The organism is uncultured Citricoccus sp., from assembly GCF_937871995.1.
In the GTDB taxonomy this organism is placed as follows: Bacteria; Actinomycetota; Actinomycetes; order Actinomycetales; family Micrococcaceae; genus Citricoccus.
Window position 1 is genome coordinate 1 of the sequence record NZ_CALMQR010000049.1, and the last position, 45,691, is coordinate 45,691.

General features: G+C 71.0%; 41 protein-coding genes and 1 pseudogene. 9 read left to right on the top strand and 33 right to left on the bottom strand.

Annotated elements, in window-relative coordinates; genetic code table 11:
- The 9 genes from Q0283_RS04360 to Q0283_RS04400 form a co-directional block, all read right to left on the bottom strand.
- Positions 1–337 (bottom strand): hypothetical protein (locus tag Q0283_RS04360; RefSeq protein ID WP_298043283.1); only part of this gene is annotated, 337 nt, incomplete at its 3' end.
- A gap of 142 nt (positions 338–479) precedes the next feature.
- Entirely contained in the window at positions 480–1,487 is a 1,008-nt protein-coding gene (locus Q0283_RS04365; RefSeq protein WP_298043285.1) for an amidohydrolase family protein, read from the bottom strand.
- The gene (locus tag Q0283_RS04370; protein ID WP_298043287.1) at positions 1,487–2,485 is read right to left on the bottom strand and encodes a VOC family protein; all 999 of its coding nucleotides are present in this window, start codon (positions 2,483–2,485) and stop codon (positions 1,487–1,489) included. Before Q0283_RS04370 ends, Q0283_RS04365 begins: the two co-directional genes overlap by 1 nt.
- A 12-nt stretch (positions 2,486–2,497) precedes the next feature.
- Positions 2,498–3,574 carry a 4-oxalomesaconate tautomerase gene (locus Q0283_RS04375; protein ID WP_298043289.1) on the bottom strand — a complete coding sequence of 359 codons (1,077 nt, stop codon included), beginning with the start codon at positions 3,572–3,574 and terminating at the stop codon, positions 2,498–2,500.
- Entirely contained in the window at positions 3,564–4,268 is a 705-nt protein-coding gene (locus tag Q0283_RS04380) for a 4-carboxy-4-hydroxy-2-oxoadipate aldolase/oxaloacetate decarboxylase (RefSeq protein WP_298043291.1), read from the bottom strand. Before Q0283_RS04380 ends, Q0283_RS04375 begins: the two co-directional genes overlap by 11 nt.
- A gap of 228 nt (positions 4,269–4,496) precedes the next feature.
- Positions 4,497–6,044, bottom strand: coding sequence for a tannase/feruloyl esterase family alpha/beta hydrolase (locus Q0283_RS04385; RefSeq protein WP_324590497.1), 1,548 nt, complete (start codon positions 6,042–6,044; stop codon positions 4,497–4,499).
- A 506-nt stretch (positions 6,045–6,550) separates the two neighbouring features.
- Positions 6,551–8,215 carry a dihydrolipoamide acetyltransferase family protein gene (locus Q0283_RS04390; RefSeq protein WP_298043293.1) on the bottom strand — a complete coding sequence of 555 codons (1,665 nt, stop codon included), beginning with the start codon at positions 8,213–8,215 and terminating at the stop codon, positions 6,551–6,553.
- A 1-nt stretch (position 8,216) separates the two neighbouring features.
- Positions 8,217–9,227, bottom strand: a complete 1,011-nt coding sequence (locus Q0283_RS04395) for an alpha-ketoacid dehydrogenase subunit beta (RefSeq protein WP_255459783.1) — start codon at positions 9,225–9,227, stop codon at positions 8,217–8,219.
- A gap of 182 nt (positions 9,228–9,409) precedes the next feature.
- Positions 9,410–10,573 (bottom strand): thiamine pyrophosphate-dependent dehydrogenase E1 component subunit alpha, encoded by a 1,164-nt coding sequence (locus Q0283_RS04400; RefSeq protein WP_183529860.1) that lies wholly within the window; start codon positions 10,571–10,573, stop codon positions 9,410–9,412.
- Between the two features lie 223 nt (positions 10,574–10,796).
- Here Q0283_RS04400 and Q0283_RS04405 point away from each other — a divergent pair, with 223 nt between their 5' ends.
- Positions 10,797–11,246, top strand: a complete 450-nt coding sequence (locus tag Q0283_RS04405) for an Lrp/AsnC family transcriptional regulator (protein ID WP_183529862.1) — start codon at positions 10,797–10,799, stop codon at positions 11,244–11,246.
- A 101-nt stretch (positions 11,247–11,347) separates the two neighbouring features.
- Positions 11,348–11,815 (top strand): hypothetical protein, encoded by a 468-nt coding sequence (locus Q0283_RS04410; protein WP_183529864.1) that lies wholly within the window; start codon positions 11,348–11,350, stop codon positions 11,813–11,815.
- Positions 11,816–11,881: 66 nt separating this feature from the next.
- On the opposite strand, the gene Q0283_RS04415 is transcribed toward Q0283_RS04410, so the two are convergent.
- The 7 genes from Q0283_RS04415 to paaA form a co-directional block, all read right to left on the bottom strand.
- Positions 11,882–12,718, bottom strand: coding sequence for a formate/nitrite transporter family protein (locus Q0283_RS04415; protein ID WP_183529866.1), 837 nt, complete (start codon positions 12,716–12,718; stop codon positions 11,882–11,884).
- A 198-nt stretch (positions 12,719–12,916) separates the two neighbouring features.
- Positions 12,917–13,720: an enoyl-CoA hydratase/isomerase family protein gene (locus Q0283_RS04420; protein WP_183529868.1), complete on the bottom strand. Its 804-nt coding sequence runs from the start codon at positions 13,718–13,720 to the stop codon at positions 12,917–12,919.
- A gap of 98 nt (positions 13,721–13,818) precedes the next feature.
- Entirely contained in the window at positions 13,819–14,994 is a 1,176-nt protein-coding gene (paaE, locus tag Q0283_RS04425; protein WP_183529870.1) for a 1,2-phenylacetyl-CoA epoxidase subunit PaaE, read from the bottom strand.
- Complete coding sequence (gene paaD, locus Q0283_RS04430) at positions 14,991–15,497, bottom strand: 1,2-phenylacetyl-CoA epoxidase subunit PaaD (protein WP_183529872.1); 507 nt, start codon at positions 15,495–15,497, stop codon at positions 14,991–14,993. Before paaD ends, paaE begins: the two co-directional genes overlap by 4 nt.
- A gap of 52 nt (positions 15,498–15,549) precedes the next feature.
- Positions 15,550–16,422: a 1,2-phenylacetyl-CoA epoxidase subunit PaaC gene (gene paaC, locus Q0283_RS04435; RefSeq protein ID WP_183529874.1), complete on the bottom strand. Its 873-nt coding sequence runs from the start codon at positions 16,420–16,422 to the stop codon at positions 15,550–15,552.
- Positions 16,419–16,733: a 1,2-phenylacetyl-CoA epoxidase subunit PaaB gene (gene paaB / locus Q0283_RS04440; protein WP_010144920.1), complete on the bottom strand. Its 315-nt coding sequence runs from the start codon at positions 16,731–16,733 to the stop codon at positions 16,419–16,421. The genes paaC and paaB overlap by 4 nt, the downstream gene beginning before the upstream one ends.
- On the bottom strand, positions 16,730–17,719 hold the full coding sequence (paaA, locus tag Q0283_RS04445) for a 1,2-phenylacetyl-CoA epoxidase subunit PaaA (RefSeq protein WP_010144918.1): 990 nt from the start codon (positions 17,717–17,719) through the stop codon (positions 16,730–16,732). The genes paaB and paaA overlap by 4 nt, the downstream gene beginning before the upstream one ends.
- Before the next feature lie 226 nt (positions 17,720–17,945).
- Here paaA and paaI point away from each other — a divergent pair, with 226 nt between their 5' ends.
- From paaI to Q0283_RS04460, 3 genes are all read left to right on the top strand, one after another.
- Complete coding sequence (paaI, locus tag Q0283_RS04450; protein ID WP_255459779.1) at positions 17,946–18,425, top strand: hydroxyphenylacetyl-CoA thioesterase PaaI; 480 nt, start codon at positions 17,946–17,948, stop codon at positions 18,423–18,425.
- A 55-nt stretch (positions 18,426–18,480) separates the two neighbouring features.
- Positions 18,481–19,800 (top strand): phenylacetate--CoA ligase family protein, encoded by a 1,320-nt coding sequence (locus Q0283_RS04455; protein WP_298043301.1) that lies wholly within the window; start codon positions 18,481–18,483, stop codon positions 19,798–19,800.
- A gap of 62 nt (positions 19,801–19,862) precedes the next feature.
- Positions 19,863–20,477, top strand: coding sequence for a TetR/AcrR family transcriptional regulator (locus Q0283_RS04460; RefSeq protein ID WP_183529878.1), 615 nt, complete (start codon positions 19,863–19,865; stop codon positions 20,475–20,477).
- A gap of 80 nt (positions 20,478–20,557) precedes the next feature.
- Here Q0283_RS04460 and paaZ read toward each other — a convergent pair whose 3' ends face one another.
- On the bottom strand, positions 20,558–22,687 hold the full coding sequence (paaZ, locus tag Q0283_RS04465; protein WP_010144914.1) for a phenylacetic acid degradation bifunctional protein PaaZ: 2,130 nt from the start codon (positions 22,685–22,687) through the stop codon (positions 20,558–20,560).
- Positions 22,688–22,881: 194 nt separating this feature from the next.
- Here paaZ and Q0283_RS04470 point away from each other — a divergent pair, with 194 nt between their 5' ends.
- Genes Q0283_RS04470 through Q0283_RS04480 form a run of 3 tightly spaced genes read left to right on the top strand, consistent with a single transcriptional unit; the run spans position 22,882 to position 28,252 of the window.
- Positions 22,882–24,471 (top strand): aspartate aminotransferase family protein, encoded by a 1,590-nt coding sequence (locus Q0283_RS04470; RefSeq protein ID WP_298043304.1) that lies wholly within the window; start codon positions 22,882–22,884, stop codon positions 24,469–24,471.
- Positions 24,468–25,790, top strand: a complete 1,323-nt coding sequence (locus tag Q0283_RS04475) for a lysine N(6)-hydroxylase/L-ornithine N(5)-oxygenase family protein (RefSeq protein ID WP_183529880.1) — start codon at positions 24,468–24,470, stop codon at positions 25,788–25,790. Before Q0283_RS04470 ends, Q0283_RS04475 begins: the two co-directional genes overlap by 4 nt.
- Entirely contained in the window at positions 25,787–28,252 is a 2,466-nt protein-coding gene (locus Q0283_RS04480) for a GNAT family N-acetyltransferase (RefSeq protein ID WP_183529882.1), read from the top strand. The genes Q0283_RS04475 and Q0283_RS04480 overlap by 4 nt, the downstream gene beginning before the upstream one ends.
- Before the next feature lie 84 nt (positions 28,253–28,336).
- Here the strand turns inward: Q0283_RS04480 and Q0283_RS04485 are convergent, their stop codons facing one another.
- From Q0283_RS04485 to ectA, 6 genes and pseudogenes are all read right to left on the bottom strand, one after another.
- The gene (locus Q0283_RS04485; RefSeq protein WP_183529884.1) at positions 28,337–29,224 is read right to left on the bottom strand and encodes a 3-hydroxyacyl-CoA dehydrogenase family protein; all 888 of its coding nucleotides are present in this window, start codon (positions 29,222–29,224) and stop codon (positions 28,337–28,339) included.
- 6 nt (positions 29,225–29,230) lie between these two features.
- The gene (locus tag Q0283_RS04490) at positions 29,231–30,025 is read right to left on the bottom strand and encodes an enoyl-CoA hydratase/isomerase family protein (RefSeq protein ID WP_183529886.1); all 795 of its coding nucleotides are present in this window, start codon (positions 30,023–30,025) and stop codon (positions 29,231–29,233) included.
- Positions 30,025–31,245, bottom strand: coding sequence for an acetyl-CoA C-acyltransferase (locus tag Q0283_RS04495; protein ID WP_010144906.1), 1,221 nt, complete (start codon positions 31,243–31,245; stop codon positions 30,025–30,027). Before Q0283_RS04495 ends, Q0283_RS04490 begins: the two co-directional genes overlap by 1 nt.
- A 253-nt stretch (positions 31,246–31,498) precedes the next feature.
- On the bottom strand, positions 31,499–31,942 hold the full coding sequence (locus Q0283_RS04500; protein ID WP_183529888.1) for an ectoine synthase: 444 nt from the start codon (positions 31,940–31,942) through the stop codon (positions 31,499–31,501).
- A gap of 113 nt (positions 31,943–32,055) precedes the next feature.
- Entirely contained in the window at positions 32,056–33,354 is a 1,299-nt protein-coding gene (gene ectB / locus Q0283_RS04505) for a diaminobutyrate--2-oxoglutarate transaminase (RefSeq protein ID WP_255459784.1), read from the bottom strand.
- 51 nt (positions 33,355–33,405) lie between these two features.
- A pseudogene (gene ectA, locus Q0283_RS04510) lies at positions 33,406–33,897 on the bottom strand (diaminobutyrate acetyltransferase); the annotation flags it as partial.
- A 281-nt stretch (positions 33,898–34,178) separates the two neighbouring features.
- On the opposite strand from ectA, the gene Q0283_RS04515 reads away from it, so the two are divergent.
- Positions 34,179–35,147, top strand: coding sequence for an acyl-CoA thioesterase domain-containing protein (locus tag Q0283_RS04515; protein ID WP_183529890.1), 969 nt, complete (start codon positions 34,179–34,181; stop codon positions 35,145–35,147).
- A gap of 8 nt (positions 35,148–35,155) precedes the next feature.
- Here the strand turns inward: Q0283_RS04515 and Q0283_RS04520 are convergent, their stop codons facing one another.
- The 10 genes from Q0283_RS04520 to Q0283_RS04565 all read right to left on the bottom strand — a co-directional run bounded on the left by Q0283_RS04520 (position 35,156) and on the right by Q0283_RS04565 (position 45,132).
- Positions 35,156–35,704 carry a CarD family transcriptional regulator gene (locus tag Q0283_RS04520; protein WP_183529892.1) on the bottom strand — a complete coding sequence of 183 codons (549 nt, stop codon included), beginning with the start codon at positions 35,702–35,704 and terminating at the stop codon, positions 35,156–35,158.
- 117 nt (positions 35,705–35,821) lie between these two features.
- On the bottom strand, positions 35,822–36,400 hold the full coding sequence (locus Q0283_RS04525; RefSeq protein ID WP_183529894.1) for a MarR family winged helix-turn-helix transcriptional regulator: 579 nt from the start codon (positions 36,398–36,400) through the stop codon (positions 35,822–35,824).
- Entirely contained in the window at positions 36,397–37,272 is an 876-nt protein-coding gene (locus Q0283_RS04530; RefSeq protein WP_183529896.1) for an enoyl-CoA hydratase/isomerase family protein, read from the bottom strand. The genes Q0283_RS04525 and Q0283_RS04530 overlap by 4 nt, the downstream gene beginning before the upstream one ends.
- A complete protein-coding gene (locus Q0283_RS04535; protein WP_183529898.1) occupies positions 37,269–38,501 on the bottom strand; it encodes a CaiB/BaiF CoA-transferase family protein in 1,233 nt (410 codons plus the stop codon). The genes Q0283_RS04530 and Q0283_RS04535 overlap by 4 nt, the downstream gene beginning before the upstream one ends.
- A 2-nt stretch (positions 38,502–38,503) precedes the next feature.
- Positions 38,504–40,006, bottom strand: coding sequence for an aldehyde dehydrogenase family protein (locus Q0283_RS04540; RefSeq protein WP_183529900.1), 1,503 nt, complete (start codon positions 40,004–40,006; stop codon positions 38,504–38,506).
- Positions 40,007–40,053: 47 nt separating this feature from the next.
- On the bottom strand, positions 40,054–40,833 hold the full coding sequence (locus Q0283_RS04545) for an enoyl-CoA hydratase (protein ID WP_298043312.1): 780 nt from the start codon (positions 40,831–40,833) through the stop codon (positions 40,054–40,056).
- A 108-nt stretch (positions 40,834–40,941) separates the two neighbouring features.
- On the bottom strand, positions 40,942–41,916 hold the full coding sequence (mmsB, locus tag Q0283_RS04550) for a 3-hydroxyisobutyrate dehydrogenase (protein WP_298043314.1): 975 nt from the start codon (positions 41,914–41,916) through the stop codon (positions 40,942–40,944).
- Positions 41,913–43,016, bottom strand: coding sequence for an enoyl-CoA hydratase/isomerase family protein (locus Q0283_RS04555; RefSeq protein WP_183529903.1), 1,104 nt, complete (start codon positions 43,014–43,016; stop codon positions 41,913–41,915). Before Q0283_RS04555 ends, mmsB begins: the two co-directional genes overlap by 4 nt.
- Before the next feature lie 53 nt (positions 43,017–43,069).
- Positions 43,070–44,206 carry an acyl-CoA dehydrogenase family protein gene (locus Q0283_RS04560; protein ID WP_183529906.1) on the bottom strand — a complete coding sequence of 379 codons (1,137 nt, stop codon included), beginning with the start codon at positions 44,204–44,206 and terminating at the stop codon, positions 43,070–43,072.
- A gap of 44 nt (positions 44,207–44,250) precedes the next feature.
- A complete protein-coding gene (locus Q0283_RS04565) occupies positions 44,251–45,132 on the bottom strand; it encodes a cytochrome b/b6 domain-containing protein (RefSeq protein WP_298043317.1) in 882 nt (293 codons plus the stop codon).
- Positions 45,133–45,691: the final 559 nt, after the last annotated feature.

Genomic DNA, 45,691 nt, shown 5'->3' on the forward strand with positions numbered 1-45,691 from the left:
TCGCATCGACCTCGACGACCAGGTTGGGCGACGCGCGCAGTTCGGCGCTCAGGGCAGACGGGACGACCGGCCGGAGCTTGACCACCGAGTCGTCGCGGTCCCGGACCCGACGGGCCCGCACGACCACCCCGGCGGCGTCGAGGCGCAGATCCGGGGTGTCGAAGAAGAAGACCTGGCGGATCTGCGCGTCGAGCGGGTCCACACCGAGGGCGGCGGCCGCGGAACGGTACGACCGCTCGGGCACGGTCAGCTTCAGCTCGACGCTGTCGGACTCCCGCGCCAATTGCAGTACCTTGACGAGGTCGTCGCTGAGCAGGCGGGGTGCTGGTGTCGTCATGTCGGCTCCTTCGGGCTGGCACCCGGCCGCAGGCCGGCCCGCGGGGAGGCGGGGACCCCCGGCCACGGGATGGTCGAGACCATCCAACGCCCCCCGGGCCCGCCCGGGCATCACCCCAGGGGGGTGAACATGACAGGTAGGGTCACACCCACCGCGCCAGGCGCGGATACACCCTGCGGGCGTTGCCCTCCTGGATCCGCGCCAGGGTCTGCGCGTCCAGGCCCGCGGCCTCGACGTAGCGTCGCGTGTCGTCGAAGTAGTGCCCGGTGCACGGATCGATGTCCCGCACGGCCCCGACCGTCTCCGAGGCGAACAGCACGTTCTCGGCGGGCACCACCTCCAGCAGCAGGTCGATGCCGGCCTGGTGGTACACGCACGTGTCGAAGTAGACGTTCCCCAGCAGGTGCTCCGAGAGCTCCGGCTTGCCCAACGCCATCGCCAGCCCACGGAACCGCCCCCAGTGGAACGGCACGGCGCCGCCGCCGTGCGGGATCACCAGGCGCAGCCCGGGGAACCGGGAGAACAAGTCGCCCTGGATCAGCTGCATGACCGCCGTGGTGTCGGCGTTGAGGTAGTGCGCGCCGGTGGTGTGGAAGGCGGGGTTCACGGACGTGGAGACGTGCACCATCGCCGGCACGTCCAGCTCGATCATCCGCTCGTAGACGGGGAACCAGTACTCGTCGGTCAACGGCGGTGAGGTCCAGTGCCCACCGGAGGGGTCCGGGTTGAGGTTGACCGCCACGGCGCCGAGGTCCTCGACGGCTCGGGTCATCTCGTCCAGGACCGTCTCCGTGGGCACTCCGGGAGACTGCGGGAGCATGGCCGCGGGCGCGAAGCGACCGGGGAAGAGCCGTGCCACCCGGGCGCACAGGTCGTTGCAGATGCGCGCCCACGCCCGGGAGGTCTCGACGTCCCCCACGTGATGGGCCATGAAGGACGCGCGCGGGGAGAAGACGGTGAGGTCGATACCGCGCTCGTCCATGAGCCGCAGCTGGTTCTTCTCGATGGTCTCGCGGATCTCGTCATCGGAGATCACCGGTCCCGCCGGGTCCGGTTCCGGACCCCCGGACAGCGCGGCGACCTGCTGGTCACGCCAGTGCTGCAGCGGTGCGGGCGCCGTGGTGTAGTGCCCGTGGACGTCGATGATCATCAGTGGGCCCGTCCTTCCAGGGCGGCGCGGTCGATCTCCTCCTGGTTCGCCACGAAGGGTGTTCCGTGGGTGTGGAAGGTGGCCACGGTCTTCATGCCCCAGGCCTGGCCCTTGGCGCGTTCGGCCTCGGACCACTCCACGACCGGCCAGTCGGGGTCCAGGATGAGGCGGGCCTGGGCGTTGGCGAACTCGATGCGGTTGCCGCCCGGTTCCCACACGTAGAGGAAGAAGGTCTGGTTGATGGCGTGCTTGTAGGGTCCGTACTCGATGTAGATGCCGTTCTCGAGGCAGATGTCCGCTGCCTTGAGGATGTCCTCGCGGCTGTCCGGGGCGAAGGCGAAGTGGTGGAAGCGGCCCCGCTCACCGGTCCAGTCGGCGGAGTACACGACGTCATAGGACTTCTGGTGGAAGCGGAACCACCGGGCCCCGTAGCCGCCGTCGTCCAGTGCCACGCGCTCGGACTCGCGGGACATCATCACGTCACTCCAGAACTCCCCGCAGGCGGTGACGTCGCTGGCGAGGTAGTTGATGTGGTCCAGACGGCGGACGTTGATGCCACGGCCGGGGTAGGCGGCGGCCTGGTTCTTCAGCGCCGGGCGGTCCTCGTCGTCCGGCACGTAGTGCTCGGTCGCGTAGTACAGGGCCATCAGGTGCCCGTCGGGGTCCTCGAACTCGTAGGAGGGGCCCACGCCCACCTCCGGGTCGCGCCAGCCGTGGCCCAGTCCGGCCTTCTCGATCGCGGCCACGCGCCGCTGCAGGGCGTCCTCGCTGGTCGTACGGTAGAGCGTGCGTCCCACGCCGTTGGTGTCCGAGGCCGTCAGCTTGAGAGAGTACCGCTGGTATTCGTCCCAGCAGCGCAGGTAGGCCGAGTCACCGATGCGCTCGACCTCGCGCATCGCCAGAAGGTCGCGGAAGAAGTGGAGGCTCTCCTCGAATTTCGGGGTGAAGAGCTCGACGGCGCCCATGTGGGCCAGGTCGAAGTTCTCGGGATGTGCCATGGTGGGGTCCTTTCAGAGGCGGGGCCGGGGGAAGACCCGGCCGTCGAAGATCTTGCGGGCAGTCCGGACGGAGGTGCTGGTGGCGCGCCACGTCCCCTCGTCGTCCCGGATCACGCTGACCTGCGCGGGGAACACGCCGGAGGGGTGCTCGATGAGGTCCGGGCCGTCGTCGGGAATTTCGGCCAGCTCGGCACCGACGGCACCGGGCAGGCGGACTCCGGCGGCCACGGACGCGGCCATCAGCACGCCGATGGCCGCATGGACCCGGTGCGGGATGAAGGCCCGGGTGGAGATGGCCCCGCCGGCGCGGGGGGCGGAGAGCAGGAACATCTTCGGGACGGTCTGCTCGGTCACGTCCCCCAGCCCCATGAGCGGTCCCGCCTGCCGGCGGATGCCCTCGAGGGTCTCGGCCAGCTCGGGACGGGACTCGAGGTCCTCGGGACTCTCCTCGCCGGTGACACCGAACTCCGAGGCGCGGAGCAGCACGACCGGCATGCCGTTGGAGACCAGGGTGACCTCGTGGCCGTCGATCGTGTCGGTGACGTTGCCGGTGGGCAGGAGCGAGCGCTCCGGCCCCGCCCCGACGTCCAGGCGGATCCCGCCGGCGGTGCCGGGCACGCCGTCGATGCCCACGTCGCCGTCGTAGTCGACCCGGCCGTCCGGGGTCGCGAACGTCGCGGTCGCGACATCGTCCGTGTTGAGCATGCGGACCCGGAGCGAGGTCGTGGACGCCTCGGCGTCGACGAGGCCTCGTTCGACCGCGAACGGGCCGACGCCGGCCAGCAGGTTCCCGCAGGTCTGCGTGGTGCCGACGACCGCCTCGTCCACGCCCAGCTGGAGGAACAGGTAGTCGACGTCGATGCCGGCCATCTCCGAGCGGGAGACGATCGCGGCCTTGCTCGTCAGCGGGTGCGCCCCGCCGATCCCGTCGACCTGGCGGGGGTCCGGGGTGCCCATGATCCGCAGCAGCAGTGCATCACGCTCACGCGGGTCGTCCGGCAGGTCCTCGGCGAGGAAGAAGGCGCCCTTGCTGGTGCCGCCGCGGATCAGCATGCACGGGACGCCGTCGAGGACGGGATCACCGGCCACGGCGGTACTCGGCCTGCGTGGTGTACTCGACGCCGAGCTCGGATAGGAGGGAACGCAGTCCCTTGCGGTCCAGGCTCAGTTCGGTGCCGGCGGCGTAGGCCGCACGGTCGGCCTCCTCCTTGGCCGCACGCGCCTCGGCGGCGGTGAGGGCCTCGGCGGCGCGGTCCTGCGGGACCACGACGACGCCGTCGTCGTCCGCGATGACGACATCGCCGGGCTCGACCCGCACCCCCTCGACGATGACCGGCACGTTCACCGACCCTCCCGTGGCCTTGACGGTGCCCTGCGAGAACACCGCTGCGGCCCAGACGGGGAAGTCCATGTCCCGCAGGTCCTGGGTGTCCCGGACGCCGGTCGTGGTGACGAGGCCGCGCACGCCGCGGGCCTTGAGCGCCGTGGCGAAGAGGTCACCGAAGGCACCGTCGACCGAGGGCGAGGTGGTGGTGACCACCAGGACGTCACCGGGCCGCACCTGCTCGACGGCCGCGTGGATCATGAGGTTGTCACCGGGCTGGCCGACGACGGTCACGGCGGTTCCCGCGATGCGCACGCCCTGCTGGATCGGCCGCAGCGACGGCCCCGCCAGGCCGGTGCGGCCCATCGCCTCATGGACGGTGGCCACCCCGTGCCGGGCCAGGGCGTCGACCACTGCCCCCTCCGCGCGCGAGATGTCCGTGACGACGACGCCACCCATGTCTCCCCCTGTGTGTCGACTGGTCTAGAGCACCATTCGGCCTGCTGGCCGGCCTCTTTCCGCTGGAGCGGCGGCACGGCGCCCAGACCCATTAGGTCATGCGCCGGACCACATTGTCAACAATCTTTCAAACAATATTCAGACGACGGGGCACCCGGAGGGCGGGGAGGCACCAACGCATCCTCCCGCCCCCCACAAGGTCCCCCATCCTCGGCCGGCACGATCCGGCTACCCCTGGCAGTCGAAGCTGTCCGCGGACTCGGAGTCCCCGGCGGCGTAGGTCGCCACGGCCGGGTAGGCGCACAACGGCCGGGAGCGGTCCGTGGACCAGTCCGCCGGCAACTGGGTGTTCGCCGGGTTCACCCAGGCCTCCAGGCGGTCCGGTCGATCACCTTCCTCCACCCAGTCGACCAGGGCCGCCAGCGAGTCGTGCCGGTCGGTGGCCGGCCCGCCCTGGGTATGGCCCATGCCGGGCACCTGGAAGTACTGGACGAAGTCCGAGGCGTCCCCGCCGTGATGCTCGTCCAGGCCCCGGTACCAGGCCGTGGTGTCCTCCATCGAGAACACCCCGTCCGAGGCGCCGTGGAGGACCATCATCTTCCCGCCGCTCTGCTGCAGGTCCTCGAAGTCCAGGTCGGTCGGCGTCATGAACTCCATGGCGCTCTCCGCATAGGCCCCCTCGGTGGCGTGGATCCGCTCGTTGGCGTCATCGATGTCCAGGTCCAGGACGAAGTCCCGCAGCGCGTTCAGGGCGGGGGCGTAGGGCAGGGTGGAGAAGATGTACCCCACCGCCACGGAGTCCCGGGAGATCGGGGAGGTGAACTTCCAGTCGGCCCAGCCGGTCTGCACCAACCCCGGGTCGTAGGGGAAGGAGGAGTAGATGTCCTCTCCCCCGCTGGTGGTGGCCCCGGCGAAGACCTCGGTCACGACGGCCTTCTGCTCCGCGCTCAAGCACGTGCCGTCACAGTCGGTCTCACAGGTGGGCACGTGCTCGGCGACCGAGAAGGACTCCTGGCAGTCGTCGCTGGACTGGACCAGGCCGTCGTCGAGGCCGTCCAGGCCGTCACACTGGGCGAGGATGGCCTCGGCCACCACCTGCCGCTCGGCGACCGTCAACGCCGAGGACAGGTCCTCGGAGGTGGCGACCGTGTTCCACCGCTGAGCACCCCAGAGCTGGGCGACGGCGGCCTGGGGCAGGTTGAAGCCCGGGGCCACAGCCAGGAAGCCGTCGTACTCGTCCGTGTACCGGGAGGCGGCGACCATGGTGTGCCGGCCGCCGTTGGACGATCCGGCGACGTAGGAGTGGTGCGGCGCAGTGCCGTAGGCCTCGGTCACGAGCGCCTTGGCCATGGGGGTCAGCGTGCCGACGGCCTGGTAGCCGTAGTCCAGCCTCGCCTGCGGGTCGAGGCCGAAGGTCGGGTTCTGCGCGCCGGTGTGGCCGGCGTCGGAACTGAGGACCGCCATGCCCATCTGCAGGCCGCTGTCGCTGCCGCCGGCGCGGCCGTACGCCGTCGCCACGGACCCGTCCAGGCCGCCGTTGCCCTGGTAGAGGAACCGGCCGCTCCAGTGCATGGGCAGGCGCATCTCGAAGCCGATCGCGTAGGTCTCACCGTCGACCTCGCTGACCCGCTCGTTCATCCGCCCGGTGACGAGGCAGTGCTTGCCGATGCGCTCCCCCCGGTGGGTGAGTACACCGGGCTGGACGATCTCCGCCGAGGTGATCTGCGTGGAGGCGAAGTCGAACTCCGCAAGCGCCTCACACGTCGGCCTGGTCAGCGGAGGGGCCGACCGCTAGGGTGAGCTCGCGACCGACGGCCGCTCCTGCTGGCCGGGAATCCCCGCACCCGCGGCCGGCACCACGGCGGAGCCGAGGAGCAACCCGGTCGCGGCCAGGACGCCAAGGGCGGCCCGGAGGGCCCGCCGGGTACCCGCACCGGACCCGTCGGGCGGGAGCGTCGTCGATCGCTGCGATGGTCGCCTGAAGTAATGCATATCACCCTCCGTGCCCGCCGGGCCCGCGATCACCCCGATCGCCTGGAAGGCCCTGTTCACGGGGCCGGCGGATCGCGGCCCGTGAACTGGATCCTAAGATTAATTGTTGCGAACAACAACGATTGAGCTGCGAAAACCGAGTCCACCATGACCACCACACGCCGCGCCGCCCCCGCACTGGGCACCACCCACGGCGAACAGCAAGGGTGCCCGTCCCACGAGAGGACGGGCACCCTTGGCACCACACGGAGTGGTCGTCAGAGACTCGGCAGCGGCAGTGCCCCCGCCGGTCACATGTCCGCCAGCAGCCCCACCGGGTTCTCGAAGCAGTCGGCCACGAACCGGAGGAAGCCGCCGGCCTCTCCCCCGTCGCAGACGCGGTGGTCGAACACCAGGGACAGCTGCATCACCTTGCGCACGGCCAGCTGGCCGTCCACGACCCACGGCCGGTCGATGATCCGCCCCATCCCGAGGATCGCGACCTCGGGATAATTGATGATCGCCGCGGAACCGTCCGTGCCGAAGATGCCGTAGTTGTTGATGGTGAACGTCCCGCCGGACAGTTCCTGCGGCGTGCCCCTGCCGGAGCGGGCCAGTTCGGTCACCCGGCGCAGCTCGGCCTGCAACTGCCGTGCGCTCATGCGGTGGGCGCCGCGGATGGAGGGCACCACGAGCCCGCGGTCGGACTGCACCGCGACGCCGAGGTTGATCCCGTCGAAGGACACGATCCGGTGCCCGCCCTCGCCGTCCTCCTCGAACCGCCGGGCCAGCGCCGGGTACTTGGCCAGACCCGCGAGCGCGAACCGGGAGGCGAACGCCAGCACGCCGGGGACCTGCTCGTCCCCGTGCGCCTTCATCGCGGCGCGCAGGTCCATCAGCGGGGTGACGTCCACGTCCACCCACACGGTCGCCTCGGGGATCTCCCGGCGCGAGCGGGACATCGCCGCCGCGGTCGCCTTGCGCACCCCGGACACCTTCTCGACGCCGGACACGCCCAGTCCCGTGCGTGCGTCCAGCTCGGCGGCCGGGGCCGCGGCACCGACCGGCACCTCCGGTCCGGCGGACGCCGTCATCGCGGCCTCACCGGTCGGCGGTGCGGCGGGAACGCCCTCGCTCGCCGGGGCGGTCCCGACGGCGGCCATCACGTCCGCGCGCATCACCAGTCCACCGGGGCCCGAACCGCGCACGGCGGACAGGTCCACCGCATGGTCGCGGGCCAGCTTCCGCACCAGCGGGTTGACCACGCGCGGGGCGTGGCGCTGGCCGTCGTCGTGGCGCCCTGCCGGGGCAACCGGTGCACTTGCCCCTCGCTCACCGGCAGGGGCCTGTTCTGCGGCCTGGGCGAACACGGCGTGCGTGGACGGCCCGTCCTCCCTCGCGCCGGCCGGGCCCTGGGTCGCGCGTCCGGCGGTGGCGGTCGCCGGCCCGCCGCCCGTTCCCTTCCGGCGCCGGGTCCGGCCCCTGGCCGCACCCCCGGGGGTGCCGTACCCGATCAGCACGTTGCCGGAGCCGCCATCGTCCTCGGCATCGGGGCCGCCCTCATCCGCGGCGACCACGCCGGCCTCGGCCGCCGCCTCCGGGTGCGCACCGGCCCGCTCCTCCTCGGTGTAGGACTGGGCTCCCTCCACGGGGACGGTCCCGGCCCAGTCGGCGTCAGTCGGGGCGGCCGCCGATCCGGCGGATCCGGGACCGGTGGCAGGAGCGCCCGGCCCGGTCCCGTCCTCCACGGACACCAGGGGTCTGCCCACGTCCAGCGTGGTGCCGGCCTCGGCGTGCAGCGTGGTGACGATGCCGCCGAAGGGGCTGGGCACCTCCACGAGCGACTTGGCCGTCTCCACCTCGACGATCGGCTGGTCCACGGCCACCCGGTCCCCGGCGGAGACGAGCCAGCGGATGATGTCGGCCTCGGTCAGGCCCTCTCCCAGGTCCGGGAGCAGGAACGTGCGGACAGTCATCTCAGTCCTCCCATTGCAGGTCGTCGACGGCGTCGAGGATGCGGTCCACCCCGGGCAGGAAGTGGTGCTCCAGCTTCGGCGCCGGGTAGGGGATGTCGAAGCCGGTCACCCGCAGGACGGGTGCGGCCAGTGAGTGGAAGCAGCGCTCCTGGACCCGGGCGGCGATCTCGGAGGCCACGGACGCGAAGCCGGACTCCTCGGAGATCACGATCGCCCGTCCGGTCCTGCGGACGGACTCGGACACGGTGGCGTCGTCGAACGGCACGATCGTGCGCACGTCCACCACCTCGAGCGAGCGCCCCTCCTCCGCCGCCGCGGCGGCCGCGGCCAGGGCGGTGGGCACGGAGGGACCGTAGGCGATCAGCGTGGCGTCGGTACCGGTGCGCGCGACGGCGGCCCCGCCGGACTCCACGGCCGCCCGCGGACCGGCGACGTCCGCGGCCCCGGACTCGTACTGCTCGCGCAGCGCGTCCAGGTCCACCCGGTCCTTGGAGAAGTACAGCTTCTTGGGCTCCATGAAGACGATCGGGTCATCGGAGTCGATGGCCGCGCGCAGCAGCAGGTAGGCGTCGGTCACGGTGGCCGGGGTGACGACCTTCAGCCCCGGGGTGTGCGCGTAGTACGCCTCGGAGGAGTCGCAGTGGTGCTCCACGCCGCCGATGCCCCCGGCGTACGGGATGCGGATGACGATCGGCATGGGCAGGGCCCCGCGGGTGCGGTTGGACATCTTGGCGATGTGCGAGGCGATCTGTTCGAACGCCGGGTAGGCGAAGGCGTCGAACTGCATCTCGATGACCGGGCGCATCCCGTTGATCGCCATCCCCACGCTCATCCCGGCGATCCCGGACTCGGCCAGCGGGGTGTCGAAGCAGCGGTCCGCGCCGAACCGGGCGGCCAGCCCGTCGGTGATGCGGAAGACCCCGCCGAGGGTGCCCACGTCCTCCCCGAAGACCACGACGCCGGCATCGGCCGACAGCGCATCGGCCAGGGCCGCGTTGAGGGCCTTGGCCATCGTGACCGGCCCGGCCGGGACCGGGGCGGCCGGGGACTCCGGCCGGGGCTGCGGGACGCCGGCGCCACCGGCCCGGGTGGTGGACTCCCGGGCGGCGTCCACGGCGACCGTGATCTCGCCGGTGTCCGGTCCGGTCTGGGCGCTGCCGGGCCGGGGGCCGGCGTCGGTGTTCTGGGTGGTGCTCATGATGCCTCCTCGCGGGAGAGTTCCTCGGCCAGCATCGCGGACTGCTCGGCCAGCTGGGGAGTGGGGACGGAATAGACGTGGGCGAACAGGTCCTGGGGGTCCGGGGTGCTCTCGCGGTTCATGCCCTCGCGCAGGGCGGTGGCGATGTCCTCGGCCTCCTGCTCGTAGCGGGACTGCAGCTCCTCGGTGAGCAGCCCGCGGTCGGTGAGGTAGGTGCGCATCCGCTTCACCGGATCCTTCGCCAGCCACTCCTGGACCTCGGCGTCCTCGCGGTAGCGGGTGGCGTCGTCGGCGTTGGTGTGCGCCTGGATCCGGTAGGTGTGGGCCTCCACCAGCAGCGGCCCGGCGCCGCCGCGGACCAGCCGGACACCGCGTTCGAGCACGGCCAGCAGGGCCACGAGGTCGTTGCCGTCCACCCGCTCGCCGGCCATGCCGTAACCCACCGCCTTGTGGGCCAGTGACGGGGCGACGGTCTGGCGGGCCAGCGGCACCGAGATGGCGTACTGGTTGTTCTGCACGAAGAAGATCACCGGCAGGTGGAAGACCGCGGCGAAGTTCAGCGCCTCGTGGAAGTCGCCCTCACTCGTGGCGCCATCCCCGCACAGGGCCACGACCACGGTGTCCTCCCCGCGCAACCGCGCGGCGTGCGCCACCCCGACGGCATGCAGCAGCTGGGTGGTCAGCGGCGTTGACTGGATGCCGACCTTGTGCTGCCGCGGGTCGAAGCCGCCGTGCCAGTCCCCGCGGAAGATCGTCATGGCCTCCACCGGGTCCACGCCGCGGGAGATCACGGCCACGGTGTCCCGGTAGGTGGGGAACAGCCAGTCCCCCTCCCCCAGGCAGGCGGCGGCGGCCACCTGGCAGGCCTCCTGGCCGTGGCTGGAGGGGTAGACCGCCATCCGGCCCTGGCGCACGAGCGCGGAGTTCTGGTCATTGATGCGCCGGCCGGCCACGAGGCGACGGTAGGCCTCGAGCAGGTCCTCATCGGCGGGGACCGGATAGTCATGGCCCGGCTCGGCGCCCTGCTCCTCGGTGGACAGGACCGTGCCGTCCTGGTCCACGATCCGGATCAGGTGGCGGGCCGGGAGCATGTAGTCCTCCGGCGTGATGCCGAAGCTGCGGGCAGCCTCGGCGATGTCGGTGCGGACGTCGTCGCTCATCGTTCCTCCTGGACGTTTCCCCGCCGGCGGGAGGCACATGCCTGTGCCCCAGCTCACGGCGGTAGTCACTTTGTACCCACCAGTGTGGAGGGAGTCGATGCTTCGTCGCCGCAATCCCGGCTGATCGTGGACAGATTGTCCAGACATGCATACTCTGGTGGATGCTTCGGGCTGCCGCCCGGGGTCCACGGAGCCGACGCTCCACGCTGACCGAGGAGGGACGATGGACAAGGTGCCAGCCCGGATCGACTCCGTGGACGAGCGCATCCTGGCCGAGCTGACGCGGGACGGCCGCCAGTCCGTGACCGCGCTCGCCCAGAAGGTCCACATCTCCCGAGCGCACGCCTACGCCCGGATCAACCGGCTGCAGGAGGAGGGCGTCATCACGCGCTACAGCGCCGTGGTGGACCCCGTCCGGGCCGGACTGCGCTCCTCCGCCTACGTCACGCTCAAGCTGCGCCAGCACGGCTGGCGGGAGGTGAAGGAGGCACTGTCCCGGATCCCGGAGGTGCACCACGTCAGCCTGGTCGGAGGCAACTTCGACGTCCTGCTGCTGGTCCGCGCGCGGGACAACCTGGACCTGCGCCGCGTGGTCTTCGACAACATCCAGCCGCTGCCGGCCGTGCTGGACACCACGACCTTCGTGATCTTCGAGGACATGGACACCCGCTGACCCTCAGTACCCTGTCCCCTGTATCACAGACCCGGGTGAAGTTGGCGACAAAACCCCGGGCCACCGCCGGAACAGACTGTTTGCAACTGTAATCTCGGGGTATGAAGTCGCCCGAAGCCCCTCGCCCGTCAGCAGCCCGGCGCGCCCCCCGGCGCGGCCGCCTGTCCATCAGCACCGCCCCTCCCGGGGCGCTGGGCGAGGACATCCTGCTGGCACGGCACGGAGACCGGATCGACCACTTCCGTCAGGACACCGACGGCGACCTGACCGTCGCGGTCCTGGACGACGGTGGCACGGACACCGCCCCCAACCGTCTCCACGGCGGCGCCGTGCACCTCAGCCCCGCGGACCGCACCCGGTTGCGCCTGGCCGAGCTGTCCTCGGACCGGCACGCGGCGACCCGGCGGGAGTTCAGGCTCCTGGCCAGGATCTCGATCGCGTGGCTCATCCTCTCCGTCGCCGCCTTCGCCCTCATGATGTGGGGCATGACCACGGTCCTGGAACCCGCCGACCTGGAGCTGATGATGTCCGGGTCCCTGGGGAGCACGCACGGACCCGCCGCCCCGTGACCCGGTCTCGGCTCGGGCCCTCCTGCCGTCGGCCGGGCCGGCCCCCGCTGGTGCCCGCCCCCGGTGTCACCGGCCGCGGGGAGCGTCCGGATCCGGTCCCGACTGGCGCCGGTAGTGCACCACGAGTTCCTTCGTCCTGACGATGCGCAGCGCCGTCACGAGGAGGATGCCGCCGAGCATGTTGAACACCGCGGTGTAGCCGAACCACCCCAGCCACTGCAGGACGGTGATGTCCGCCCCGGACTGCATGGCGCCGAAGATGAACATCGAGTCCAGGATCGAGTGGAAGAGCTGGAGCCCCGCCAGGAGGAAGCCACCGCCGATCGCCGCGACCACCCGGACCGCATCCGACGTGGTGCCCTTCTGCATCCGGGTCATCAGGGTGATCGTGCTGCCGCCGAGCAGGGCGAGGCAGGCGGTCTGCAGGGAGAAGGGGGCGTCGACGAAGTGGTGGGCCGCCTCCGCGATGGTGGACCTCCACTCGGGGAAGGCCTGCATCACCAGCCACATGAACACCCAGCCGCCCACGAGGTTGCTCACCAGGGTCACCGACCACAGCCTGAGCAGTTTCCAGATGCTGGCCTGGCGGGTGACCAGGGCCATGATCGGGATGTGGAAGTCCTCGGTGAACAGCTCGCTGTGTGCCAGCAGCACGGCGATCAGCCCGACGCTGAAGGCCAGCCCGGCGAGGAGGTGGCTGTCCGTCTCGTGCAGGACGGCCAGGTAGGCCATCACGCCGACGCCGACCTCCATCCCGCCGAACAGGCCGGTGATGACCACGGCACGGAACGTGCGGTGCAGGCGCTCGGCGCCCTCCTCCATCGTGCTCTCGAACGCCTCCTGCAGGTGCTCCTCGATGGCGAACTCGTTCTCGCCGAGCTCCCTACGCCTGTCCTCGCTCATGCGCCCTCACAGACGTGTCGGTGGTCATGGTCGGCCCGTCGCGACTCTACTGACCTGCGACTCTACTGACCCGCGGCACCATGACACAGCCCCCGCCCCCGGCGGCGGGGACGGGGGCGGGGGCCTGGACGACCGGGGGACAGAAGGCCCGGCCCCCCACCGGGGACCGGGCCATCGTGCGCGGTACGGCTCGGCGCGTCAGCGCGGCAGGGACGTCCCGGAGACCCCGCGGAACTCCGGCTTGCGCTTCTGCTGGAAGGCGGCGAAGCCCTCGGCGTAGTCCTCCGTGCCGCACAGGTCGGCCTGCGCCCGGTTCTCGGTCGCCATGGAGTCCCACAGGCCCAGTCGCTCGTCGCGGATCTGCGCCACGAGTCCCTTGGAGGCCACGAAGGCCCCCGTGGCCCCGCCGGCGACCTTCGCCACGATCGCCCGGGTGTCCTCGAGCAGCGACTCCGCCGGCATGGCGCGGGAGAACAGCCCGGAGGAGACCGCCTCGGCCCCGCTGATCAGCTCGGCGGTGTAGATCAGGTCCAGGGTGCGGTGGGTGCCCAGGCGCTCGGTGAACAGCCAGTGGCCGCCGGAGTCCAGGGTGGCGCCGAGGTTGGCGAACGGCGAGCCGATCTTGGCGTTCTCGGCCACGTAGACCACGTCCGTGGCGATCGCCAGGCCCAGCCCCACGCCCAGGCAGGCGCCCTGGACGGCGGCGAAGGTGGGCGCCGGGAAGGCGCTCATGGACTGCAGCAGCGGGGTGACCTTGTCCCCCAGGTAGCCCATCACGTCGTCGTCCGCGGGGGTGACCGCGGAGATGTCCCGCCCCGCGCAGAACCCGCGCCCCTCGCCGCGCAGCAGCAGGGCCCGCACCTCACCGCGGGAGGCGGCGGCAGCGGCGTCGTCGTAGGCCGCGCCCAGTTCGGCGATCGCCTCCTCGTTGAGGGCGTTCATCTTCTCGGGGGCGTTCAGGACCACTTCGGCGATCCCGTCGGCGATGGTCAGGTCGATCATGCGTGCCTCCTGGGCGGTGGGTGCGGGTATCAGGGCGGTGACGCCGGGCACGGACGACGCCGGCCCCGCCGGGATCGCGGCGGGGACGGCGTTCGGTGTCAGGCGTCGAAGCTGAGGACCAGCTTGTCCGAGGTGGGATGGGACTGGCAGGTCAGGACGTAGCCCTTCTCGACCTCGTCGGTCTCGAGGGCGTAGTTCTCGTCCATGTCCACGGAACCCTCCACGACCTTGGCGCGGCACGTGCCGCAGACGCCGCCGGCGCACGCGAACGGGACGTCCGGGCGGACGCGCAGGGCCGCGTTGAGCACGGTCTCGCGCTGGCCCTTGGGGGACTTCACCTCGCCCTGGAGCCCGTCCAGGGTGAAGGTGATGTCGAAGTTGTCGCCGGCCTCGTCCACCACGACCGGACGGCCAATGTGACCCTCCGGGCGGCCCTTCGTGGGGTCACCGGTGGTGAACAGCTCGAAACGGACCTTGTCCGAGTCCACGCCGAGCCCGGCCAGTTCGTCCCGGACCATCTGGACCAGCTCGAACGGGCCGCACAGGAACCACTCGTCCACGGTCTCCGGGCGGATGACGGTGGACAGCAGGGTGGACAGCTTCTCGTTGTCGATCCGGCCGGACAGCAGCGGAGAGATCCGCTGCTCGCGGGTCAGCACGTGGTGCAGCGCGAACCGGGACGGGTAGCGGTCCTTCAGGTCTGCCAGCTCCTCGAGGAACATGACGTCCATGGCGGCCTTGTTCGAGTAGACCAGGTCGAAGCTGACCTTCTCGTTGGCCGCCAGCACGGTCCGGGCGATCGCGATCACCGGGGTGATGCCGGAACCGGCGGCGAACGCCACGAAGGTGTGCTCGGTGTCGGTGTCGATCGACTCCGGGTCGTTGAGCCCGGTCATCTTGTGCTTGGAGATGAAGGCCCCGGCCGGGCTCATCACGTCCATCGTGTCCCCGGCGGCGAGGTTCTCGTTCGCCCACGTGGAGAAGATGCCACCCAGGTCCCTCTTGATGGCCACCCGGACCTCGCCCGGCCTCGGCTCGGCGCAGATGGAGTAGCTGCGGCGCACCTCGTGCAGGGTGCCGTCGGCGTCCGGCAGCTCCTTGCGCAGGGCCACGTACTGGCCGGGGGCGTAGTCGTACTCGTCCGCCAGCTCCTCGGGGACCGCGAAGGTCACCTCCACGGCGTCGGCCGTCAGGCGCCGGACCCCGGCCACCTCGAGCTCGTGGAAGGCCGCACGACGGCGTGCGGGGGCGGAATCGGTTTCAGTTGCAGTCATGAGAGCACCTTGAAGTAGTCGAAGGGTTCCAGGCAGTCCTTGCAGGAGTACAGCGCCTTGCAGGCCGTGGACCCGAAGCGGGAGATTTCGCGGGTGTTCAGCGAGTGGCAGCGAGGACACTTCACTGCCATGCCGAGGGTCACCGTGCCACGGTGTCCCTTGCCGGTGGGCGGGGCGATGCCGTACTCCTGGAGCTTGGCCTTGCCCTCCTCCGTGATCCAGTCCGTGGACCATGCCGGGGAGAGCACCAGGTCCACCCGCACCCTGTCGTACCCCGCCGCCTGGAACTCGGTCTTGAGGTCCTGGCCGATCACGTCCATCGCCGGGCACCCCGAGTAGGTCGGGGTGATGGTCACGACGACGGTGCCGTCGCGGTCCGCGGTGACGTCGCGCAGGATCCCGAGGTCGGCGATGGTGAGCACCGGGATCTCGGGGTCGGTCACCTTCGAGGCGATCTCGTACAGCCGGCTGGTGCCGGCGGTGGGGGTGGGGATGGTGGTCATGGTGCTTCCTCCGTCTTCACGGTTCGGCGGTGATGCGGGGACGGGCAGCGGGTTACCAGGTCGCCCCGGGGTGCTTCCGCGCCAGGACCTGCATCTCCGCCAGGATGTAGCCCAGGTGCTCGGAGTGCTCGCCGCGACGGCCGTAGGCCATCGCGAACGGGACCTCGGGCACGGAGAGCTCCGCACGCCCGAGTATGTCGGTGAGCCGGGCGGTCCACTCCTCGCGCAGCGTGGACGGGCGCGGGGCGATGCCCTCGAGCTCGTCGTACAGCGGCTCGTCCTGGAACAGCTCGTCGACGTACGGCCACAGCTTCTCCAGCGCGCGGCGCATCCGGCGGGCCGATTCCTCGGTGCCCGAGCCCAGGCGCAGGGTCCACAGCTCGGCGTGCTCGAGGTGGTAGTCGACCTCCTTGAGCGCCTTGGCCGCGATGGCGGACAGGGTCCCGTCCGAGGACTCCAGCAGGCGGGTGTACACCATGTGCTGGTAGATGCTCAGGAACAGGGCCCGGACGATCGTCTCGGCGAAGTCGCCGTTCGGCTGCTCGACGAGGTGGACGGAGGTGAACTCCTCCTCCTCGCGCCAGTAGGCCAGGTCGTCCTCGGTCTTGTCCCACTTCTTGCCGGCGTAGGTCAGGAAGGAGCGGGCGTGGCCGAGCTGGTCCAGGGTGATGTTGCCGAGGGCGATGTCCTCTTCCAGCTCCGGGGCACGCGAGACCCAGTGGGCCATGCGCTGGGAGTAGATGAGCGCGTCATCGCCCAGCCGCAGGGCGTACTGGGCGATCGCCTCGGTCGCCGGGGCGGTGTCCTGCAGCGCGATGTCCTCGGGGCGCAGGGCGTTGCCCGGGGTGACGCGCGTGGCCGAGGCGGTGGCGTCGCCGAAGCTGTCCAGGCTGTGGTCCGTGGTCTGGCCGGAGGGAGCGCTCACAGGTGCTTCACCCCTTCGCTCTTGGTGTAGTACGTGGCGTGACGGTAGTCCTTGCCCTTGGGCGACTCGAACATGGCGTCCTTGGCGTCCGGATCCGAGGTCAGGATGTCCTCGGAGCGCACGACCCACAGGGACACGCCCTCGTTGCGGCGGGTGTAGAGGTCCCGGGCGTTGCGGACGGCCATCTCGGCGTCCGGGGCGTGCAGGGAGCCGGCGTGCACGTGGGACAGGCCGCGCGAGGAACGCACGAAGACCTCCCACAGGGGCCAGCCGGCGGACGATCCGTTGTTCGACGTGTTGCTCATGGTCATGCCACCTGTTCCTTCATCTGCTGCTTACGGGCGTAGGCGGACGCGGCCTCGCGGACCCAGGCGCCCTCTTCGTGCGCCTCGCGGCGACGGGCCATGCGCTGGGAGTTGCAGGGGCCGCCGCCCTTGATGACCCGGTTGAACTCGTCCCAGTCCAGCTCCATGTGGATCCACTGGCCGGTCTCCTCGTCATAGCGGAGCTCCGGGTCCGGCAGGGTGAGGCCGAGGACCTTGACCTGCTCGGCGATCATGCCGACGAAGCGCTGGCGCAGGTCGTCGTTCGAGAAGCGCTTGACGTTCCAGGCCATGGACTGCTTCGAGTTCGGGGAGTCGTTGTCCGAGGGGCCGAACATCATCAGGGCCGGGGCGTAGAAGCGGTTGATCGCGTCCTGGGCCATCTTCTTCTGGGCCTCGGTGCCGTTGGCCAGCTCGAGCAGGATCTCGAAGCCCTGGCGCTGGTGGAAGGACTCCTCCTTGCAGATGCGCACCATGGCGCGACCGTAGGGGCCGTAGGAGGCGCGGCACAGCGGGACCTGGTTGGCGATCGCGGCGCCGTCGACGAGCCAGCCGATCGCACCCATGTCCGCCCAGGTGCGCGCCGGGTAGTTGAAGATCGAGGAGTACTTGGCGCGGCCGGACATCAGCTGATCGTTCAGGGTGTCGCGGTCCGTGCCGAGGGTCTCGGTGGAGCTGTACAGGTAGAGGCCGTGACCGGCCTCGTCCTGGACCTTGGCGATCAGGATGGACTTGCGCTTCAGGCTCGGGGCGCGGGTGATCCAGTTCGCCTCCGGCTGCATGCCGATGATCTCGGAGTGCGCGTGTTGGCTCATCTGCCGGGTCAGGGACTTCCGGTAGGCCTCCGGCATCCAGTCACGGGGCTCGATCCGGGAGTCCTGCTCGATGATCGCGTCGAAGCGCCGCTGGCCCGCCTCGTCCTCGGGGGACAGGACGGCGCTCAGGTGCCCGCCGCTCGTCGTCTGTTCGGCCATGGTGCCCACCTCATTCTCTGGAGTGTCGGCGCTGGCAGGAGAATCGCCGCGCGCCGTGGTCAGGTCAGGTCAGTCGCGCTCATATTTACTGACCGCTCGTTCAGTATATATACACCACCTGTGACCCCGTCAACAGCCCCGGGCCGGATCGGTGCTTCACAACTTGACCCACATCACATTCTAGGATTACCTAATGATCGTTCGGTAAAGAAAGTTGGGAGCGCGCATGACCACGCCTGGCACCGCCACGGAAGTAGCGTCCGAGAGTCCGTCCCCCGCGGCCCGCCCCCTGGGCGAGCACCATGCCGTCCTGGCCGGGGACCACGCCAGCGAGTGGATGGGGATCGGGGTGGAGGCCGTCACGGACGGACACGCCACCATCACCATGACCCTGCGCCCGGAGATGCTGAACGGCTTCGGGATCGCCCACGGCGGCATGATCTTCGCCTTCGCCGACTCGGCCTTCGCGATGGCCTGCAACCCGCCCGAGGGCTCGGACGAGACGATGACGGTGGCCTCCGGGGTGGACATCAACTTCCTCAAGCCCGGCATCCCGGGCCGGTTGCTGACCGCGGTGGCGAACCGCCGTCAGCAGTCGGGCCGCAGCGGGATCTACGATATCCAGGTCCTGCAGTCCCTGCCCGGGGGCGGTACCGAGGTGATCGCCGAGTTCCGCGGCCGGTCACGCACCGTGGCCGCCCGCTGAGCCCCTCCCCCACCCCTGAAGAACACCCCACACCCCAGCACGAGTAAGGCCTTCGATGACTGAGACCCTGACCACCCAAGAATCGACCGCGGGACTGGATCCCGAGGAGACCATGAGCCGCGACCAGATCGAGTCGCTGCAGCTGGAGCGCCTCCAGCACACGGTCGCCTACGCCTACGACCGCGTCCCCCTGTACAAGGAGAAGTACGACGCCGTCGGCGTGCACCCCTCCGACCTCAAGGAGCTCTCGGACCTGGCCAAGTTCCCCTTCACGGACAAGGAGGACCTGCGCAAGACCTACCCCTTCGGCATGTTCGCCGTCCCGCAGCCGGAGGTCGCCCGGATCCACGCCTCCTCGGGCACCACCGGCCGCGCCACCGTCGTCGGCTACACCAAGCAGGACCTCACCGACTGGGCCAAGCTCGGCGCCCGGTGCATGCGCCTGTCCGGGATCCAGCGGGGCTGGAAGGTCCACAACGCCTACGGCTACGGGCTGTTCACCGGCGGCATGGGCGCCCACGCCGCGGCGGAGTACCTGGGCACCACCGTGATCCCGATGTCCGGCGGCCAGACCGAGAAGCAGATCACCCTGATCAACGACTTCAAGCCGGACGCCATCCTGTGCACCCCGACCTACCTGCTGACCATCGGCGACGCCATGCAGCGCATGGGCCTGGACCCGCGGCAGACCTCCCTGAAGGTCGGCGTCCTCGGCGCCGAGCCGTGGACCGAGGAGATGCGCCACGAGCTCGAGCAGATGTTCGACATCCACGCGTGTGACATCTACGGCCTGTCCGAGGTCATGGGCCCCGGCGTGGCCGGTGAGTCCTACCGCACCAAGGACGGCTGCCACATCTGGGAGGACCACTTCCGCCCGGAGATCCTGGACCCCTTCGACGAGACCAAGGTCCTCGGCGACGGCGAGCCCGGCGAGCTCGTGTTCACCGCGCTGACCAAGCAGGCCCTGCCGATCATCCGGTACCGCACCCACGACCTGTCCCGCCTGCTGCCGGGCACCGAGCGTCCGGGCCACCGGCGCATGGGCCGGATCACGGGCCGCTCGGACGACATGATCATCCTGCGCGGGGTGAACGTGTTCCCGAGCCAGATCGAGGAGCTGGCCCTGAAGGTCGAGGGCCTCTCGCCGCACTTCCAGCTCGAGATCACCCGCCCGGGCCGCATGGACCAGCTGGCCGTGAAGATCGAGCGCCGCGTCGACTGCACCTCCGACCGCGCCGTCGCGGCCGCGAGCGAACTGCAGAAGCTCATCAAGATCCACGTCGGCTCCTCGTGCCAGATCGACGTGGTGGACCCGGAGTCCCTGCCCCGCTCGGTGGGTAAACTGAAGCGGATCCACGACCTCCGCAACCTCTGATCACCGCGTCCCCCGGGAACCCACACGGTCCCCGGGGGACGACTGTTCCCAAGGAGCAACCAGTGCCCACCGCGCCCAAGACCACCGCCACACCCCGGCGGGGCCGGCCCGGATACGACCAGGAATCCGTCCTGCAGGTCGCCGTCCAGGTGTTCAACCGCCACGGATACGACGCCACGTCGATGGGCATGCTCGCCGACGAGCTCGGCGTCAGCAAGTCGGCGATCTACCACCACGTGCCCTCCAAGGGGGACCTGCTGCGACTGGCCCTGGACGAGGCACTGGTCCCCCTCGAGGCGATCGGCCAGCACGAGCAGGCCCTCACGGGCACCTCGATCCAGCGCCTGGAGTTCATGCTGCGCTCGACCATCCGCGTGCTGATCGAACGCCAGCCCTACGTGACCCTGCTGCTGCGCCTGCGCGGCAACACCGAGATCGAGCGCCAGGCGCTCGAGCGCCGCCGGTCGGTGGACCGCAAGGTCACCGAGCTGATGATCACCGCGCAGCAGGACGGGAAGGTGCGCGCCGACATCGAGCCCCGGACCACCACCCGGCTGATGTTCGGCATGATCAACTCCCTCGTGGAGTGGTACCGGCCCGACGGGCCGGCCACCCCCCAGGAGGTCGAGGAGAACGCGATCGCGATGATCGTGGACGGACTGCGCGCCCGCGACTGAGCGCCGTCTCGCCCACGGCAGAGGCCGCCTCCCCAGACGGGGAGGCGGCCTCTCTCATGAGCCGAGGTGGCCCGACGGGGTCAGTCGGTCCAGTTCTTGTAGGTGACGTCTTCCTTCTCCACCAGGGTCAGGACGTCGTAGGTCGCCACGATCTCATCCTTCTGGTTGTGGATGATGGCGTCCCAGGCCACCTCGCCGTACTCGTCGGTCACGCGCGGGGTGATCTTCTTGGCGGTCAGCGTGATCCGGATGGAGTCCCCGGCGGCCACCGGGGTGATGAACCGCAGGTTCTCCAGGCCGTAGTTGGCCAGCACCGGGCCCGGCGCCGGTTCCACGAAGAGCCCGGCGCCCCAGGCCACGAGCAGGTAGCCGTGCGCCACGGTGCCCGGGAAGAACGGGTTGGCCTCGGCGGCCTTCGGGTTCACGTGGGCGTAGAAGGTGTCCCCCGTGGTGTTCGCGAAGGCGGTGATGTCCTCCTGGGTGACCTGGCGCAGGTCGGAGGCCAGTGCGTCGCCGATGCGCAGCTCGGCCAGGGACTTGCGGAACGGGTGCACGTTGCCCGGTTCCGCGCCGTAGGCCTCCGAACCGGCGATCTGCCGGTCCGCACCGGTCTGCCAGACGCCGGTGACGGCGGTCAGCAGGTTCGGGGAACCCTGCAGGGCCGTGCGCTGCATGTGGTGCTTGACGGAACGGACGCCGCCGAGCTCCTCGCCACCGCCGGCGCGGCCCGGTCCGCCGTGGACCAGGTGCGGGACAGGCGAGCCGTGGCCGGTGGAGGTCTTGGCGGTCTCGCGGTTGAGCAGGTGCACACGCCCGTGGTGACCGGCGATCCCGACGGTCACCTCGCGGGCCACCTCCGGGTCGTTGGTGCAGACGGTGGCGACGAGCGAGCCGGAGCCGCGGGCGGCCAGGCGCACGGCGTCGTCCAGGTCGGTGTAGCCGATCAGGGAGGTCACTGGACCGAAGGCCTCACGGGAGTGGACCACCTCGTTCTCCGCGTCCGCCCAGGTCAGCAGCACCGGGGACATGAAGGCCCCGTCCTTCACCACGGCGTCCTCACCGCTGGCGGTGCGCACCGTGGGTGCGTCCAGGCTGCCGTAGGCGAGCTCGCCTCCGGCGGCGAGCATGTCCTCGACGGCGCCGCGCACGTCCTGGAGCTGTGCCAACGAGGCGAGCGCGCCCATGGTCACGCCCTCGGCGCGCGGGTCACCCACGACCACGCGCTGCTCGATCCGGGCCGCGATCGCCGAGGCCACGGCCTCGCGCTGGGCCTCGGGAACAATGGTGCGGCGGATCGCGGTGCACTTCTGGCCGGCCTTGACGGTCATCTCGGTGACCACGGCCTTGACGAAGGCCTCGAATTCGGGGGTGCCCTCCACGGCGTCGGGGCCGAGGATGGCCGCGTTGAGCGAGTCGGTCTCGGCGGAGAACCGGACGCCGCCGGAGATGACGTTCGGGTGGGACTTCAGGGACTGGGCGGTGGTCGCGGAGCCGGTGAAGAGCATCATGTCCCGGTAGTCCATGACGTCCAGCAGGCCCCGGGCGGAACCGGAGATCAGCTGCAGGGAACCGGCCGGCAGGATCCCCGAGTCGACCATCAACCGCACCGCGGCCTCGCTGACGTACCCGGTGGGGGTGGCGGGCTTGACCACGGTCGGCACGCCGGCGATGAACGCTGGGGCGAACTTCTCGAGCATGCCCCAGACCGGGAAGTTGAACGCGTTGACCTGCACGGCCACGCCCGGGATGCGGGTGTAGACGTGCGTGCCGATGAAGGAGCCGTCCTTGGACAGCGGCTCGATCCCGCCGTCCTGGATGACGTTGGAGTTCGGCAGTTCACGGCGGCCCTTCGAGGAGAAAGTGAACAGCACGCCGATGCCACCGTCGATGTCCACCATGTTGTCCACCTTCGTGGCACCGGTGCGGTGGGACAGCTCGTAGAGGTCCTTGCGGTGCTCGTTGAGGTAGAGGGCCAGCTCCTTGAGCTTGAGGGCGCGCTCATGGAGGGTCAGCTTCCCCAGTTCGCGCTGGCCGACGGTCCGGCCGTGCTCCAGGACGGCGCCGAGGTCGAGGCCCTCCGCGCCGTACCGGGCGAGGGTCTCACCGGTGCTGGCATCGAGGACGTCGGTGGTCCGGGAGTCGGCCCCGGGGGTCCACCACTCGTCGAGGACGTAGCTGGGGACGGTGGGCGCGGCGGTCTGCGTGGTCATCCGGGCACTACCTTTCTGAACGATCGGTCAGTATTGCGTCCACCCTAACAGGATGGTGGCGCAGCGCACAGCGATTTCTCCCCTGCCGACCCTCCCGCGCCACCCTGTCCATATGGCCAGTTGAATTAGAGCCTATCGGTGTGCGTTTAATGGTCCAGCCTTAGGTAAGGCTAACCTCACTTGGAAGGACCACCATGACCTCCACCAGTTCAGCCGTCCGCCGGGATCCGCCGTCGGGGACCGGGGCCGGTCCTTGCACCGGCCGGGATCCCGGGGCTCCGCCGCCGTCGCGGGCCAGCCCGGCAGCCGCGAGCGTGCTCCTGTCCGGGGACACCGCCGGGGACTTCCTCCGGGACCACGGCGCGGCGGCACTGCTGGCCGCGGAGGCCCTCGTCCGGGCTCCGGGCCCCACCACGGGTCCCGCCGCCGACGACCTCGAGAGCAGGCTCGACGGCGTCGACCTGAAGGTGCCGCTCGGCTCGACCGAGGCCGCCCTCGAGGAGGCGGTGGCGCTCTACCTGGACGACGCGGTGTACTTCCACCACCCGCGCTACGCGGCGCACCTCAACTGCCCGGTGGCCGTGCCCGCCGTGGCGGCCGAGGCCTGGGTCAGCAGCATCAACTCGTCCATGGACACCTGGGACCAGTCCGCCGGCGCCACGTTCATCGAACGGCGCCTCGTGGACTGGGCCGCCTCGCTGGCGGGGCTGGGCGCGGAAGCGGACGGGATCTTCGGCAGCGGGGGGACACAGTCGAACCTGCAGGCCCTGCTGATGGCCCGCAACCGTGCGGTGGCCACCCTCCCGGGCCCCCTCCCCGAACGGTTGCGGGGACTGCGGGTCTACGCCTCGCAGGAGAGCCACTTCAGCATCGTGCGCTCTGCGTCCCAGCTGGGACTCGGCGCGGAGGCGGTGGTGGGCATCCCCGTGGACGGCGACCACCGCATGGACCCGGTGGCCCTGGAACGCGCGATCGCCCGCGACCTCGCCCAGGGCCTTCGCCCCCTGGCCGTCGTCGCCACGGCCGGCACCACCGACTTCGGCGCGATCGACCCGCTGGCCGCCTCCGCCGGGGCCGCCCGGGCCGCCGGCGCCTGGTTCCACGTCGACGCGGCCTACGGCTGCGGGCTGCTGGCCTCGCCGACGCGCCGCCACCTGCTGGACGGCATCGAGCTGGCGGACTCGGTGACCGTCGACTTCCACAAGTCCTTCTTCCAGCCCATCGGGTCCAGCGCCCTGCTGGTCCGGGACGGGGCACGGTTCGCGCACATCACCCACCACGCCGACTACCTGAATCCGGGCCGGGACCCCGCCAGCCCGAACCAGGTGGACAAGTCGCTGCAGACCACCCGCCGCTTCGACGCGCTCAAGCTCTGGGTCACTCTGCGCTCCGTGGGCCACGAGGCCCTCGGCGCCATGTTCGACGCGACGCTCGACCTCGCGGCCGACGCCGGCCGGCAGGTCGAGGCGTGCCCCGGACTGGCCCTGGCCGCTCCCGTGCACCTGGGCATGGTCGTCTTCCGCTACGAGCCGGAGCTGGATCCGGGGCCGTGGGCCCCGGGAGAGGCCCCCGGGCCGGCAGCGGTCGACGAGCTCAACGACGCGATCCGCGGGGCCCTCTACCGCTCGGGCGAGGCCATGGTCGCCGCCACCACCGTCGGGGGCCGGCGTCACCTCAAGCTGACCCTGCTCAATCCCCGCACCACGTCCGCGGACGTCGCCGGGATCCTGGCCGGGATCGTCCGGCACGGCCGGGCCCTCACCCCCGCGGAGGTGACGGCATGAGCACCCATGACGTGATCGCCGTCGGCGCCGGGCCGTTCAACCTCGGCTTCGCCGCACTGGCGGTGCCCGCCGGGCTCGATGCCGTGGTCCTGGAGTCGCGGGAGGGACCGCAGTGGCATCCGGGCATGATGCTCGAGGGCACCCACCTGCAGGTCCCCTTCCTGGCCGACCTGGTGACCCTCGCCGACCCCACCCACCCGCTGTCCTTCCTGGCCTTCCTGAAGGAGTCCGGGCGCCTGTACCCCTTCTACATCCGGGAGGACTTCCACGCGCTGCGCTCGGAATACTCCCGCTACCTGGCCTGGGCCGCACACCGGCTGCCGGTGCGCTACGGCCACCGGGTCGTCGCCGTCGAGCACGACGGCGACGCCTACCGGGTCACCGCGCACACGCCCGACGGGCCCCGGACCCTGCGGGGCCGGAACCTGGTGCTGGGCACCGGCACGGATCCCCTCCTGCCCGACGCCGTCCCCGCCGCCCTGCGCGAGGACCCGCGCGTCGTGCACTCCTCCGGCTACCTCCCCGCCCGGGAGCGCCTCGCGGAGGCCGGCCGCATCGCGGTCGTGGGCAGCGGGCAGAGCGCCGCCGAGGTGTTCGCGGACCTGCTGGGCCGCCCGGGGCAGGACCGGCACGTGGAATGGCTCACCCGCTCGCCGAGGTTCTTCCCCCTGGAGTACACGAAGCCCACGCTGGAGATGACCTCCCCGGACTACGTGGACCACTTCACCTCCCTGCCCCAGCAGGTCCGGGACCGGCTGGGTGCCTCGCACGCACCGCTGTACAAGGGAGTCAACGCCGAGCTGCTCGACCGCATCTACGACATGCTCTACGAGGCCAGCGTCCACGGACCGGCTCCGGCCACCCTGCGGACCTCGACCGCCCTGGAGGACGTGCGGGAGGACGCGGGCCGGCTGCGACTGACCCTGCGCCACGCCGACGACGGCGGGGTGCACGGCACGACCGTCGACGCCCTCGTGCTGGCCACCGGGTACGGCTACCGGGAACCCCGGTTCCTGCGGGGCATCGAGGACCGCCTGTCCCGGTTGCCGGACGGCCGGTGGGACGTGGACCGCGGTTACGGCATCGGGGTGCACGGCGACGTGTTCGTCCAGAACGCCGAACTGCACACCCACGGGTTCACGGCCCCGGACCTCGGCATGGGCGCGTACCGCAATTCCGTCCTCGTCAACCGCCTGGCGGGGCGGGAGCACTACGCCGTCGAGGACCGGATCGCCTTCCAGGCGTTCGGCTCCCCCGGTGCCGAGAACCTCACCACACCCACCCGATCGACCGCCATCCTCGAGGAGGCACTGCGATGACCAGCCCGACAGCCACGGGGGACCACCGGCCCCGGTTCACGTTCCGTCCTGTCCGCCCCGACGCGGACGCCGCGCTCCTGCACTCCTGGCTGGCCACGCCGCGGGCCCGGTTCTGGGGCATGGAGTGCGCCGGCGAGGCGGAGGTCCGGGCCGAGCACGAGCGGATCGCGGCCGATCCGCATCACGCCGCGCTGCTGGCCCTGGACGGTCGACGAGACGGCCTGCCGGCCTTCCTGCTGGAGACCTACGACCCGGCCCACTCGGTGCTGGCCGGCCGCTACCCCTGGCGTCACGGTGACGCCGGGCTGCACCTGTTGCTCCCCCATCCGGCCGGCGCCGGGGGCCCCGAGGCCGGTTTCAGCGCCGCCGCGATGGACGCGGCCCTGGCACACCTCTTCGCCGACCCCGCCGTGGTGCGCGTCGTGGTGGAACCGGACGCCCGCAACACGGCGATCCAGGCGCTCAACGCCCGGTGTGGGTTCCGTCCGGCCGGGCGCGTGGAGCTGCCCGCCGCCGATGGCGCCCCGGCCAAGACGGCCCAGCTCTCGTACTGCACGCGGGTGGACTTCGCCGCGGCGACGGGGCGTCCCAGCGGTGCGGTGCCCCACCTCAACCCGGAACGCTGGGCTGCGGCGAACCGCCACGTGACCGCCAAGGCCATCGCGGAGTTCTCGCACGAGCGCCTCCTGGCCCCCGGCCCCGACCCGGCCACCGGTGACGACCCGGCCGGGCAGCGGTGGGTCCTGCACGGCCCCGGGGTGCGCTACCGCTTCCGGGCCCGTCGCCACGCGCTGGAGCACTGGGACCTCGACCCCGGGTCACTGACCTGCGAGGAACGGGTCCCGGCCGGGGCGCAGGACGGGACCGGCGCCCCGGACGGCACCGCCTGGCACCCGGCCGCGCCGGACGCCCAGCGCTTCATCACGGCGTTCCGGGAACCCCTGGGCATCTCGGACCGGCAGTTGCCCGTGTACCTGGAGGAGGTCGGCAGCACACTCGCCTCGCACTGCTACAAGCAACTGCACTCCACCGCCACGGCGGAGGAACTCGCGGCCGGCACCGGGGACCCGCTGGCGGACTTCCAGCGGATCGAGGCCGCCATGACCGAGGGGCATCCCTGCTTCGTGGCGAACAACGGCCGGCTCGGCCTGGGCGCCGAGGACTACCTGGACCTGGCGCCCGAGACGGGATCGGCGATCCGGCTCGAGTGGGTCGCGGCCCACAGCTCCCGGGCCCGGTTCTCGGCCGTGGAGGGGCTCGACCTGGACTCCCTGCTCGAGGCCGAGCTGGGACCGGAGCAGCGGGCGGTGTTCCGGCGCCGCCTCGTCGAGGCCTGCCACCGCACGGGGCTGGACCCGGACGACTTCCTCCCGCTGCCGGTGCACCCCTGGCAGTGGCGCAACCGCCTGGCCGTCACGTTCGCCGGGGATGTCGCCACGGGCCACCTCGTCCATCTCGGCCCCTCCGCGGACCTGTACCAGCCGCAGCAGTCCATCCGGACCTTCATGAACCGGACCGCTCCGGGACGTCATTACGTGAAGACGGCCCTGTCCGTGCTCAACATGGGGTTCCTGCGCGGCCTGTCCGCGGCGTACATGGACGCCACGCCGGCGATCAACGACTGGCTGGCCGGGCTGTTCGCCGACGATCCCGAGCTGGACCCGTCCCGGGTCCAGCTGTTGCGGGAGACGGCCGCCGTCGGGTACTCGAACCCGTTGTTCCACGCGGCCACGGACCGGCACTCGGCCTACCGCAAGATGCTCGCCGCCCTGTGGCGGGAGTCCCCGGCCGAGCGCATCGGGCAGGGCGAGGCCCTGGCCACCATGGCCTCGCTGCTGCACGTGGACGCCCGGGGCACACCCTTCGTGGCCGCCCTCGTCCGGCGCTCGGGGCTGGAGACGGCCGACTGGCTGGAGCGCTATCTCGAGGCCTACCTCGTGCCGATCGTGCACTGCCTGGTCCGCCACGACCTGGTGTTCATGCCCCACGGGGAGAACGTGATCCTGGTGCTGCGGGACGGTGTCCCGGTGCGGGTGCTGCTCAAGGACCTGGCCGAGGAGGTCGCCGTGCTGGGCGAGCGCACCCTGCTGCCGGAGGTCGTCCGCCGCCTGCGCGCCGAGGTGGACCCCGAGGACCACGGCCTGTCCATCCTGACGGACGTCGTGGACTGCTTCCTGCGGTTCCTGGCCCCGTTGCTCGTGCGCGAGGGGCTCATCACCGAGGAGGGCTTCTGGGCCGTGGTGGCCTCGCGGCTGACGGCGTACCGGGCCCGGCACCCCGAGTCCGCGGACCGTTTCGACTCCCTGCGCCTGCTGGAGCCCACCTTCCGGCTGTCCTGCCTGAACCGCCTGCAATTGCGCAACAACCAGCAGATGGTGGACCTGGCGGATCCGGCCGGCTCGCTCGCCTACGCCGGGGAGCTGGACAACCCCCTGGCCGCGGCGGCCGCCGTGCGTTCCTAGCGGGGCGGGAGCCGAGGACGACCGTGGCCCGGACCGTGATGGTCCGGGCCACGGTCGCGTGGGCTCCCCAGGAGCCCGGAGCGATCAGCTCCAGTCGAAGAAGCCCTTGCCGGACTTGCGCCCGAGCTCGCCGCGGGCGACCTTGTCCCGCAGGATGGCCGGCGGCTCGAAGCGCTCGCCCAGGGTCGAGGCCAGGTACTCGGCGATGCCGAGGCGGACGTCCAGGCCCACGATGTCCGTGGTGCGCAACGGGCCGGTGGGGTGCTTGTAGCCCAGGACCATGGCGTTGTCGATGTCCTCGGCGGTGGCCACGCCCTCCTCGACCATCCGCATGGCCTCCAGGGCGATGGCCACGCCGAGGCGGGAGGAGGCGAAGCCCGGGGCATCGTTGACCACCACGGCGGTCTTGCCCAGCCCCGCGGTCCAGGACCGGGCGGCGTCCACCAGTTCCGGCGCGGTCTGCTCACCGATGACGACCTCCACGAGGGTGGAGGCCGGCACCGGGTTGAAGAAGTGCAGCCCCAGGAAGCGCTGCGGACGCTCCAGCTCCCTCGCCAGGCCGGTCACGGACAGGCTGGAGGTGTTCGAGGCCAGCACCGCGCCCTCCGCGAGGTTGCGCTCCACCGCCCGCAGCGACTCCACCTTCAGGTTCCAGTCCTCCGGCACCGCCTCGACGACGAGCTCGCGGTCGGCGAAGGCCTTGCGGTCCACGGAGACGGTGAACCGCTCGAGGATCGCGTCGAGGTTGCCGTCCAGCACCCCGCGCTCGAGGGACTTGGCGGTCGAGGACTCCACGCGCTCCTGCGCGGCCTCGGCCGCGGCCTCATCGCGCTCCACGACGACGACGTCGGAGCCCTTGATGAGGAAGGCGTGGGCGATGCCCGCACCCATGCGGCCGCCGCCGAGCACGCCGACGGTGGCGGGGACGGACGGGGTGATCTCGGGCGCGGACGCCCCGGTGGTCTCGGTCATGAGGGCCTACTTCCTGTTCTTCTTGTCGAGAAACGCCTGCATGCGGTCGAACTTGGCCTGGGACTCGAAGAGCATGCCCTGGGCCAGGGTGTCGATGACGGGATGGACCTCCCGGGGGGTGTGGAACACGGACTTGGTGATGCGCACCGCCAGCGGGTCCTGGGCACCGATCCGGTCGGCCAGGGCGTGGGCGGCGTCCATCAGCTGCTCCGGGGCCACCAGCTCGGTGATGAGCCCGGCCGCCAGGCACTCCGCGCCCTTGAGCACCTTGCCGGCCAGCAGGATCTCCTTGGCCAGCGGCTCCCCCACCAGTTCCTTCAGCCGCCAGGTGGCGCCGGCCGCGGCCAGGATCCCGAGGTTCGTCTCGGGATTGCCCATGCGCAGGGCCTCGGTGCCGATCCGGAAGTCGGCGGCATAGGCCAGCTCGGCCCCGCCGCCGAGGGCGTAACCGTCCAGGGCCGCGATGACGGGCATCGGCAGCTTGGCGATCCGGTCGAAGATCGTGGAGTTGATCCCGGCCAGCGCGTCGTCCCGGCGGCGCTCACGCAACTGGGCGATGTCCGCACCGGAGGCGAAGATCCCCTTGGTCCCGGCCTCCGTGTCCGACGGTGTCCCGGTGAGGATGAGGACCTTCGGCGCGGCCTCCAGGTGGACGCAGACGGCGTGCAGCTCGTCGACCATCGTCTGGTCGATCGCGTTGCGGACCTCGGGCCGGTGCAGCCGGGCCACCAGCCGGTCCTCGCGCTCCTCGATCGCCAGCGTGGTGAACCCGCCGGCCTCCAGTGTCTGGGATCGCGTCATCAGACGGACTCCACCAGCAGGGCGGACCCCTGCCCGACGCCCACGCACATGGTCGCCAGGCCGCGGGCGCCCGCGGACGCCTCCCTCTCGAGGCGGCCCAGCAGGGTGATGACGAGGCGGGATCCCGAGGAGCCGAGCGGGTGCCCGAGGGCGATCGCGCCGCCGTCGTTGTTCACGATCCCGGCGTCCAGGCCCAGCTCGCGCATGCTGGCCAGGGACTGCGAGGCGAACGCCTCGTTGAGCTCGACGGCGGCGAGGTCGCCGACCGCGGTGCCGGTGCGTTCCAGCACCTTCCGGGAGGACGGGACCGGGCCCATGCCCATGATCTCCGGGGCCAGTCCGGCGGAGGCGCCGGCCAGGATCCGGGCGCGCGGGGCCAGCCCGTACTTCTCGACGGCGGCCTCGGAGGCGACGACGATCGCGGAGGCGCCGTCGTTGAGGGTGGAGGCGTTGCCCGCGGTCACGACGGAGCCGCCCTTGACGACCGGGCGCAGTCCGGCCAGGACCTCGGCGGTGGTGCCGGGGCGCGGGCCCTCGTCCGTGTCCACGATCGTCTCGGCACCCTTGCGGCCCTTGACGGTCACGGGCACGATCTCCTCGGCGAAGCGGCCCGCCTCGATGGCGGCCAGCGCCCGCTCGTGGGAGCGGACGGCGAAGGCGTCACAGTCCTCGCGGGAGGTGTTGTAGACGCGGGCGACCTCCTCGGCCGTCTCCGGCATGGAGTAGGTGGCCTTGCCGCCGCGGGAGTACTCACCGGAGAGGAACGCGGGGTTGGGGAAGCGCCAGCCGATCGAGGTGTCGTACACCTCACCGGGCTTGGCGAAGGGCTTGGCCGGCTTCTCCATCACCCACGGGGCGCGGGACATGGACTCCACGCCGCCGGCGACCACGACGTCCGCGGCACCGGCCTGGATCATGTGCGAGGCCATCTGGATGGCGCTCATGCCCGAGGCACACAGGCGGTTGACGGTGATCCCCGGGACGTGGTCCGGGAAGCCCGCGAGCAGCCAGGCCATGCGGGCGACGTTGCGGTTCTCCTCGCCGGCACCGTTGGCGTTGCCGTAGATCACCTCGTCCACCACGTCCGGGGCCAGGCCGGCGCGCTCGACGGCGGCGCGGACCGTCAGCGCGGCGAGGTCGTCCGGGCGGACGGAGGACAGGGCCCCTCCGTACCGGCCCACCGGGGTGCGGGCGCCGCCGATCAGGAATGCTGCAGTCATGGGACTCCGTTCGCGGGAACTTCAGGGGTGGAGGCCGAATTACCGACCGATCGTTCACCTACAGTATTCCGCGTCACACGGGGTGGGGCAAACAGATGACCTGACGGGCGGGGATGCACCCCCGGACGCGCCCGGCACCCCGGCGGCCCCCTTAACGGGGCCTGGCGGCCGGTTCCGCCCCCGGACCCCGATGAGGGGATTGTGGGAGCGGGACCGGCCGCCAGGTCCGTGGCGGGTGCCGGGGGTCAGGCGATCAGGCCATGGCCTCGGTCTCGACGTTGGCCTTCGTCGGCACCTTGCGGTCCGAGCCCTCCTGCAGGACGAGCTGGTAGACGCCGTTGGCGTCGTGCGTCTCGCGGCCGGTGACCGGCGGGTTGAACACGCAGGCCATGCGCAGCTCGGTGGTCGCGCGGACGGTGTGCTTCTCGTGGCCGTCCAGCAGGTACATCGTGCCGTCCCGGAGCTCGTGCACCTGACCGGTCTCCTCGTTGGTGAGGGTGCCCTCGCCCTGCACGCAGTACACGGCCTCGATGTGGTTCGCGTAGTGGAACGTGGAGGTGGTGCCCGCGTAGATGACGGTGTCGTGGAAGGAGAAACCGACGCCCTCACCGGCCAGGACCATGCGGCGCGAGCGCCAGGTCTCGGACTGGATGTCGCGGTCGGTGTCGTTCAGGTCGTTCAGGTTGGTCACCAGCATGGGTGGTTCCTTTCAGTCGGGTGGACCGTTACGAGCACGGCGGAGGCAGGGACACGCCGTGTGGACCGACACTCCTCGTGCTCGTAACCGGCAGGGGTGAAGGGGTGGGTGGCTCAGGCGCTGGCCAGTTCGCGGGCACCGGGCCGGTAACCGACCTCGGTTCCGGTCACGGCGGCGACGGCGTCGGCGATGATGCCCAGGCCGCGCTCGAGCTCGGTCCGCGGGGTGGTCAGGGCCGGCATCACCTTGAGCACCTCGTCGTCGGGGCCGGAGGTCTCCACCAGCAGGCCGTTGTCGAAGGCACGAGCGGCGACCTTCCCGGCCACCTCGGCATCCTCGAAGCGCACGCCCGCCAGCAGTCCGCGGCCGCGCACCGAGGCGCCCTCCACGGAGTCGGCGATCTGCTCCAGGCCGTCATGCAGGGTCGCGATGGCCTCGGCGAGCTGGCCCAGCTGGAAGGTGTCGTCCGCCCAGAACTCCTTGAGGGTGGCCGTGGCCGTGACGAAGGCCAGGTTGTTGCCGCGGAAGGTGCCGTTGTGCTCGCCCGGGGTCCACACGTCCAGCTCGGGACGGAACAGGGTCAGCGCCATCGGCAGGCCGAAGCCGGAGATCGACTTGGAGACGCAGACGATGTCCGGGGTGAATCCGGCCTCCTCGAAGCTGAAGAAGGTGCCGGTCCGGCCGCAGCCGGCCTGGACGTCGTCGACGATCAGCAGGATCTCGTGCTTGGCGCACAGCTCGGACAGGCCGCGGAGCCATTCCAGGCGGGCGGCGCGCACGCCCCCCTCGCCCTGGACGGTCTCCACGATGACCGCGGCGGGCTTGTCCACGCCGGAACCGGAGTCCTCCAGGACCCGCTCCAGCCACAGGAAGTCGGCGGTCTCGCCGTCGAAGTAGTCGTCGTACGGGATCTTCGAGCTGTTGGTCAGGGGGATACCGGCCCCCTTGCGCTTCATCGAGTTGCCGGTCACGGACAGCGACCCGAGGGTCATGCCGTGGAAGGCGTTGGTGAAGGACAGGATGTGCTGGCGCCCGGTCACCTTGCGGGCCAGCTTCAGGGCGGCCTCCACGGTGTTGGTGCCCGTCGGGCCCGGGAACATGACCTTGTAGTCGAGACCGCGCGGATCCAGGATGACGTCCTTGAAGGTCTGCAGGAACTCCCGCTTGGCCGGGGTCATCATGTCCAGGGAGTGCACGACCGCGTCGCTGGTGAGGTACTCGGCCACGGCGGCCTGCAGCTTCGGGTGGTTGTGCCCGTAGTTCAGGGCGCCGGCACCCGAGAAGAAGTCGAGGTACTCGGTGCCGTCCTCGGCGGTCTGGATGCAGCCCTTGGCGTGGGTGAAGACGGTGGGCCAGCCGCGGCTGTAGCTGCGGACCTCGGACTCGACGGTGCTGAAGACAGTGGTATCCATGGTGTGTCCCTTTCGGATGGGGTCGATCTGCGGCCCGGAGAGGGGCGCGATCCGGTGGAGGTATTCGGTGTCATGTCCGTCCGGGTACATCCGGTCGGTGAACAGCGGCATGACCTCGCGGCTGGCGCCGTGGCGCTGGGCGAAGCGCGTGAACAGGGCGATGGAGGCCTCGTTGTCCGCGGTGATCGTGGTCTCCACGGTCTTGGCGGACGTCCGGGCGACGAGCGCGTCGAGCATCTTCGAGGCGAGCCCGCGGCCACGGGCGGCCTCGGAGACCGCGACCTGCCACACCATCAGGGTGGTGGGCGACTCGGGCCGCAGGTAGCCGGTCACGAAGCCGACCGGCTCGCCGTCGAGTTCGGCGATCACGGAGGTGTCGGCGAAGTCCCTGGCCCACAGCAGGTAGGCGTAGGAGGAGTTGAGGTCCAGGACCTGCGAGTCCTTCGTCAACTGCCAGAGCGCTGCACCATCGGCGGCCCGCAACGGGCGGAGGGTGAGGCTGTTCGGACGGGTGGTCAGTGGTGTGTCTGCATCATCTGCCATCCATTCCAACCTAACGAGCTGAGTTTCGATTTCAACCCGAGATCCGCGAAATCCGGGGGTTCTGGGCCCCGGGAGGCCGTCCTGGAAGGCGGGTTCGGAGGGCCGGACTTCCGCGAGCTGACGCGGTTGCTCGGGCAAACACTCAGTACACGGAAGGCTGCTCAGGGATCTTTACCGTTTCGTTATATTCAGGGGTCGAGGCCGAGGCTCCCGCAGCCCCACGTCCCCCTTCACGGCACCCTTCGGGCCGCTTCCCCGGGCCACTCCGCTACATTGCTGGAATGACCGCACCCCATCCGGACCGCACCCTGCCGCCCTTTCCCGGGGGAACCGACACCCTCCCGGCCCATGGCGCGGACGGCGCCCGGGACGATCGGGGCGACGCCCCCGCCGGCCGGCCGTCCCTCGTGCTGGGCCGGATGGAGCAATTGATGCGGGTGAGGCTGTTCCGCGGCCCGGAGGAGGGCGTGGCCGGGGCCCGGACGGGGACGATGACGACCGGCCCCTGGGTCCAGGACCCGGAGGACCGCCCCTTCGGCGCCGCGGCGGCGGTGATCATGGACAACACGCTGGCCACGTCCCTGCACGCCGCGGAACGCCGCCTGCAGTGGATCGTCACCACGGAACTGGTGCTGAACGTCCTGCGACCGCTGCCCGCGGACGGCACCACCCTGGAGTCGTGGACCCGCACCCTGGTGGCCGACGGCACGGGCGGGATGGCCTCGGGAACCCTGCGGGGGCCGGACGGCACGGAGTACGTCCAGGCGACCGGCTGGTTCCAGGGCGTGGACGGGAACGATCCCGCCGCCGTCGGGCACTTCATCGCCATGGCAGGCCTGCCCATGGGGCCGGACACCGAGGTTCCCCTCGGACAGGTCCTCGGCGCCCAGCCCACGACGCCGGCCCCGAGTGCCGGGCGACCAGAGGTCACCGACGCCTTCGGGGCCGGATGGGGCTTCGCGCGCAAGGACGAGCTGCGCAACCCGCACGGGGCCGTCCACGGCGGCGCCCTGAGCATGATGGCGGCGCTGGCGGCCCAGCAGGCCATGCCGGACCGCGCCGGATACGACCTTCAGTCACTGCGGGTCATGTTCCTGCGGCCGGCCGGCGGCGAGATCGCCTCGCGGGTCCGGGTCCGGCACGCCGGGAGGTCGCTGCGGATCGTGCAGGTGGAGCTGTACGGCGCCGGGAACGGGCCCGACGCCAAGCCGTTCGTGCAGGCCGAGGCGGTCTTCCACCCGGCCCGCTGAACCTCAGGTCAGGCGGCCTGCTGGGCCGCCGGCCTGGCGGCCTTGCCGCGGTCCAGCCCGAGGTCCTTGAGCGGGGTGCCGTCGATGGCCTGGGCCATGACGTCCTCCGCCTCGACCGCGGTGATGTCCAGGACGATGGCCACCTCGGCGGCGAGCACCTCGACGGCCTCGCGGTGGAGCATCCGCTCGGCCATGGACAGTTCCTTCTCGGCCTGGCGGCGGTGCAGGTCGCGGACGACCTCGGCCACGCGGGGCAGGTCACCGGTGGACAGCTTCTCCTGGAAGGCCTTGATCCGGCGGGACCACTGCTGCTCGACGTGCTCGCTCGGCTTGGCCAGCAACGACATCAGCTTCCGCACGGTGGTGTGGCTGCTGACGTCGCGGACACCGATGTCCTTGATCCCGGCCTCGGGCACGGAGATGCGCAGCCCCTTGTCCTGGATCTCCAGATCGACGTACGCCACGTCCTTGCCCTTCAATTGCCGCACCTGGCGGTCGAGCACGACCGCGGGTCCGTGGTGGGGGTGGACGACGAACTGACCGGGGACCAGACGCATGGGTGGGGTGCACCTTTCTCTCGACAAGGCCAAAGCGACACACGGCAGCGGCTCGGGGCACTACCGGGAATTTGGCCTATTCATTTTCTCATTTCCTGAACGAAAAATCAATTCCTCTCAGCGGTTCTCCCCGGCAGGCGTCGCCGGATCGTCTATCATCCCCGGCGTCCCCGGGGTCATCAGCGGGCTGGCCTCGGCGAAGTCTCCGGCGTTGTACCGCAGCCGGGCGAGGATCCCGTTCAGGGCCGTCACCTCGCCGTCGTCGATGCCCAGGTCCCCGAAGACCTCCCGGTTGAGGGCCCGGGCGGCCTGCAGGGCCAGGTCGCGTCCCTGCGGGGTGATCTCCACCAGGTTGGCCCTCCCGTCGGTGGGGTGGGGCTGGCGCTGGACCAGCCCGGCGCGGCCCAGCCGCTCGACGGTGTTCGTCACCGACGTGGGGTGGACCTGGAGCCGGCTCGAGGCCTTCGCCAGGGGCAGGGCCCCGGTCTTGGAGAACCCCAGCAGGGTGAGCATCTCGAACCGCGCGAAGGTGAGGTCCAGCGGCCGCAGGACGGCATCGATCCGGGCCAGCAGGATCTGCTGGCTCCGGAACAGCGAGGTGACCGCGGCCATCCCGTCGGCCGCGTCCCCCCACCCGCGTTCGGTCCAGTGCCGGTGCGCCTCGCCCACGGGGTCGGTCCGGAGGGTCTTGCTCATGACGCGCTGCCCGCATCCACCACCCGGGTGCCCGGCCGGCGCACGGAGTCGGGCCCGCCGTTCCAGGTGAACCGCGGGGTCTGCTTGGCCAGGAACGCCCGGGCCCCGATGGCGGGGTCCTGGCTGGCGGCCATCTGCTCCTGCCAGTGGTCGCTGACCGGCGCCAGGTCCCCGCCCGCGGCCGCCACGTCCACGATGTCCTTCATGGCCTGGATCGACAGTTGCGACCGGGAGGCCAGGCGCTGGGCGAAGTCGTCCACGTCGTCCCAGAAGGTGTCGGCCGGGTGGACGGCCTGGACCAGGCCCAGCCCGTGGGCGCGCTCGGCGTCCACGAAGTCACCGCTGAACAGCAGGTACTTGGCCGTGGACGGGCCGGCGATGCGCACCAGGCGTTCGATGCCGGCCACCGGGTAGACGATCCCGATCTTGGCCGGCGTGATGCCGAAGGTCGCGTCCGACGAGGCCAGGCGGATGTCGCAGGCCGCCGCGATCTGCCACGCCCCGCCCAGGCAGTACCCCTGGACGGCGGCGAGGGTCGGCTTGTGCAGACCGGCCAGGGCCGCCTCGCCCCGGGCGACCGCGCCGCCGTCGTGACGGCCCGATTCCTCGGTCCTCAGGATGCTGTCCAGATCGGAGATGTCCGCGCCCGCGGAGAAGTCCGTCCCGTCACCGCGCACCACGACCACCCGGACGTCCGGGTCCTCGGCGAGGTCCCGGCAGACCGGGACCAGGCCGAGCCACATCCGTTCGGTCATGGTGTTGCGCCGGCCCGGATTGGACAGGGTGATCGTGGCGATCTGTCCTGACCTGGAGACCTGCACCGACCCTCCCGGCCGGGTCGGCTCCCCCGCCGCCGGCACCGCTGCGCTCATGGACGCACCGTCTCGGTGACGATGCCCGCCTCGACGAGCCCGGCGATCTGGCCCTCGTCCAGTCCGAGCCCCTCCAGGACGGCGCGGGTGTCCTCACCGAGGGCCGGCGGGGCCTTGCGCACCCCGGCCGGCACGCCGTCCACGCTCAGCGGGCCGCGCAACAGCGGCAGCGGCGAGCCGTCGATCCGCTCCACCCGCTGCACCATCTGCAGGGCCTGCACCTGCGGGTCCTCGAAGGCCTGGGCATAGGTGTAGATCGGCCCGGTCGGGATGCCTGCGGCACGGAATTCCTCGATCCACTCGAGTCCGGGACGGTGCTGGAGGCGCTCCTCGATGAGCTCGGCGAGCTCCTGCCTGTTCTCGGAGCGGTCCCGGCCGATCGCGAATCGCGGGTCGTCCTCGAGCTCGGGGGCGCCGATGATCCGGCAGAACGTCTTCCAGTGGGCCTGGTTGCCGACGGCGATGATCGCCGGGATGTCCGCGGTGCGGAACACCCCGTACGGGGCCAGGACCGGATGGTTGTTGCCCTGCGGGACCGGAACCGTGCCGGTGGACAGGTAGTTCTGCCCCTGGAACGCCGAGATGGCCAGGCCCGCCTCCAGCAGGGAGGTGCCCACCTGGTGGCCCCGGCCACCGTTGCCGGCGCGGCCGGCCAGCGAGGCGCACACCCCGACGGCGGTGAACACGCCCGCGTAGAGGTCCATCACCGGCACCCCCACCCGGGTGGGGGAATCGGCGTCGGGCCCGGTGACGGACATCAGCCCGGACATGCCCTGGGCGACCTGGTCCAGCCCGGCGGCCTGGGCGAGCGGTCCGGTGGTGCCGAAGCCGGAGACCGAGGCGATCACCAGTCCGGGGTTCGCCTCGCGCAGCCGCTCCGGGTCCAGGCCCATGGTGGCCAGGACCCCGGGACGGAAGTTCTCCACCAGCACGTCGGCCGAGGCGGCCAGGTCCCAGAGCAGCTCCCGCCCCTGGTCGGAGTAGAAGTCGACCGCGATCGACTCCTTGTTCCGGTTGGTGGAGTCGAAGTACAGGGAGTGCTCGTCCTCGAAGGGCGGCCAGGTGCGGGTGGAGTCCCCGCCCTTGGCCGACTCCACCTTGATGATCCTCGCCCCGAGGTCCCCGAGCAGGGCCGTGCAGTACGGTCCGGCCAGGGCCCGGGAGAGGTCCATCACGGTGATGCCCTCCAGCGGCAGGCGGGTGGGCTGTCCGGTCTGCTCTCCGGTCATGGTCAGCCCCGCAGCCTGACGTTGACCTGCTTGATCTGGGTGAAGCCCTCGAGCATGCCCTCCAGCGAGGCCTCGCGGCCCATGCCGGACTGCTTGTACCCGCCGTAGGACTGGCCCACGACCTGCCCGCCGCCCTGGTTGACCTGCACCCAGCCGGACTCGATCCGGTGGGCGGTGTTCAGCGCGTTGTCCAGGTCGTGGGTCCACACGTAGGCGGCCAGACCGTAGTGGGAGTCGTTGGCCATCTTGACCACCTCGTCCACGTCCTTCCACTTGATGGCCACCAGCACCGGTCCGAAGATCTCCTCCTGGGACAGCCGGAAGTCGTTGCGGGCCCCGCCGAAGATGGTGGGCACGTGGTAGAAGCCCTCGGTCAGCGGGCCGTCCGCGGGCACGTTCCCGCCGAGCACGGTCGTCAGGTCGGGGTGGTTGCGCCCTTCCTCGAGGTAACCGCTGATCTGGTCGAACTGGGACTGGTTGATCACCGCGCCCATGTCCGAGGCCTCGTCCAGCGGGTCGCCGACGACCATCGCCCCCAGGCGGGCGGCGAGCTTGTCCAGCATCTCGTCGTAGATGTCCTCGTGCAGGAACAGCCGGGATCCCGCCGTGCAGGACTGGCCCTGCCGGGCGAAGCGCGAGGAGAGCATCAGGCCGTCCAGGATGCCCTCGTCCTCGATCGCGTCCGGGAACACGATGGAGGGGTTCTTGCCGCCCAGTTCCAGGGACAGGTGCGCCAACCGCTCGGAGGCCTTCGCGGCCACGCCGCGGCCCACCTCGGTGGAACCGGTGAAGGAGACCTTGTCCACGCCCGGGTGGGTGGACAGGGCGTTGCCGATCACCGAGCCGCGACCGGTCAGGGAGTTCACGACGCCGGCCGGCACGTGCCGCTGGCAGACCTGGGCCAGGTACTGGATCGTCAGGGGGGCGTCGTCGGCCGCCTTGAGGATCACCGTGTTGCCCGCGGCCAGGGCCGCGGGGACCTTGAAGGCCGCGATCATCAGCGGCGAGTTCCAGGGCAGGATGCACGCGACCACGCCCAGCGGCTCCCGGCGGGTGTACTGCAGCTGCTGGTCCCCGGCGGGCAGGGTGACGCCCTTGGACTCCCCCGCCACGCCCGCGAAGTAGCGGAACAGGGACACCAGCGTGGCGACCTCCGGCCGGGCCTGGGTCCGCAGGGCGTTGCCCGTGTCCAGGGCGGTCAGCCGCGCGAACTTCTCGGCCTCGGCCTCGATGTCGGCGGCGATGGCCAGCAGTGCCTTGGCCCGCTCGGTGAAGTGCACGCTGCGCCATTCGCCGAAGGCCGTGCGGGCGGCCGCCACCGCGCGGTCCACGTCCTCGGGGCCGGCGGCCGGCACCCGGGCGATGACCTCACCGCGGCGGGAGGGGTTGCGCACCTCGCGCCACTCGCCGGTCGCCGCCTCGACGGCGCGGCCGTCGATCCACAGCAGCTGCTCGACGCCGGCCAGGATGTCACTGGCCCTCGAATCCAGGGTGATCTCGGTCATGGGGTCCTTCTCTCAGGTGGTCTGGGGTGTCCGGGGAATGGCAGTGGTCAGCGGTGGGTGAACGTGGCCGGACGCTTCTCGACGAAGGCGGCCATGCCCTCGGACTGGTCCTCGGTGGCGAAGCAGGCGTGGTTCAGCCGGCGCTCCAGGAGCACGCCCTCGGCCAGGCTGGACTCGTAGGCGGCATTGACCGCCTCCTTGGCGAGCATGGCGATCGGCTTGGACATCCCGGCGATCGTGGCCGCCAGCTCCGCGGCCTCGCGCTGCAGGTCGGCCACCGGGACCACGCGGGCCACCAGCCCGGTGCGCTCGGCCTCCTCGGCGCCCATGGTCCGGCCGGTCAGGACCATCTCCATGGCCTTGGACTTGCCGATCGCTCGGGTCAGGCGCTGCGAACCACCCATCCCCGGGATGATGCCGAGCTTGATCTCCGGCTGGCCGAACTTCGCGTTGTCCGCGGCCAGGATGATGTCGGCCATCATGGCCAGTTCGCAACCACCGCCGAGGGCGTGGCCGGCCACGGCGGCGATGACCGGCGTGCGCATCGCGGTGAACTGCTCCCAGCCGCCGAAGATGTCCGAGGTGTAGGCCTCGGAGAAGCTCAGGGTGGCCATCTCCTTGATGTCGGCCCCCGCGGCGAAGGCCTTCTCCGACCCGGTGATCACGATCGCGCCGATGTCCTCGTCGCGGTCATAGCGGATGGCGGCGTCGAGCACCTCCTGGGTCAGCTGGTTGCTGATCGCGTTGAGGGCCTTCGGCCGGTTCAGGGTGATCGTGGCGACCCGGCCCTCGACGTTCGTCAGGATGGTCTCGTAGTCGGTGGTCATGGGTGCCCTCTCACTCGTTGCTGGTACCTGCATCTGCTCGGTCATGACGGTTCTCCTGGGGTGGGACGTGGGTGGGTTCGGGTCCGGGCGGCTCCGGGCCGGCGGCGTTCAGGCCCCGGAGGCTCCGGACGCCGCGCCCGAGTGCTCGCGGATCTGCTGGATGATCGCGGAGAAGTCCTTGGTGGCGCCCTCGCCGGCCCCGAAGGCCTCGTAGATCTCCGCGGCGAGCAGCCCCATGCGGCTCTCGGTGCCGGTGGCCTCGATGGCGTGGCGGGCCAGGCCGAGGTCCTTGGCCATGAGCGCCCCGGTGAACCCGGGCCTGAAGTCCCGGTTCGCCGGCGAGGTGGGCACGGGACCGGGCACCGGGCAGTTGGTCGTCAGCGCCCAGCACTGGCCGGTCGCGTTGGAGGCCACGTCGAACAGGGCCTCGTTGCTCAGGCCGAGCTTCTCACCCAGCACGAACGCCTCGGACACCGCGATCATGGACACGCCCAGGATCATGTTGTTGCAGACCTTGGCGGCCTGACCGGCGCCGGCCTCGCCGCAGTGCACCACGCGGCGCCCGACGACCTCCAGGACGGGCAGGGCCTGCGCATAGTCCTCCGCGGACCCGCCGACCATCATGGCCAGGGTCCCGGCCTCGGCGCCCACGGTGCCACCCGAGACGGGAACGTCCAGGGACCGGTGACCGGCCGCCGTCGTGATCTCGTGCATGGTCCGGGCGTCCTCCACCGCGATGGTGGAGCAGTCGATGAACAGCGTTCCGGGCCGGGCCGCGGCCAGCAGGCCCTCGACGGGCTCGCCGCCGTCGGAACCGTCCCTGCCCTGGTAGGCGCCCAGGACATGACGCCCGGCGGGCAGCATGGTGATCACCAGGTCGGCCTCGCGCACGGCGTCGGGCCCGGAACCGGCGATCTGCACCCCGGCGGCCCGGGCCTTCTCGAGGGCCTCCGGGACCAGGTCGAAGCCGGTCACGTGGTAACCGGCCTTCACGAGGTTCGCGGCCATCGGGCCGCCCATGTTCCCCAGTCCGATGAAGGCGATGTCCGGCAGGGCACCGGATGCGGCGGTGTTCTCGGTCATGACAGGGCCTCCTTGACGGCCTGGGTGCGGGTCTGATGGTCCGTGCCGGCCGGCTCGAAGACGGCGGCGACGTCCTCGTCGCGGACGTCCTCCAGGGTCGCCGGACTCCAGCGGGGGTTGCGGTCCTTGTCCACGAGCTGGGCGCGGATGCCCTCGCTCATGTCGGCACTGCGGATCAGGTGGCGGGCCACCCGGCGGTCCTGGTCCAGCACCTCGTGCACGGAGGGCATCTGCGCCGCCCGCCGCACCAGCTCAAGGGTGACCTTGACCGACGTCGGCGACTTGGCCCGGATCTGCGCGGCCGCCTCCGCGGCGGCCGGGTCACCATCGGCCTCCAGCGCCGCGACGATCTCCTCGGCCGTGCCGGCGGCATACGCGGACTGGATCCACCGGCGGTGCTGGAGCAGCGGCGCGGGCGGGGCCTCGGTCGCGACGGCGGCGATCGCCTCGTCGGCCTCCCGTGTCTCGAGCGCGCGGGCCAGGTCCGGCAGCGCCTCCGACGGCACGAAGTGGTCGGCGAAGCCCAGCTCGACGGCGTCCGCGCCCGTGACGTGCTGGGAGGTCAGGGCCATGTGGGTGCCGAAACCGGACGGGGCGTGGGCCAGCAGCCAGGACCCGCCGACGTCGGGAAAGAAGCCGATACCCGTCTCCGGCATGCCCAGCCGGGTCCGTTCGGTGACGATCCGGTGGGAGCCGTGGGCGGAGATCCCGACGCCGCCGCCCAGCACGATCCCGTCCATGAACGCCACGAAGGGCTTCGGGTAGTCCGCGATCTCCCCGTTCATCGTGTACTCGATGTCGAAGAAGTGGTCGGCGTCCTGCGGGTGGCCCTCCGTCACGGTGCGGTGCAGGTTGACGATGTCACCGCCGGCACACAGCCCCCGTTCCCCCGCCCCCGAGACCAGGACGGTCCGGACGCCGTCGTCCTGGCGCCACTCGTCCAGGGCGGCGCGGACCGTGTCCACCATGCCGGGCGTGATGGCGTTCAGGGCCTTCGGCCGGTTCAGGACGATATGGCCCAGGTGACCCGCCCGGCGGACGATCACCTCGGGTCCTGCCGGTTGTGCCGGTGACGTCGGCGACGATGCGTCGGTGCTCATGGTTTCCTTTCCTCCGGACCGGACCGGTGCCGGCCCGGTCCTCTGGGGGTGTCTCAGGCGTCGACCAGCATGCGGCCGACGATCAATCGCATGATCTCGTTGGAGCCCTCCAGGATCTGGTGGACCCGTAGGTCCCGGACGATCTTCTCCACCCCGTACTCGTGCAGGTAGCCGTACCCGCCGTGGAGTTGCAGTGACTTGTTCGCCGCATCGAACCCGGTGTCCGTGGCCACCTTCTTGGCCATGGCGCACAATCGCACGGTGTCGGGGTCCTTGCGGTCGAGCGCGTCGGCCGCCCGCATCAGGAACGTGCGGGCCGCCTCCAGGTCGGTGGCCATGTCCGCCAGGTCGAACACGAGGGACTGCTTGGTGGTCAGCGGGGCGCCGAAGGCGGTGCGCTCCTTGAGGTAGGCGGTGGCCTTCTCCAGGGCGGCCTGCCCGCCGCCGAGGGAGCACGCGCCGATATTGATGCGCCCGCCATTGAGTCCCTTCATGGCGATGTGGAACCCGTCGCCCTCCTCCCCCAGGCGATGGGCCACCGGGACGCGGGCGTCCTCGAAGATCACCTGGCGGGTCGGCTGGGTGTTCCAGCCCATCTTCTTCTCGTTCGGACCGAAGGACAGACCGGGGGTGTCCTTGTGGACCACGAGCGTGGAGATGCCCTTGGCACCGGTGTCCGCGGTCCGGCACATCACCACGTAGTACTCGGACGTGCCGGCCCCGGAGATGAACTGCTTCACGCCGTTGAGGACGTAGTCGTCACCGTCCCGCACGGCCCGGGTGGTCAGCGAGGCCGCGTCCGAGCCGGCCCCGGGCTCGGTCAGGCAGTAGCTGCCGAGGTGCTGCATGGTCACGAGGTCGGGGACCCATCGGGCGCGCTGCTCGTCCGTGCCGAAGGAGTCGATCATCCACACCACCATGTTGTGGATGGAGATGTAGGCCGACAGCGCCGGATCCGCCTTGGCGAGCTCCTCGAAGATCAGGACGGCGTCCTTGCGGTCCAGCCCGGCGCCCCCGTGCTCCTCGCCCACGTAGATGCCGCCCAGGCCGAGCTCGCCGGCCTCGGCCAGCACGTCGACCGGGAAGTGCTTCTCGGCGTCCCAGTCCAGGGCATGGGGAGCGATCCGCTCGGTGGCGAAGTCTCGCACGGCGTCGACGAGCGCGCGCTGGTCCTCGGTGATCTGGTACATGACTGCAGTCCTTTCTCCGTGCGGCCCAGGGGTGTCGGGCCGGACTATTTGGAGATCTTGCCGGTGCGGGCGGCGATCGGGGTGGTGAACATCGGTTGGGTGAGGAACCACGCGGCGGCGATCACGACCAGCGAGACCAGGAAGATCACCAGGCCCCACCAGTCCACGACGTCCCGGGAGGTGTACATGTGGTTCAGGTTCCGCAGCGCCCCGGTGAAGAACACCAGGAACACGTGCACGATCGTGAAGGCCACGAAGTAGAGCATCACCGGGAAGTGCACCGCCCGCGCCCACTCCACCGGGTAGGCCTTGGTGAGCTTCTCGGCGCGCTCGGGCCACCAGGTGGAGAACCGCAGCCCGGAGATGATCGCCAGCGGGGCGGCGATGAACACGGTGGTGAAATAGGCCATCACCTGCAGGGCGTTGTAGTGCACCCAGCCGTTCTCGGTGGGCCAGTCCAGGGAGGCGTACTGGATCGCCCCCGAGACCATGTTGGGGAACACATCCCAACTGGTGGGCACGATCCGCATCCAGTGCCCGGTGGCGAAGAGCAGGACCACGAAGATGATCCCGTTGAGGACCCAGAGCACGTCCAGGGACTGGTGCAGCCACTGGGACAGGGAGACCTTCTTGGGGGTGTTGCCCTTCGGGGAGAAGAAGGAGTCCTTCCTGGCGGTCCAGTACCCGGGGGGCTTGCGCTCGGTGCGCACCTGCAGTCCGGTGCGGATGATCAGCACGATGAGGAACATGTTGAAGAAGTGCTGCCAGCCCAGCCACCAGGGCATGCCCGCCGGCGCGGTGGCCGGCTGGGAGGCGTGCCCGTCGTAGGTGGCGATGAACTCCTGCACGCCCTCCAGGGTGCGCAGCCACCGGGCCCCGAGCACTACGGCCAGGGCCACCACCACCAGGGCCGCGGTGATCACCACCGGGCGCACCCACGGACGCCGCGGGGCCGCCGGGGTGGCCGCCCCCGCCGGACCCGGTGTCCCCGCCCGACCCGACGGGACCGAGGGGGCAGCGCCGGAGGGCTTGGAGGCCGCGGGTGCCGCGGCCGGGGTGGCGGCAGCACGGATGGGGTTCGCGGATGCAGGTTCGGGGTCACGGGCGGGGGCGCCCCCCATGCGCTGACGCGTGGGCGCTCCGTCGGTGGTGACGGCGGGAGCGCTCACCCCGTCGGCACCGGGGGCGCCACCCATCCGCCTGCGGGGCGCAACACCGGTGGCCTCGGGTCCCGGGGCGCTGGGCGCCGTCGAAGCCGACGCCGTGGTGGCCTGGGCTGCAGGAGCACCACCCATCCGGCGCTTCGGAGCGGGGGCAGCCGCAGTGGACGGCGCGTCACCCGCGGGGGCCGGGGAGCCGGGGGCCGGGGCGTCGGGGGCTGCGGACGACGTCCCCCCGTCCTGGCCCCCCGGTGGCACGGCCTCAGCAGAACGCGCCGCCGGGGCGCCGCCCATGCGGCGCCTGCGCGCCGGAGCAGGCGCGGGT

What these genes read in the sequence shown, in the direction of transcription:
- Q0283_RS04365 (WP_298043285.1), bottom strand. Translation starts at nt 1,487, where the DNA reads ATGATCATCGACGTCCACGGGCACTACACCACGGCGCCCGCACCGCTG.
- Q0283_RS04370 (WP_298043287.1), bottom strand. Translation starts at nt 2,485, where the DNA reads ATGGCACATCCCGAGAACTTCGACCTGGCCCACATGGGCGCCGTCGAG.
- Q0283_RS04380 (WP_298043291.1), bottom strand. Translation starts at nt 4,268, where the DNA reads ATGGGTGGCGTCGTCGTCACGGACATCTCGCGCGCGGAGGGGGCAGTG.
- Q0283_RS04390 (WP_298043293.1), bottom strand. Translation starts at nt 8,215, where the DNA reads ATGACTGTCCGCACGTTCCTGCTCCCGGACCTGGGAGAGGGCCTGACC.
- Q0283_RS04395 (WP_255459783.1), bottom strand. Translation starts at nt 9,227, where the DNA reads ATGGCCAAGGCCCTCAACGCGGCCCTGGCCGATGCGCTGTCGGCCGAT.
- Q0283_RS04400 (WP_183529860.1), bottom strand. Translation starts at nt 10,573, where the DNA reads ATGAGCGACGACGTCCGCACCGACATCGCCGAGGCTGCCCGCAGCTTC.
- Q0283_RS04405 (WP_183529862.1), top strand. Translation starts at nt 10,797, where the DNA reads ATGGACAAGGTGCCAGCCCGGATCGACTCCGTGGACGAGCGCATCCTG.
- Q0283_RS04410 (WP_183529864.1), top strand. Translation starts at nt 11,348, where the DNA reads ATGAAGTCGCCCGAAGCCCCTCGCCCGTCAGCAGCCCGGCGCGCCCCC.
- Q0283_RS04415 (WP_183529866.1), bottom strand. Translation starts at nt 12,718, where the DNA reads ATGAGCGAGGACAGGCGTAGGGAGCTCGGCGAGAACGAGTTCGCCATC.
- Q0283_RS04420 (WP_183529868.1), bottom strand. Translation starts at nt 13,720, where the DNA reads ATGATCGACCTGACCATCGCCGACGGGATCGCCGAAGTGGTCCTGAAC.
- paaE (WP_183529870.1), bottom strand. Translation starts at nt 14,994, where the DNA reads ATGACTGCAACTGAAACCGATTCCGCCCCCGCACGCCGTCGTGCGGCC.
- paaD (WP_183529872.1), bottom strand. Translation starts at nt 15,497, where the DNA reads ATGACCACCATCCCCACCCCCACCGCCGGCACCAGCCGGCTGTACGAG.
- paaB (WP_010144920.1), bottom strand. Translation starts at nt 16,733, where the DNA reads ATGACCATGAGCAACACGTCGAACAACGGATCGTCCGCCGGCTGGCCC.
- paaA (WP_010144918.1), bottom strand. Translation starts at nt 17,719, where the DNA reads ATGGCCGAACAGACGACGAGCGGCGGGCACCTGAGCGCCGTCCTGTCC.
- paaI (WP_255459779.1), top strand. Translation starts at nt 17,946, where the DNA reads ATGACCACGCCTGGCACCGCCACGGAAGTAGCGTCCGAGAGTCCGTCC.
- Q0283_RS04455 (WP_298043301.1), top strand. Translation starts at nt 18,481, where the DNA reads ATGACTGAGACCCTGACCACCCAAGAATCGACCGCGGGACTGGATCCC.
- paaZ (WP_010144914.1), bottom strand. Translation starts at nt 22,687, where the DNA reads ATGACCACGCAGACCGCCGCGCCCACCGTCCCCAGCTACGTCCTCGAC.
- Q0283_RS04470 (WP_298043304.1), top strand. Translation starts at nt 22,882, where the DNA reads ATGACCTCCACCAGTTCAGCCGTCCGCCGGGATCCGCCGTCGGGGACC.
- Q0283_RS04475 (WP_183529880.1), top strand. Translation starts at nt 24,468, where the DNA reads ATGAGCACCCATGACGTGATCGCCGTCGGCGCCGGGCCGTTCAACCTC.
- Q0283_RS04480 (WP_183529882.1), top strand. Translation starts at nt 25,787, where the DNA reads ATGACCAGCCCGACAGCCACGGGGGACCACCGGCCCCGGTTCACGTTC.
- Q0283_RS04485 (WP_183529884.1), bottom strand. Translation starts at nt 29,224, where the DNA reads ATGACCGAGACCACCGGGGCGTCCGCGCCCGAGATCACCCCGTCCGTC.
- Q0283_RS04490 (WP_183529886.1), bottom strand. Translation starts at nt 30,025, where the DNA reads ATGACGCGATCCCAGACACTGGAGGCCGGCGGGTTCACCACGCTGGCG.
- Q0283_RS04495 (WP_010144906.1), bottom strand. Translation starts at nt 31,245, where the DNA reads ATGACTGCAGCATTCCTGATCGGCGGCGCCCGCACCCCGGTGGGCCGG.
- Q0283_RS04500 (WP_183529888.1), bottom strand. Translation starts at nt 31,942, where the DNA reads ATGCTGGTGACCAACCTGAACGACCTGAACGACACCGACCGCGACATC.
- ectB (WP_255459784.1), bottom strand. Translation starts at nt 33,354, where the DNA reads ATGGATACCACTGTCTTCAGCACCGTCGAGTCCGAGGTCCGCAGCTAC.
- Q0283_RS04515 (WP_183529890.1), top strand. Translation starts at nt 34,179, where the DNA reads ATGACCGCACCCCATCCGGACCGCACCCTGCCGCCCTTTCCCGGGGGA.
- Q0283_RS04520 (WP_183529892.1), bottom strand. Translation starts at nt 35,704, where the DNA reads ATGCGTCTGGTCCCCGGTCAGTTCGTCGTCCACCCCCACCACGGACCC.
- Q0283_RS04525 (WP_183529894.1), bottom strand. Translation starts at nt 36,400, where the DNA reads ATGAGCAAGACCCTCCGGACCGACCCCGTGGGCGAGGCGCACCGGCAC.
- Q0283_RS04530 (WP_183529896.1), bottom strand. Translation starts at nt 37,272, where the DNA reads ATGAGCGCAGCGGTGCCGGCGGCGGGGGAGCCGACCCGGCCGGGAGGG.
- Q0283_RS04535 (WP_183529898.1), bottom strand. Translation starts at nt 38,501, where the DNA reads ATGACCGGAGAGCAGACCGGACAGCCCACCCGCCTGCCGCTGGAGGGC.
- Q0283_RS04540 (WP_183529900.1), bottom strand. Translation starts at nt 40,006, where the DNA reads ATGACCGAGATCACCCTGGATTCGAGGGCCAGTGACATCCTGGCCGGC.
- Q0283_RS04545 (WP_298043312.1), bottom strand. Translation starts at nt 40,833, where the DNA reads ATGACCACCGACTACGAGACCATCCTGACGAACGTCGAGGGCCGGGTC.
- mmsB (WP_298043314.1), bottom strand. Translation starts at nt 41,916, where the DNA reads ATGACCGAGAACACCGCCGCATCCGGTGCCCTGCCGGACATCGCCTTC.
- Q0283_RS04555 (WP_183529903.1), bottom strand. Translation starts at nt 43,016, where the DNA reads ATGAGCACCGACGCATCGTCGCCGACGTCACCGGCACAACCGGCAGGA.
- Q0283_RS04560 (WP_183529906.1), bottom strand. Translation starts at nt 44,206, where the DNA reads ATGTACCAGATCACCGAGGACCAGCGCGCGCTCGTCGACGCCGTGCGA.